General features: G+C 39.4%; 60 protein-coding genes (2 of these 60 cut by a window edge). 9 read left to right on the forward strand and 51 right to left on the reverse strand.

What is annotated here, in order from left to right; translation table 11 throughout:
- Positions 1-841: the 3' portion of a saccharopine dehydrogenase family protein gene (locus MHB42_RS11580; protein WP_340806302.1), read on the forward strand. Its footprint begins 389 nt before the window's first position; 841 of the gene's 1,230 nt are visible here — the last part of the coding sequence; its start codon lies beyond the left edge, outside the window; it ends in the stop codon at positions 839-841.
- Positions 838-1,977 carry a carboxynorspermidine decarboxylase gene (nspC, locus tag MHB42_RS11585; RefSeq protein ID WP_340806304.1) on the forward strand — a complete coding sequence of 380 codons (1,140 nt, stop codon included), beginning with the start codon at positions 838-840 and terminating at the stop codon, positions 1,975-1,977. Before MHB42_RS11580 ends, nspC begins: the two co-directional genes overlap by 4 nt.
- A gap of 108 nt (positions 1,978-2,085) precedes the next feature.
- On the opposite strand, the gene MHB42_RS11590 is transcribed toward nspC, so the two are convergent.
- The 5 genes from MHB42_RS11590 to mce form a co-directional block, all read right to left on the reverse strand.
- Positions 2,086-2,568 carry a chemotaxis protein CheW gene (locus MHB42_RS11590; RefSeq protein ID WP_340806305.1) on the reverse strand — a complete coding sequence of 161 codons (483 nt, stop codon included), beginning with the start codon at positions 2,566-2,568 and terminating at the stop codon, positions 2,086-2,088.
- 25 nt (positions 2,569-2,593) lie between these two features.
- Complete coding sequence (locus MHB42_RS11595; RefSeq protein WP_340806306.1) at positions 2,594-3,709, reverse strand: M20/M25/M40 family metallo-hydrolase; 1,116 nt, start codon at positions 3,707-3,709, stop codon at positions 2,594-2,596.
- A gap of 132 nt (positions 3,710-3,841) precedes the next feature.
- Entirely contained in the window at positions 3,842-4,795 is a 954-nt protein-coding gene (locus MHB42_RS11600; protein WP_340806308.1) for a hypothetical protein, read from the reverse strand.
- A gap of 130 nt (positions 4,796-4,925) precedes the next feature.
- A complete protein-coding gene (locus MHB42_RS11605; RefSeq protein WP_340806309.1) occupies positions 4,926-6,473 on the reverse strand; it encodes an acyl-CoA carboxylase subunit beta in 1,548 nt (515 codons plus the stop codon).
- Between the two features lie 5 nt (positions 6,474-6,478).
- Positions 6,479-6,892: a methylmalonyl-CoA epimerase gene (mce, locus tag MHB42_RS11610; RefSeq protein WP_340806310.1), complete on the reverse strand. Its 414-nt coding sequence runs from the start codon at positions 6,890-6,892 to the stop codon at positions 6,479-6,481.
- Between the two features lie 125 nt (positions 6,893-7,017).
- Between mce and prli42 the strand changes: the two genes are divergently transcribed.
- Positions 7,018-7,113 carry a stressosome-associated protein Prli42 gene (prli42, locus tag MHB42_RS11615; protein WP_340806312.1) on the forward strand — a complete coding sequence of 32 codons (96 nt, stop codon included), beginning with the start codon at positions 7,018-7,020 and terminating at the stop codon, positions 7,111-7,113.
- A 24-nt stretch (positions 7,114-7,137) separates the two neighbouring features.
- Here prli42 and MHB42_RS11620 read toward each other — a convergent pair whose 3' ends face one another.
- From MHB42_RS11620 to MHB42_RS11665, 10 genes are all read right to left on the reverse strand, one after another.
- Positions 7,138-8,136, reverse strand: coding sequence for an aromatic acid exporter family protein (locus MHB42_RS11620; RefSeq protein ID WP_340806313.1), 999 nt, complete (start codon positions 8,134-8,136; stop codon positions 7,138-7,140).
- A 157-nt stretch (positions 8,137-8,293) separates the two neighbouring features.
- A complete protein-coding gene (locus MHB42_RS11625; protein WP_004231203.1) occupies positions 8,294-8,734 on the reverse strand; it encodes a BrxA/BrxB family bacilliredoxin in 441 nt (146 codons plus the stop codon).
- A gap of 134 nt (positions 8,735-8,868) precedes the next feature.
- Positions 8,869-9,966 (reverse strand): methylmalonyl Co-A mutase-associated GTPase MeaB, encoded by a 1,098-nt coding sequence (meaB, locus tag MHB42_RS11630; protein ID WP_340806315.1) that lies wholly within the window; start codon positions 9,964-9,966, stop codon positions 8,869-8,871.
- Positions 9,966-12,119, reverse strand: coding sequence for a methylmalonyl-CoA mutase (scpA, locus tag MHB42_RS11635; RefSeq protein ID WP_340806317.1), 2,154 nt, complete (start codon positions 12,117-12,119; stop codon positions 9,966-9,968). The genes meaB and scpA overlap by 1 nt, the downstream gene beginning before the upstream one ends.
- Entirely contained in the window at positions 12,116-13,819 is a 1,704-nt protein-coding gene (locus MHB42_RS11640) for a methylmalonyl-CoA mutase family protein (protein WP_340806318.1), read from the reverse strand. Before MHB42_RS11640 ends, scpA begins: the two co-directional genes overlap by 4 nt.
- A 121-nt stretch (positions 13,820-13,940) precedes the next feature.
- Complete coding sequence (locus tag MHB42_RS11645; protein WP_340806319.1) at positions 13,941-15,278, reverse strand: dihydrolipoamide acetyltransferase family protein; 1,338 nt, start codon at positions 15,276-15,278, stop codon at positions 13,941-13,943.
- A 115-nt stretch (positions 15,279-15,393) separates the two neighbouring features.
- Positions 15,394-16,377, reverse strand: a complete 984-nt coding sequence (locus MHB42_RS11650; RefSeq protein WP_274793609.1) for an alpha-ketoacid dehydrogenase subunit beta — start codon at positions 16,375-16,377, stop codon at positions 15,394-15,396.
- Positions 16,377-17,393, reverse strand: coding sequence for a thiamine pyrophosphate-dependent dehydrogenase E1 component subunit alpha (locus MHB42_RS11655; protein WP_340806320.1), 1,017 nt, complete (start codon positions 17,391-17,393; stop codon positions 16,377-16,379). The genes MHB42_RS11650 and MHB42_RS11655 overlap by 1 nt, the downstream gene beginning before the upstream one ends.
- A gap of 38 nt (positions 17,394-17,431) precedes the next feature.
- On the reverse strand, positions 17,432-18,859 hold the full coding sequence (lpdA, locus tag MHB42_RS11660; protein ID WP_340806321.1) for a dihydrolipoyl dehydrogenase: 1,428 nt from the start codon (positions 18,857-18,859) through the stop codon (positions 17,432-17,434).
- A gap of 143 nt (positions 18,860-19,002) precedes the next feature.
- Positions 19,003-20,097, reverse strand: a complete 1,095-nt coding sequence (locus tag MHB42_RS11665; protein WP_340806322.1) for a Leu/Phe/Val dehydrogenase — start codon at positions 20,095-20,097, stop codon at positions 19,003-19,005.
- A gap of 504 nt (positions 20,098-20,601) precedes the next feature.
- Here MHB42_RS11665 and MHB42_RS11670 point away from each other — a divergent pair.
- On the forward strand, positions 20,602-20,838 hold the full coding sequence (locus tag MHB42_RS11670; RefSeq protein WP_340806323.1) for a DUF2627 domain-containing protein: 237 nt from the start codon (positions 20,602-20,604) through the stop codon (positions 20,836-20,838).
- A 47-nt stretch (positions 20,839-20,885) separates the two neighbouring features.
- On the opposite strand, the gene MHB42_RS11675 is transcribed toward MHB42_RS11670, so the two are convergent.
- The 3 genes from MHB42_RS11675 to MHB42_RS11685 form a co-directional block, all read right to left on the reverse strand.
- Positions 20,886-21,614 carry a glycerophosphodiester phosphodiesterase gene (locus MHB42_RS11675; protein ID WP_340808582.1) on the reverse strand — a complete coding sequence of 243 codons (729 nt, stop codon included), beginning with the start codon at positions 21,612-21,614 and terminating at the stop codon, positions 20,886-20,888.
- Positions 21,607-23,178, reverse strand: coding sequence for a DUF342 domain-containing protein (locus tag MHB42_RS11680; RefSeq protein ID WP_340806324.1), 1,572 nt, complete (start codon positions 23,176-23,178; stop codon positions 21,607-21,609). Before MHB42_RS11680 ends, MHB42_RS11675 begins: the two co-directional genes overlap by 8 nt.
- 294 nt (positions 23,179-23,472) lie before the next feature.
- Positions 23,473-23,664, reverse strand: a complete 192-nt coding sequence (locus MHB42_RS11685; RefSeq protein WP_340806325.1) for a hypothetical protein — start codon at positions 23,662-23,664, stop codon at positions 23,473-23,475.
- Positions 23,665-23,875: 211 nt separating this feature from the next.
- Here MHB42_RS11685 and MHB42_RS11690 point away from each other — a divergent pair, with 211 nt between their 5' ends.
- Entirely contained in the window at positions 23,876-24,766 is an 891-nt protein-coding gene (locus MHB42_RS11690) for a glycine betaine ABC transporter substrate-binding protein (protein WP_340806326.1), read from the forward strand.
- 136 nt (positions 24,767-24,902) lie between these two features.
- Here the strand turns inward: MHB42_RS11690 and MHB42_RS11695 are convergent, their stop codons facing one another.
- The 12 genes from MHB42_RS11695 to nusB form a co-directional block, all read right to left on the reverse strand.
- Positions 24,903-25,421 (reverse strand): coiled-coil domain-containing protein, encoded by a 519-nt coding sequence (locus tag MHB42_RS11695; protein WP_340806327.1) that lies wholly within the window; start codon positions 25,419-25,421, stop codon positions 24,903-24,905.
- Positions 25,422-25,865: 444 nt separating this feature from the next.
- Entirely contained in the window at positions 25,866-26,657 is a 792-nt protein-coding gene (gene spo0A / locus MHB42_RS11700) for a sporulation transcription factor Spo0A (protein WP_340806328.1), read from the reverse strand.
- 414 nt (positions 26,658-27,071) lie between these two features.
- Positions 27,072-28,019, reverse strand: a complete 948-nt coding sequence (locus MHB42_RS11705) for a SpoIVB peptidase S55 domain-containing protein (RefSeq protein WP_340806329.1) — start codon at positions 28,017-28,019, stop codon at positions 27,072-27,074.
- A gap of 252 nt (positions 28,020-28,271) precedes the next feature.
- The gene (recN, locus tag MHB42_RS11710) at positions 28,272-29,966 is read right to left on the reverse strand and encodes a DNA repair protein RecN (RefSeq protein WP_340806330.1); all 1,695 of its coding nucleotides are present in this window, start codon (positions 29,964-29,966) and stop codon (positions 28,272-28,274) included.
- A 34-nt stretch (positions 29,967-30,000) separates the two neighbouring features.
- A complete protein-coding gene (gene ahrC, locus MHB42_RS11715) occupies positions 30,001-30,450 on the reverse strand; it encodes a transcriptional regulator AhrC/ArgR (RefSeq protein WP_340806331.1) in 450 nt (149 codons plus the stop codon).
- 100 nt (positions 30,451-30,550) lie between these two features.
- On the reverse strand, positions 30,551-31,369 hold the full coding sequence (locus tag MHB42_RS11720) for a TlyA family RNA methyltransferase (protein WP_340806332.1): 819 nt from the start codon (positions 31,367-31,369) through the stop codon (positions 30,551-30,553).
- Positions 31,369-33,270, reverse strand: coding sequence for a 1-deoxy-D-xylulose-5-phosphate synthase (gene dxs / locus MHB42_RS11725; protein WP_340806333.1), 1,902 nt, complete (start codon positions 33,268-33,270; stop codon positions 31,369-31,371). Before dxs ends, MHB42_RS11720 begins: the two co-directional genes overlap by 1 nt.
- A 165-nt stretch (positions 33,271-33,435) precedes the next feature.
- Positions 33,436-34,317, reverse strand: a complete 882-nt coding sequence (locus MHB42_RS11730) for a polyprenyl synthetase family protein (RefSeq protein ID WP_340806334.1) — start codon at positions 34,315-34,317, stop codon at positions 33,436-33,438.
- A 3-nt stretch (positions 34,318-34,320) separates the two neighbouring features.
- Complete coding sequence (locus MHB42_RS11735) at positions 34,321-34,554, reverse strand: exodeoxyribonuclease VII small subunit (protein WP_340806335.1); 234 nt, start codon at positions 34,552-34,554, stop codon at positions 34,321-34,323.
- Positions 34,551-35,909, reverse strand: a complete 1,359-nt coding sequence (xseA, locus tag MHB42_RS11740; protein ID WP_340806336.1) for an exodeoxyribonuclease VII large subunit — start codon at positions 35,907-35,909, stop codon at positions 34,551-34,553. Before xseA ends, MHB42_RS11735 begins: the two co-directional genes overlap by 4 nt.
- Positions 35,910-36,272: 363 nt before the next feature.
- Entirely contained in the window at positions 36,273-37,127 is an 855-nt protein-coding gene (folD, locus tag MHB42_RS11745) for a bifunctional methylenetetrahydrofolate dehydrogenase/methenyltetrahydrofolate cyclohydrolase FolD (RefSeq protein WP_340806337.1), read from the reverse strand.
- A gap of 31 nt (positions 37,128-37,158) precedes the next feature.
- The gene (gene nusB, locus MHB42_RS11750; RefSeq protein ID WP_340806339.1) at positions 37,159-37,542 is read right to left on the reverse strand and encodes a transcription antitermination factor NusB; all 384 of its coding nucleotides are present in this window, start codon (positions 37,540-37,542) and stop codon (positions 37,159-37,161) included.
- A 298-nt stretch (positions 37,543-37,840) separates the two neighbouring features.
- Here nusB and MHB42_RS11755 point away from each other — a divergent pair, with 298 nt between their 5' ends.
- The 3 genes from MHB42_RS11755 to MHB42_RS11765 all read left to right on the forward strand — a co-directional run bounded on the left by MHB42_RS11755 (position 37,841) and on the right by MHB42_RS11765 (position 39,664).
- Positions 37,841-39,010 (forward strand): MFS transporter, encoded by a 1,170-nt coding sequence (locus MHB42_RS11755; RefSeq protein WP_340806340.1) that lies wholly within the window; start codon positions 37,841-37,843, stop codon positions 39,008-39,010.
- A 204-nt stretch (positions 39,011-39,214) separates the two neighbouring features.
- Positions 39,215-39,379 (forward strand): hypothetical protein, encoded by a 165-nt coding sequence (locus tag MHB42_RS11760; RefSeq protein WP_340806342.1) that lies wholly within the window; start codon positions 39,215-39,217, stop codon positions 39,377-39,379.
- A 3-nt stretch (positions 39,380-39,382) separates the two neighbouring features.
- Positions 39,383-39,664, forward strand: coding sequence for a hypothetical protein (locus tag MHB42_RS11765; RefSeq protein WP_340806343.1), 282 nt, complete (start codon positions 39,383-39,385; stop codon positions 39,662-39,664).
- A 126-nt stretch (positions 39,665-39,790) separates the two neighbouring features.
- Here MHB42_RS11765 and MHB42_RS11770 read toward each other — a convergent pair whose 3' ends face one another.
- The 14 genes from MHB42_RS11770 to MHB42_RS11835 form a co-directional block, all read right to left on the reverse strand.
- Positions 39,791-40,204: an Asp23/Gls24 family envelope stress response protein gene (locus tag MHB42_RS11770; protein WP_340806344.1), complete on the reverse strand. Its 414-nt coding sequence runs from the start codon at positions 40,202-40,204 to the stop codon at positions 39,791-39,793.
- 243 nt (positions 40,205-40,447) lie between these two features.
- Complete coding sequence (gene accC, locus MHB42_RS11775; RefSeq protein WP_340806346.1) at positions 40,448-41,815, reverse strand: acetyl-CoA carboxylase biotin carboxylase subunit; 1,368 nt, start codon at positions 41,813-41,815, stop codon at positions 40,448-40,450.
- Between the two features lie 14 nt (positions 41,816-41,829).
- Positions 41,830-42,327, reverse strand: a complete 498-nt coding sequence (accB, locus tag MHB42_RS11780; protein WP_340806347.1) for an acetyl-CoA carboxylase biotin carboxyl carrier protein — start codon at positions 42,325-42,327, stop codon at positions 41,830-41,832.
- A gap of 201 nt (positions 42,328-42,528) precedes the next feature.
- The gene (locus tag MHB42_RS11785) at positions 42,529-43,083 is read right to left on the reverse strand and encodes a SpoIIIAH-like family protein (RefSeq protein ID WP_340806348.1); all 555 of its coding nucleotides are present in this window, start codon (positions 43,081-43,083) and stop codon (positions 42,529-42,531) included.
- Entirely contained in the window at positions 43,084-43,470 is a 387-nt protein-coding gene (locus tag MHB42_RS11790; RefSeq protein ID WP_340808583.1) for a hypothetical protein, read from the reverse strand.
- 95 nt (positions 43,471-43,565) lie between these two features.
- On the reverse strand, positions 43,566-43,709 hold the full coding sequence (locus MHB42_RS11795) for a hypothetical protein (RefSeq protein ID WP_340806349.1): 144 nt from the start codon (positions 43,707-43,709) through the stop codon (positions 43,566-43,568).
- A 1-nt stretch (position 43,710) separates the two neighbouring features.
- Positions 43,711-44,622, reverse strand: a complete 912-nt coding sequence (locus MHB42_RS11800; protein ID WP_340806351.1) for a stage III sporulation protein AE — start codon at positions 44,620-44,622, stop codon at positions 43,711-43,713.
- A 12-nt stretch (positions 44,623-44,634) separates the two neighbouring features.
- Complete coding sequence (locus tag MHB42_RS11805) at positions 44,635-45,012, reverse strand: hypothetical protein (RefSeq protein ID WP_340806352.1); 378 nt, start codon at positions 45,010-45,012, stop codon at positions 44,635-44,637.
- Positions 45,013-45,017: 5 nt separating this feature from the next.
- Positions 45,018-45,227, reverse strand: a complete 210-nt coding sequence (locus MHB42_RS11810) for a hypothetical protein (protein ID WP_012295089.1) — start codon at positions 45,225-45,227, stop codon at positions 45,018-45,020.
- A 91-nt stretch (positions 45,228-45,318) separates the two neighbouring features.
- Positions 45,319-46,329, reverse strand: coding sequence for an NAD(P)H-dependent flavin oxidoreductase (locus MHB42_RS11815; protein ID WP_340806364.1), 1,011 nt, complete (start codon positions 46,327-46,329; stop codon positions 45,319-45,321).
- A 316-nt stretch (positions 46,330-46,645) separates the two neighbouring features.
- On the reverse strand, positions 46,646-47,203 hold the full coding sequence (gene efp, locus MHB42_RS11820) for an elongation factor P (RefSeq protein ID WP_340806366.1): 558 nt from the start codon (positions 47,201-47,203) through the stop codon (positions 46,646-46,648).
- Between the two features lie 17 nt (positions 47,204-47,220).
- Entirely contained in the window at positions 47,221-48,282 is a 1,062-nt protein-coding gene (locus MHB42_RS11825) for a M24 family metallopeptidase (protein ID WP_340806367.1), read from the reverse strand.
- Between the two features lie 2 nt (positions 48,283-48,284).
- On the reverse strand, positions 48,285-48,719 hold the full coding sequence (gene aroQ / locus MHB42_RS11830; protein WP_340806368.1) for a type II 3-dehydroquinate dehydratase: 435 nt from the start codon (positions 48,717-48,719) through the stop codon (positions 48,285-48,287).
- 62 nt (positions 48,720-48,781) lie between these two features.
- Positions 48,782-49,207 (reverse strand): hypothetical protein, encoded by a 426-nt coding sequence (locus tag MHB42_RS11835; protein ID WP_340806370.1) that lies wholly within the window; start codon positions 49,205-49,207, stop codon positions 48,782-48,784.
- Positions 49,208-49,318: 111 nt separating this feature from the next.
- On the opposite strand from MHB42_RS11835, the gene MHB42_RS11840 reads away from it, so the two are divergent.
- Complete coding sequence (locus MHB42_RS11840; RefSeq protein ID WP_340806372.1) at positions 49,319-50,290, forward strand: DUF1385 domain-containing protein; 972 nt, start codon at positions 49,319-49,321, stop codon at positions 50,288-50,290.
- Between the two features lie 57 nt (positions 50,291-50,347).
- Here the strand turns inward: MHB42_RS11840 and MHB42_RS11845 are convergent, their stop codons facing one another.
- The 7 genes in view from MHB42_RS11845 to MHB42_RS11875 are tightly spaced (at most 34 nt apart) and all read right to left on the reverse strand, a layout consistent with a single transcriptional unit that may run on beyond the window.
- Positions 50,348-51,445: an acyl-CoA dehydrogenase family protein gene (locus MHB42_RS11845; protein ID WP_340806374.1), complete on the reverse strand. Its 1,098-nt coding sequence runs from the start codon at positions 51,443-51,445 to the stop codon at positions 50,348-50,350.
- A 27-nt stretch (positions 51,446-51,472) separates the two neighbouring features.
- Complete coding sequence (locus tag MHB42_RS11850) at positions 51,473-52,315, reverse strand: 3-hydroxyacyl-CoA dehydrogenase family protein (RefSeq protein ID WP_340806376.1); 843 nt, start codon at positions 52,313-52,315, stop codon at positions 51,473-51,475.
- 11 nt (positions 52,316-52,326) lie between these two features.
- Positions 52,327-53,520: a thiolase family protein gene (locus tag MHB42_RS11855; RefSeq protein ID WP_340806378.1), complete on the reverse strand. Its 1,194-nt coding sequence runs from the start codon at positions 53,518-53,520 to the stop codon at positions 52,327-52,329.
- A complete protein-coding gene (locus tag MHB42_RS11860) occupies positions 53,517-53,927 on the reverse strand; it encodes an acyl-CoA thioesterase (RefSeq protein ID WP_340806379.1) in 411 nt (136 codons plus the stop codon). The genes MHB42_RS11855 and MHB42_RS11860 overlap by 4 nt, the downstream gene beginning before the upstream one ends.
- 34 nt (positions 53,928-53,961) lie before the next feature.
- Complete coding sequence (locus tag MHB42_RS11865) at positions 53,962-55,260, reverse strand: GntP family permease (RefSeq protein ID WP_340806380.1); 1,299 nt, start codon at positions 55,258-55,260, stop codon at positions 53,962-53,964.
- A 33-nt stretch (positions 55,261-55,293) separates the two neighbouring features.
- Positions 55,294-56,097: an enoyl-CoA hydratase/isomerase family protein gene (locus tag MHB42_RS11870; RefSeq protein ID WP_340806382.1), complete on the reverse strand. Its 804-nt coding sequence runs from the start codon at positions 56,095-56,097 to the stop codon at positions 55,294-55,296.
- Positions 56,090-57,671 carry the 3' portion of an AMP-binding protein gene (locus MHB42_RS11875; RefSeq protein WP_340806383.1) on the reverse strand. It continues 56 nt past the right edge of the window, so only the last 1,582 of its 1,638 coding nucleotides appear in the window; the start codon falls outside the window, past its right edge; it ends in the stop codon at positions 56,090-56,092. The genes MHB42_RS11870 and MHB42_RS11875 overlap by 8 nt, the downstream gene beginning before the upstream one ends.

Consider the following 57,671-nt stretch of genomic DNA (forward strand, 5'->3'; position numbering starts at 1 on the left):
AGCTGGCTTAACTGCACTGCTTGGTAGCGGTTTTGACCCAGGTGTAACAGGCGTCTTTACAGCTTATGCACAAAAACATGAGTTTGATGAAATCCACTATATCGATATTGTGGATGCAAATGCTGGTGATCATGGTTATCCTTTCGCAACAAACTTCAACCCAGAAATCAATATTCGTGAAATCACAGCGAATGGTCGTTACTGGAAAGAAGGCGAGTGGATTGAAACAGCACCACTTGAGAAAAAAGAAGTGTATAACCTACCAGAAATCGGACCAAAAGATATTTACCTTCTATATCATGAAGAGCTTGAATCGCTTGCGAAAAACATTAAAGGCTTAAAGCAAATCCGCTTCTGGATGACGTTCTCTGAAAAATACTTAACACACTTAAAAGTATTAGAAAACGTTGGAATGACATCTATCGAACCAATCGAATTTGAAGGTCAAATGATTCAGCCTATTCACTTCTTGAAGGCAGTATTACCAGACCCAGCTTCACTTGGACCACGTACAAAAGGTAAAACAAATATCGGCTGTATCATTCGCGGTCTAAAAGATGGTAAAGAAAAAACATACTATGTATACAATGTATGTGATCATGAGGAATGCTATAACGAGGTTGGCTCACAAGCGATCTCTTACACAACTGGCGTACCAGCTATGATTGGTGCAATGCTTGTAATGAATGGCGAATGGCGTAAACCAGGCGTTTGGAATGTAGAAGAATTCGATCCAGATCCATTTATGGATGCACTAAATAAATGGGGTCTACCATGGCAAGAAAGCCATAATCCAGAATTGCTTGACCTTGATTTAGATGCAAAGGAAGTAAACCGATGAAACCAATTGATTTTTCAAAAGTTCCATCCCCTTCCTATGTAGTGGATGAGCGATTATTAACAAAAAATCTTGAGCTTTTAAAATCAATCCAAGAGCGTACAGGCTGTCGCATTTTACTAGCCCTTAAAGGCTTTTCCATGCATTCAACCTTCCCTTTAGTTGGGAAATATTTAGCAGGTATTACAGCTAGCTCATTGCATGAAGCGCGACTTGGCTATGAAAAAATGGGCAAGGAAGTGCATGTTTATGCGCCTGCTTATATTGAGCATGAAATGGACGAGCTACTAGGCTATGTAGATCACATTGTTTTTAACTCATTTAATCAATGGGCACAATACAAAGATAAAGTAAAATCGGCTGGTAAAACAATCGAATGTGGTATTCGCGTAAACCCTGAATACTCTGAGATTGAAACAGCTCTTTACGATCCTTGCTATACAAATTCTCGTCTTGGCACAACGTTAGCTAATTTTGATAAATCACAGCTTGATGGTATTGATGGCTTACACTTCCATGCAATGTGTGAGCAAAATTCAGATACTTTAGAGCGTATTATTGAAGTTGTTGAAGAAAAATTTGGGGATGTTTTGCACCAAATGAAATGGTTAAATTTCGGCGGTGGTCACCATATTACGCGTGAAGATTACGATGTAGAAAAGCTTGTAAATATCATTAACTACATCCAAGAAAAGTATAACTTACTTGTTTATCTTGAGCCAGGTGAAGCCGTAGCGCTCAATACAGGCTATCTAGTCGCAACAGTGCTGGATATTCAGCAAAATGGTATGGACCTTGCTATTTTAGATACATCTGCAACATGTCATATGCCTGATGTACTTGAGATGCCATACCGTCCAATGATTATCGGCTCTGGACAAGCCAATGAATTCGCACACACATATCGCTTAGGCGGGCTAACATGTCTTGCTGGCGATGTCATTGGTGACTATTCCTTTGAAGAACCATTAAAACCCGGTGATCGTCTTGTCTTTACAGATATGGCTCACTATTCAATGGTGAAAAATCATATGTTTAATGGTGTCAACTTACCTGCTATCGTTTCTTATAATGATGAAGAAGGTATCAAGGTCATTCGCGAATTTACATTTGAAGACTATAGCGGCAGGCTATCCTAAGCCACTTCTAAAAGCCCCTCCAGCACTGGAGGGGCTTTTAGCTTTTGCTGCGCATCGCTATCCTACATTTCGTGCGCTCTATCCGTCATTTCGAGCATTCTATCCGCTTTATGCTTCTTCCCTTTCATTTTCCAGCATTTTATGTAAATAAGCGATAATCTCGCGAATGCCATCTAATGAATTGACGAGTATTTTTGGGTCAACATACGTAATCATGCGGTTTTCAAGATTGGCTACGGCTGTAAAATAACGCGTTTTTGCATAATTAACAAGACCTAATTGCTGCAATACCGTATCATCGAAATCAAGAATCTCGCGCGCTTCTGTTACAAGTAAGCCATAATTAACAACATCGGTATTTAACACGATCACGCGAGCTGTTTCTGTATTGGATGAACGATTGTACAAAATTCGTTCAAAATCAAGCACAGGCACAAGCTCACCTCGAATTCTTGTAAAGCCTAGAAGATAGTTTGGTAAATGAGGAATAGGTGTTACCTGCTCTAATTTTTCAATAGAAATCGTTTGCTCCACAGGTACTGCATATTCCTCTGTACCACAAGCAAAAACAACTGCTTTTACACTCTCCATGCGTTCACATCCTTCTATTCAACGATTATTTCTTCGCAGACTCTTTCACAATTTCAACAAGTAAATCTGCTAATTTTTCTAATTCTTCTACAGGTATTTTTTCATTTGTTGTATGAATATCCTCATAGCCAACAGATAAATTTACCGTTGGAATACCAAAGCCTGCAATGACATTCGCATCAGACCCTCCACCTGAAACACCTAAGACAGGTGTACGGTCAATATTGCGTGCCGCTGCCATCGCCACTTGGACAACTTTATCTGATTCTGTTACACGGAAACCTGGATACATTAGCTTTACTTCTACTTCAGCACGTGCCCCTAAAGAAGCAGATACTTGTTCAAAGGTTTCTTGCATATGCTTTGTTTGTGCATTTAGCTTTGCTTGGTCGATTGAGCGTGCTTCCGCTAAAATTGTCACTTCATCGCAAACAATATTTGTCGCTTGCCCACCCTCAAAGCGCCCAATATTCGCTGTTGTTTCTTCATCTAAGCGGCCTAGCTTCATTTGAGCAATACACTTAGAAGCCACTGTAATGGCTGAAATGCCTTTTTCAGGTGCAACTCCTGCATGTGCAGTTTTTCCAATAATTTTGGCAAAAATTTTCGCTTGGAATGGAGCTGCTGTGACAATACCGCCTACTTTGCCATCGCTATCCACAGCAAAGCCATATTTTGCTGTAATGCTAGAAGGGTCTAACTCCTTCGCTCCAGCAAGACCACTTTCCTCACCTGCTGTAATAATAAGCTCGATATCCCCGTGTTCAACTTGCTGTTCTTTTAAGCGCTTCACCAGCTCCAGCAATGCCGCAATTCCTGCTTTATCATCCGCGCCTAAAATCGTTGTACCGTCTGATACAATATAACCGTCTTCACGTAAAGATGGTTGAATACCTTTACCTGGCACAACTGTATCCATATGAGCAGTAAAGTAGATTGGCTCTACATCCAATGTACCTTTTAATGTTGCAATAATATTGCCAGCTCCATGCCCATTGCGCGTATGTGCATCATCTTGAATAACTGTCAATCCCAGTGCCGTTAATTTTTCTACTAAAATTGGTGCAATTACTTGTTCATGCTTTGCTTCTGAATCAATTTGAACAAGCTCAAAAAACTCTTCTACTAAACGACTTGTCATGTTGAAAAACTCCTTAGTTTACGTGTTTTTCCACGTAATAGTATACTCATTATTTTAGCACAACGTTCATGGAGTTGACATCATTCAACATAGCCTTAAAAAAAGCCTAGGAAAAGATTTCCTAGACTTGCTTTAACCATTTAAAATAGCTTCCTTTTCCTGCTGTAATGTTTGTAAGTAGTGAACAGCCTTTGTACGTTTATCTTGTAAGCGTAAAATTGTATTATGTACATCATCCTGTATACGAGAAACCTGCTCTCTTGCCGTTGAAATTTTCGAGTGCACAGACCAAGCAGAAAAAATATCATCGAAAAAGTAGTCAGCAAATTTTACAAAACCATCTGTTTCTACATGCAGTGATTTGGTAGACATTTCATGAATATCTAATAATTCATTGTGAAAGCGTTGCAAGGCAATTTGTGCATTATGTAAATAGCTTTCTGATTGATCAAGTGCATCATGCTTCAAATGTGTAGCGATAAGCCCGCCGCCAAAGAATGTATCCCATGTAGAGTAGCCACTTGCCGAATGTAATGAAGCTGCTGCTTGCCCTAGCTTTGTCAGTGCTACTTCACCCGCCTCCTCAGCCTCTTGAATTTCAAGCATTAATTGCTTTGTTAGCATCTCTTCCTCTGCTAACTGTTCAAGCCTTTGTGCCTGTGCTGGATCATGAATTTGTAAGTAGCCTTGCTTTTTCGCATGAATATGTCGCAGTGTTTGCTGTAATGCTTGCTCATCTATTTGTGCTAATTTTTGTGTTACTTGGGCTTGATCTGCTGTTAAGTCTGCTTGCATTTTTTTAGCTTCGTTGATTTTTAATTCTAGCACTGCTGCTTTATCAATTTTTTCTGCTCGCAGCTCATCTTGCTGTCCTGTCCATGTACGAATCATATTCATAAATGAGAAACCATCTAATTTATCAAGTTTTGTGCGAAGTTGCTGAAGTGCTGTAGAATATTTTGTTATTTCCTCTTGTGCATGTTCAATCTGCTTATCAATTAATAGACTTTGCTCATTTAACCTTGTCTTAGTTCTTAACTGTGTATAAATCCGTTCCTGCTCTTCTTGTAATTGCTTCCATTCCATTCGACTCAACTCCTCTTACTATAAAGTACGAATGAAAATGAAAAATGTTTCAAATATTTGTTAATAATTTTCATTGATTTTTAGTAAAAATAAGGCCTAGCAACTATATAGCTGCTAGGCTTATCTTATGTTAAAGTGGAATATTTCCGTGTTTTTTCTCTGGACGTGTTTCGTGTTTGTTTGCTAGCATATCAAGCCCTTGAATTAGCTTAATACGAGTATCGCGTGGGTCAATAACATCGTCTACCATACCGCGTGAAGCTGCCACATATGGATTTGCAAATTTTTCTTTATATTCTTCAATTTTTGCTGCACGTGTTGCTTCTGGATCACTGGATTGAGCAATTTCACGCGCAAAAATAATATTGGCAGCACCCGCAGCTCCCATTACGGCAATTTCAGCATTTGGCCATGCAAAGACAAGGTCAGCACCGATTGATTTAGAGTTTAAGGCAACGTAAGCGCCTCCATAAGCTTTACGAAGAATCACTGTAATTTTTGGTACAGTCGCTTCTGAGTAAGCATAAAGAATTTTTGCACCATGACGAATAATACCACCATGCTCTTGCTTAACGCCTGGGAAGAAGCCAGAAACGTCTTCAAATGTGATGATTGGGATATTGTAAGCATCACAAGTACGGATAAAGCGAGCTGCTTTATCGGAAGAATCAATATCTAATCCACCTGCTAATACTTTTGGTTGGTTACAAACAAGCCCAACGGACTCACCAGCAATACGCGCAAAACCAACGACTACATTTTTGGCAAACTCTGCATGCACTTCCATAAAGGAACCTTCATCCACAACCTGCTCCACAACTTTACGCACATCATATGGACGTGTTGTTTCAATTGGCACTGTATCCACGATTTCTGGGCGATAGTCATCTCCCTCAGGTCGTGCTTGTCGAGGTGCCTTTTCCTTATTATTTTGTGGTAAATAGCTTAATAGTTTTTTAATTTGATTGATTGCCTCTTCTTCAGATGGTGCACGGAAATGGGCATTACCACTTACAGCATTGTTTACTTTAGAGCCACCTAGATTTTCAGCAGAGATTTTTTCACCTGTTACTGTTTCAATTACTTTTGGACCTGTAATAAACATTTGAGATGTTTTATCAACCATTAAAATAAAGTCTGTAATAGCAGGCGAATATACTGCACCACCAGCACATGGCCCCATAATAACAGAGATTTGTGGAATAACACCTGAATAAATAGCATTACGGTAGAAAATATGACCATACCCATCTAGCGATAGTACACCCTCTTGGATACGCGCACCACCTGAATCATTAATGCCGATAAATGGTGTACCATTTTTCGCAGCTAAATCCATCACTGTCGCCATTTTTTTAGCATGCATTTCACCAAGAGCTCCACCAAATACTGTGAAATCTTGTGAGAATAAGTAGACTGGACGACCATTGATTTTACCAAAACCAGTTACAACCCCATCTCCTGGTCCCTCTAGCTTGTCCATACCAAAGTCTACTGTACGGTGCGTAATAAATGGATTAATTTCAAAAAATGTACCTTCATCTAGCAACAATTCAATACGTTCACGAGCTGTTAATTTCCCCTTTTCGTGCTGCTTGTCGATACGCTCATAGCCACCCCCAAGCTCAATTACTGTCTTACGGTCATACAAGTCATTGATTTTGTCGAACATATCCATAATAATCACTTATCCCCTTTTCCACTTTTATCACATAATTCATATAACACCCCGAAGGAAGATTTAGGATGCATAAAGGCAACCTCTGCACCTCCAGCACCTGGTCCTGGCTCTTCAGATAGCAAACGTACACCTTTTTCACGAAGCTCTGCCATACGTTCACGAATACCTGTTACACCGAAAGCAACATGGTGAATCCCCTCGCCACGCTTTTCAATAAACCCATAAATTGCACTTTTCTCACTCATTGGCTCCAATAATTCAATTTTCACATTACCTGCGTCAATGAATGCAACACGAACTTGCTGTGATTCTACTTCTTCCACTTTCATCAACTTTAAGCCTAAAGTTTCAGTATAATATGTAATGCGTTCATCTAGATCGCGCACCGCAATCCCGATATGGTCTACTTTCTCCATGGGCACATCTCCTTCTGTTATGGTACATAACCTATTTTACAGAGTTTTTCGTCAAAACTCTACCACTTGAGAAATTTTTCAGATTTGCTAAACTATTTATAAGAAAAGAAGGAGCGAACGAGCATATGAGTAATAAAAAATTTCAAAAAATCGTTGTCTATACAATGGTAGTAATTATGCTAATTTCATCTTTGGCATTTGGCTTGTCTATGTTTCTTTAAGACAAAGCAGAGGCGTCCATCTAGTTATGGGCGCTCTTTTTTGACCTTTAAGCCTTTAAATGACTGCTTTATTTCTAAATACCTGTCCATTTCCTCAATAAGCTGATAGAGAGCTGCCTGCGCAATAAATTGCTGATGATTTTGTGGCAGCGGTAGCTGAGAAAAATCCTGCTTCACCCGCTCCAACTTCTCTCGGTAATGCCCTGCTGTATTTCCTGAATGCACATGTTCGCCAAGGTCTTGTAAAAAATCTGCCACAAGTTCTGCCTCTTGTACTATAACAGGTAATGTGGTCACTTTTGGCAGCACTCGTTCAATAATTTCTAACTGCTGCTCACGCATATCAAAATAAATATAGTAATCATTTTTACGCCGCATAAAATGGTTTTCAACATCTTTAAATGCCAATGATTTAGCATTTTCTAATGTGCTAACCGCTTCAATAATTTCTCGTCCATCCCACAGTGTATCTCCTTGACGTAAATAGTTTGCAACTTCAAAAAAAATCTTGCTATATAGCTCCTCAATTTTAACTCGATAGTAATTTAATTCCTTTTGAATATCTGGCATATACATATTAACGGCTAATCCTGTTCCATAGCCAATAGCCATTAATGCTAGTTCATTATAAACAAGTGGTAATGAAAAACTACCTGCTGCATAAATATGCATCATAATAACGGCACTAGAAATAAATCCATCCGTAATCTTTAATGATACAATTGTTGGAATAAACACAAGCAGCATACCTGCTAATGTTAATGGATGATAAGAAAAAAGCTCAAAGCTACCAAATGCGAAAACCATCCCAATCATACTGGCTGCCAAGCGTGTATAGGCTGCATGGATAGACCTCTTTTTCGTTGGCTGTATACATAATATGGTTAAAATACCAGCAGACGCGTATGAGGCTAAATCAAAATACTGGGCAATGGCGATCGCAATTGCCGCTCCAATTGCTGTTTTTAATGTACGATAGCCGATTGAAAACTTTTTCAAGCCGACTGCCTCCTGTCCTTTCATGCTCTCTTCTTATTATTTAGCCAATATTACGAAAATTCTACATGTGTATCATGAAAATTGGCAAGCTATCTATTACATGATGATAAGTAGCAAGCCTCTATAGATAGCATCTATCTATGAGGCTGTTACTTATGCAATTTTTTATGCAAGCATTATCTTACAGTTCATCACAATATTCTTCAAAGTTTGCTTGTAGATTTGTGACAACAGACATTGGGTCATGTCCTTCAATTTCATAGCGACCAACCTCTGCTACTACTTGTCCATCTTTTAAAAGGACAAAGGATGGCGAGGAAGGTAAATGATCTTCACCAAAATGGTAACGTGCAGCCGCAGTAGCTTCTTTATCTTGTCCTGCAAACACTGTGACAAGATGGTCTGGGCGTTTATCATAATGTACGCATTGTGCTGCTGCTGGACGCGCGATACCACCTGCACAACCACAGACAGAGTTCACCATGACCAATGTTGTTCCGGGACGTGCAAACGCCTCTTCAACAGCTTCTGGCGTTGTTAGCTGTTCATAACCAGCTGCCTCAATCTCAGCACGTGCCGTTTTTAAAATTTCCTGCATAAATAAATCGTAATCCATATTCATCTAACGATAGCTCCTTTCAAGTTCGCGCCAGTTTCGCATATTTTATAGTAGAGATATGACGCTTATACATCTCTTATCATAGCAGTTTGCGACAAATTTGTGCACCTACTTGCTCATATCATCGCTATCGATGGTTACTTTTTTAGTTGTTCATCGTTAAATAAACGATCAACACCTTGTGTAACAGTTAACTGTCCATTTAAAATTTGGCGTTCTAACAGCTGCACTTGCGCCTTACGCTGTGGATTGCCATAAAACATATCAATTAAATGATCTGTAATCATTGATTGGAACCATTCTTTTGTTTGGTTTTGGCGTCGAGTCGCCCAATAATTATTGCTTTCCACAGTTTGCTTAAATTCCTCAATTGTATGCCAAACCTTATCAAGCCCTTGCTTTTGTAATGAGCTCACAGGCATCGCAGTGGACATCCAGCCAGGTGTAGCAGGCTGTAGGAAATGCAAAATTTGCTTATATTCCGACACCGTTTTTTTCGCCAATCGTACATTATCACCATCTGCTTTATGCACAACGATAGCATCAGCTAATTCCATAATGCCCTTTTTCATACCTTGTAGCTCATCACCAGCACCTGTTAACACAAGCAGTAGGAAGAAATCAACCATGCCACGGACATATGTTTCACTTTGACCAACCCCAACGGTTTCAATTAAAAGCACATCATAGCCCGCTGCTTCACAAACAAGCATTGTTTCACGTGTTTTTTTATGAACCCCTCCTAGAGTACCTGCGGATGGAGAGGGTCGCACAAATGCAGTTGGCTTTTTCACTAACTCCTCCATGCGGGTTTTATCCCCTAAAATACTGCCGCCTGATAATGATGAGCTTGGATCGATCGCCAGCACAGCTACTCGCTTCCCCATCTCACAAAGCATTGTGCCAAAAGCTTCAATAAATGAGCTTTTTCCTGCGCCAGGCACACCTGTAATGCCAATGCGAATGCTATTTCCTGTGTATGGCAGTAGCTCCTGCAAAAGCTCCTGTGCTTGCACCTTGTGTGTGGCATTGGAGCTTTCAATTAAGGTAATCGCCTTTGACAAATGTGTGCGAGAGCCTGCTCGCACCTTTTGTGCCAGCTCTGGAATATTGAGTTGCTCTACCTTTTTCTTACGGAATTTTTTCGGTGTACCATAGTGCATCCCATCATGTGTTGCCTCAATGCCGTCCATGACAAATAGTGCGCTGTCCTCTACCTCTTTACTTTTGTCCATTATTCAGACACTTCCTCATAGCCTAAACGTCTGTAAATTTCTTCAATAATCTTTTGTGCCGATACTGGAATCACTGTACCTGGTCCAAAAATAGCTACTGCACCTGCCTTATAAAGGAAGTCATAATCTTGTGCAGGTATAACACCGCCAACAATAATAATAATATCCTCGCGCCCTAATTTTTCTAGCTCCTTCACTAATTCAGGCACTAATGTTTTATGACCCGCAGCTAGGGAGGACACACCAATAACATGTACATCGTTTTCTACAGCCATTTGCGCTGCCTCAGCAGGCGTCATAAATAATGGTGAAATATCGACATCAAAGCCTAAATCTGCATAGCCTGTTGCCACAACCTTAGCACCGCGATCATGTCCATCTTGACCCATTTTAGCGACTAAAATACGTGGACGACGCCCTTCATTTTCTAGGAATTCCTCCGTCATTTGTTTCACTTCAGCAATTTGCTCCTCATCCGAGAAGTTGGCAGAGTAAACACCAGAGATGGAACGGATGACAGCCTTATGACGACCAGATACCGCCTCAATCGCATCTGAAATTTCACCTAAAGATGCACGAGCACGCGCTGCATCCACTGCTACAGCAAGTAAATTTTCTGTGCCATCTTGTGCTGCTTTTGTTAAACGAGCTAAATGCTTTTGCACCTCTGCCTCATCACGCGCAGCCTTCATTGCCTCTAAGCGCTCAATTTGCTTTTGTCGAACAATGGTATTATCAATATCTAAAATATCAATTGGCTCTTCTTTCTCTAGGCGATATTTATTGACGCCAACAATCGTTTCTGTTTTCGAGTCAATTTTTGCCTGACGCTTGGCTGCCGCTTCCTCAACCTTCATTTTTGGTAATCCTGTTTCAATTGCTTTCGCCATTCCTCCAAGTGACTCAATCTCTTCAATCAACGCCCAAGCGGATTTTGTAATTTCTTCTGTTAATTTCTCCACGTAGTATGAACCGCCCCATGGATCAATGACTTTTGTCATTGCTGTTTCTTCCTGTAAAAATAGCTGGGTATTTCGTGCAATACGTGCAGAGAAATCTGTTGGTAAAGCAATCGCTTCATCCAGCGCATTTGTATGAAGTGATTGTGTATGCCCCATTGCAGATGCATTCGCTTCAATTAATGTACGTGCCACATTGTTAAATGGATCTTGCTCTGTTAAAGACCAGCCAGATGTTTGTGAATGCGTACGTAATGCTAATGTTTTTGGATTTTTCGGATTAAATGTTGACATCATTTGTGCCCAAATACGACGTGCTGCACGCATTTTAGCAACTTCCATATAATAGTTCATACCAATTGCCCAGAAGAATGACAGACGTGGTGCAAATGCATCAATATCGATACCCGCTTTTAGCCCTGTGCGTACATACTCCAAGCCATCCGCTAATGTGTAGGCAAGCTCGATATCATTTGTTGCACCAGCTTCTTGAATATGGTAACCAGAAATCGAAATCGAGTTAAATTTTGGCATATATTTTGCTGTATATTCGAAAATATCCGCAATAATTTTCATGGACATTGCAGGTGGGTAAATATATGTATTACGCACCATATATTCTTTTAAAATATCATTTTGAATCGTGCCTGCTAATTTTTCTGGTGTTACCCCTTGCTCCTCTGCTGCCACAATATAAAAAGCAAGCACTGGCAAAACAGCACCATTCATTGTCATGGAAACAGACATTTGATCCAATGGAATTTGATCAAACAGAATTTTCATATCCTCCACAGAGTCAATAGCAACCCCTGCTTTCCCTACATCCCCTGTTACACGTGGGTGGTCTGAGTCATAGCCACGGTGAGTAGCTAAATCAAATGCCACAGAAAGCCCTTTTTGCCCCATTGCTAGATTGCGTTTATAAAAGGCATTGGATTCTTCTGCTGTGGAGAAACCTGCATATTGACGAACTGTCCAAGGACGAGCTACATACATGGTAGGGTATGGACCACGCGTATTAGGTGCAATACCTGCCACATCGTTTAAATGCTTGACATCTTGAATATCATCTTTTGTATAAATATCTTTAATTTCAATGCCTTCATTCGTTAGAAACTTATCGTCTGACGCTTGAGGTGCTTTGGTTGTTAACACTTTGTCGATTTCGACTGCACTAAAATTTGGCTTGCTCATCGTTGGACCTCCTTCATGCTTGTGAACACGGACTGTAATTTTTCAATAATGTTCTGTCCTGCAAAAATAAAGCCGTTTAAGCCGTTTGCTAACCAAGCTTGCTCTTCATCTTTAAATTTACCTGCCACATCCACAATAATATGCGCTGGTTTTTCGGCTAAAATAGCTGTCACAAATGCCTTTGTATCATCATCATTACCCGCAATGACCACATACTTAGCCTCCGTTGCCTTTAGCCAAGCAACTGCCTCTTCCACAGTTCCGACTGGTTCACTTTTTTCCGGAACAAGACCAACTGTATTTAAGAAACCAGTGACAAAATCTGCGCGTGGCTTAGAGCTTTTCAATGTACCTAATGCTACAATGCCTGTTTTCACATCAGCCGCTGACATTTCTGCACGAAGCTGTTCAAATGGAGCTGCAACACGTTTAATATGTGCAAACAATGGGTTTGTTGCCTCTTCAAGCACGTCCGCTGGGTTTGCATAAATATTCGTACCAATTAATGATTGCTTACGTGTTTGTACTGCTTTAATGCGAGATTGATAGGATGTTTCGATTTCCTCTGCAAGCTTACCAGAAGCTGTATATTCATCAATACCGCCTGCTGCCTCAATAGCTAAAAATAAAGCCCATGCCTCTTTCACAAAATCTGCTGTTAGCGACTCAATAAAGTAAGAGCCACCTGCTGGGTCTATCACCTTTAGTACATTTGTTTCTTCTTTTAAAATTAATGATACATTGCGAGCAATACGAATAGACTGCTCTGTAGGCTTTGTTAATACATCATGTGGGTGCACCGTAAAGACATCTGCACCGCCAATTAATCCTGAAAGCGCTTCATTTGAAGAGCGTAATAAATTCACGTAAACATCTAATTTAGAAAAGCTTCTTAACGATGTTTCAGCAACAGTAGGTACTTTTAAATTTTCTGTGACGCCATATGCCGCTAAAAATGCCTTCCACAGCACCTTAAATGCACGAAGCTTTGCAATCTCTGTAAAAAATTGCGTATCAATCGCAAAGGTTACAAAAAATTGCTTTGAAAATGCTTCAAAGCTTTCCTCTTGCCCTGCCAGCTTTGCAGCTAATGCCAATGCATAAGCTAGCTCTTGTACAGCATTTGCACCTTGATAATGATAAATCGTTGTATCTGCATTGACTGAGCGCACGTTCGGAAATGCAGGTAAAGAAATAGTATCTTGTGAAACAATAAAACCTCGCACTGCTTGTTGTTGATCGGCAGCGATGTAATGAAACACAGCTAACAATGGGTCCTGTGCATTTTCAACAGTGATTTTAAACGAATATTCAGAGAAATATGGTGCCAGCTTTGCTAATACCTCTTCTGTCCACTCAAAATGTACACGGCTATCAATGGTGATCACTTCATTGCCTCGCGCTAAGCTATCATCTAGCTGTGTAAAAAAGGCTTCACTTGTATCAGCATGAACTTGCTGCGCTACTTGAAATACTGGACTACTTTGTAGGGAACGAATAGTCGCAACTTGTCGATCAAGCTCATCGCCAAGCTTTGTTATTAAACTTTCTTGCGTGTAAAGTGGCTGTAATGTGATACCTTCACTTGTTGTTGTGAAAAGAGATTCAAATGGTTTCCCCTTTAAAGCTTTGATTGCTGCATCTTGCCAGTCAGTATAAGCTGGCTTCTCAAATTCAATATTTTTCATGTTATTTGACATGCGGACGCTTAATCAGCTTCCCCCCTTAGTGTTTTCTAATTGTTATTCTACATGACAAATTGTCGCTCGAAAAGTATAAAAAAATTCGGAAGCCCTTATATAACGGGCTTCCGACAAGTCATCAGTAGACTGACGTTGAAGATTTACTTGTATTTTCGAGTATTTCTTTTACTCTATTTAGGAATTTACCACATACAAGTCCATCCAGCACACGATGATCTAAAGATAAACATAAATTCACAATATCGCGTGCAGCAAATACACCGCCAGGTAAAACAACAGGCTTTTTGACAATGCTTTCCACTTGAAGGATCGCTGCTTGTGGGTAATTAATAATGCCCATTGATTGCACAGAGCCGAACGCTCCTGTGTTATTGACAGTGAATGTACCACCTTTAATATCATCCATTGTTAATTTTCCTGCTCGAACCTTAACGGCAAGCTCATGAATTTCTTTTGCAATGCCTTTAATAGACTTTTCATCCGCATGCTTGATAACAGGCACAAAGAGAGCATCATCTGTTGCTACAGCAATCGAGATATTAATATCATGCTTTTGAATAATTTTATCTTCAGCCCATGTAGCATTCATCATTGGGAACTCTTTTAAGGCCTGTGCTACCGCTTTGACAAAGAATGCGAAATAAGTAAGATTAAAGCCCTCTTTTTGTTTAAATTCATGTTTCAAGCTATCACGATAAGCAACTAAATCCGTTACATCCACTTCCATCATCATCCAAGCATGTGGCACTTCATGTACACTTCTTACCATATTATTGGCAATTGCGCGACGTACCTTCGTCACAGGAATTTCAATATCACCTGCTTGTACAGGCTGTGCTGGTGCAGCTGGTTGTTGCTCCTTTGCTTCAGGTGATGATACTGGCTCAGCGGCTGGCGACGGGGCTACCGGTGCTGATGCAACCTCTTTAGTAGTAGGCACATTACCACTGTCAATTAGCTTTAATAAGTCTTTTCTTGTAATACGTCCACCTTCACCCGTTCCTGTAACATGCTCTAATGCAATATCATGCTCCTGTGCAAGTCGTAAAACGGCTGGTGAATAGCGCACTTTATTCTTACGTGCTTCTTTTGCTCCAGCAGGTGGTGTTGACGCAGATGGCTGCACCTCCTGTTTTCGTTGGATGCCTGCATTTAAAATAGCTGAGCTAACGGCAGATTTTTTTTCTGGAGGTGGCGATGGTAAATCATTATTTCCTGCGATTTCAATGGAGCAGACAACAGCACCTACCGGTAATGTTTGTCCTTCCTGTGCAATAAGCTCCGTAATCACCCCTTCAAATGACGATGGAATTTCTGCATTTACTTTATCTGTCACAACCTCTGCAAGCGGATCATATTTTTTGACTGTATCGCCAGGTTTGACAAGCCATTTTTCAATTGTACCTTCTGTGACACTTTCACCAAGCTGTGGCATTGTAATATTTTGAACTGCCATCCTTTATTCCTCCCATCAATTAAACCTAAGCGTCATCGCATCTGATGCAATAGGCACTTCAGCAGATATTGGCTTTCTTGCACGTAAGCCAATATCTGCTTGCTATTTGATTATGTTAAAATGCTGCTAGTTCTCGCATTGCACGTTCAACTTTTTCAGGATTGATCATAAAATATTTTTCCATTGTTGGCGCATATGGCATCGCTGGCACATCAGGCCCTGCTAGGCGTTGAATTGGCGCATCAAGCTCAAATAAACAATGTTCTGCAATAATCGCTGCAACTTCACTCATAATACTGCCTTCTTTATTATCCTCTGTGACAAGCAAGACTTTTCCTGTTTTGCTTGCTGCCTCAATAATGGCTTCTTTATCGAGCGGGTAGACTGTACGCAAATCAAGGATATGAGCGGAAATACCATCTGCTGCAAGACGCTCTGCCGCTTGGAGGGCAAAATGCACAGCTAAACCATACGTAATAACCGTGACATCATCCCCTTCACGCTTCACATCTGCTTTACCAATTGGCAATGTATAGTCATCTAGTGGCACTTCACCTTTAATTAAGCGATAGGCACGTTTATGTTCAAAGAATAGAACAGGGTCCTCATCACGAATAGCTGCTTTTAATAAGCCTTTTGCATCATATGGTGTTGAAGGGATAACAATTTTCAAACCCGGTGTCCCTGCGAAAAGTGCTTCAACGGATTGCGAATGATAGAGTGCTCCATGAATACCTCCACCGAATGGCGCACGAATGACCATTGGGCAAGACCAGTCATTATTAGAACGATAACGGATTTTAGCTGCCTCGGAAACAATTTGATTCACTGCAGGCATAATAAAATCAGCGAATTGCATTTCAGCAATTGGACGCATACCATACATCGCAGCACCAATACCTACCCCTGCTATCGCACTTTCTGCCAGCGGTGTATCAAGCACGCGATATTCGCCAAATTGATCGTATAGACCTGTAGTAGCTTTAAATACGCCACCCTTACGACCAACGTCCTCTCCTAAAATAAAAACGCGCTCATCGCGTTCCATCTCTTCTTTCATCGCTAATGTAATCGCATCAATATAAGACATTACTGCCATTACGCGTCACCTCCGTCCACTGGTGCATAGACATATTTCAGTGCATGCTCTGGCTGTGCATATGGAGCAGCCTCCGCATAATCTGTTGCTTCGTTCACTTCTGCCATCACACGCTCTTCAATTTCAGCACGTACTTCTTCTGATAGTACACCTGCATCCATTAAATATTTTTCAAATAATAAAATCGGGTCCTTTGCCTTACCTTCTGCAATATCTTCAGCTGTACGATATTGGCGGTCATCATCATCTGAGGAATGGGCAGTTAAACGGTATGTCACTGTTTCAATCAAGCTTGGACCTTCTCCACGTCTTGCACGGTCCGCTGCCTCTTTGACAACCTTATAAACTTCAAGTGGATTTTTACCATCAACCGTTACGCCCGGCATGCCATAGCCAATACCACGATCAGATACTTTCGCACAGCCTAACTGGCGTTCCACTGGTACTGAAATCGCATATTGATTGTTTTCTACCATAATAATTACTGGTAGCTTATGGACACCTGCAAAGTTTGCGCCCTCGTGGAAGTCACCTTGGTTAGATGAGCCTTCGCCAAGTGTCACAAATGTAATAAAATCCTGCTGTTGGATTTTCCCTGCTAATGCTACACCAACTGCATGGGGAACTTGCGTTGTTACAGGAGAGGAACCTGTTAAAATACGATTTTTCTTTTGACCAAAGTGCCCCGGCATTTGACGTCCACCAGAGTTTGGGTCTTCCGCTTTGGCAAAGGCTGATAGCATCAACTCTCTTGGTGTCATACCAAAATGTAAAACAACGCCCATATCACGATAATAAGGTGCGATATAGTCCTTATTTTTATCAAGCGCAAAGGCTGCTCCAACCTGTGCTGCCTCTTGCCCCTGACAAGAGATGACAAATGGAATTTTACCAGAACGGTTTAATAACCACATACGCTCATCTAATCTTCTTGCCATTAACATTGTTTCAAACATTGCCAGTACATCCTCATTTGATAACCCTAAATCTTCATGTTTAATTTGAACATCTTGCATATGAGCACCCCTTTCATTCTATAGACCTCTACAATCGACTAAAAATGGATAGCACGATCATCCACGGCTAAGGCTGATTCTGCCAAAACTTCATTTAATGATGGGTGTGGATGAATGGCCTGACTCACTTCCCATGGTGTTGCATCTAGCACTTTTGCCAATGATGCCTCGCCAATTAAATCTGTTACATGTGGTCCTACCATATGAACACCTAAAATATCGTCTGTTTCTTGATCAGCAATAATTTTCACAAAGCCCTCTGTTTCACCATTTACTAATGCTTTACCAATTGCCTTAAATGGGAACTTACCAACCTTCAATGACAAGCCTTGCTCTTTGGCAGCACTTTCTGTTAAGCCTATACTAGCAACCTCCGGATAAGAATAAACACATTTTGGCACTTTTAAAGCATCTAATGCTACTGTTTTCCCCGTAGCAATATGCTCAATAGCTGCCAGCCCTTCATGAGAAGCAACATGTGCTAATTGCAAGCCACCAATCACATCCCCTATGGCATACATATGTGCTTCTTTCGTTTGATAACAATCATTCACTTGAATAAAGCCATTTTCCACATGAATTTCTGTATTTTCCAAGCCAATCCCTTGTGTATTTGCTTCACGCCCTACACATAATAATAGTTTTTCTGCTTTAAAAACTTCTTCCTGCTCATTCACCTTCGCAGAAATGAAAACGTTATCATTTTCAATTTTGAACGTAGTTGTATCGAGTCGCGCATTTGTTACAATACGAACACCTCGTTTTTCCAATTGCTTTGTTACTTCTTTGACAATATCCGCATCCTCTGCTGGCAAAATAGTTGGTCCATATTCTACAACTGTGACATCCACCCCAAAATCACATAACATCGATGCCCATTCAATGCCGATCACGCCACCACCAACAATTAATAATGATGTTGGTAACTGCTCTAGCTCCAAGGCATGATCTGAGTTCAATACATATTGACCATCAACTGTTAAGCCTGCCATTCCTCTTGGCTTCGAGCCTGTTGCAATAACAACATTTGTGGGCACAAGCATTTCATTTTCTGTACCATTTGCCATTTCAACAGAAATTGTTCCTGGCATCGGTGAAAAAATAGATGGTCCTAAAATTCGGCCTGTGCCATGGTAAACATCTATTTTGCCTTTTTTCATTAGTGCATTTACACCTTGACTTAGTTGCTCAACAATGGCCTGCTTACGAGCCTGTACTTTGTCAAATTGCAATGTCACACCTTCAATCGTAACACCATATTCACTAGCTGTTTTATTTGCCATTCGATATACTTCTGCACTTCGAAGTAGGGCTTTACTTGGAATACAGCCTTTATGCAAGCACGTACCACCTAGACGCTCACGTTCCACAATCGCTGTTTTCAAGCCTAGCTGTGCAGCACGAATCGCTGCCACATAACCGCCTGTACCTCCACCTAAAATGACAACATCATAATTTTGAGCCATATGGATTCCCCCTTTTGAGAAAAGTGCTAAAGTATCAATCTATTTATCTATGCTTTAGCTTCACTGTGCGGTGCTGTTAAAAATGAAGAGCTTCTATCAAAAGCTCTTCATAAAAATTTCATTATACATATTAAAAATTCGCTTTAGCGACCGTGTAAAATATTTTTTTCATTTTTTAAAAATTGGCTACGAGATTTGGCTACACGAGCAATACGCTCCTCTGCTAAACGATTCGCTGCCACATATGTTGGAATACCATCGCGCTTTGAAATTGCAAAGATTTTTTCAATGCTATCATAAATTCCATCAACGCGTTTCATTGCACGCTCACGATTATAGCCATATAATTCATCCGCAACATTAATCACCCCACCAGCGTTAATAACATAGTCTGGCGCATAGACAATCCCTAACTCATGCAGTACATCTCCATGACGTGAATCTTTTAGCTGGTTATTTGCGGAGCCAGCAATTACCTTTGCCTTTAGTTGCGGAATTGTTTCATCATTTAAAATTGCTCCTAATGCACAAGGGGAAAAAATATCAACTTCTTGCGCATAGATTTCATCAGGCGCCACAGCAATTGCGCCAAAGTCAGTAACAACTCGATCAATTGCAGCCTGATTAATATCCGTAACGACAAGTTTTGCCCCTTCATTATGTAAATACTCGCAAAGTTTGTAGGCTACATTGCCTAAACCTTGCACAGAAACTTTTAACCCTTCTAATGAATCCGAGCCAAACGCTTCTTTTGCAGCCGCTTTCATACCACGATAAACGCCATAAGCTGTTACTGGAGATGGGTTACCTGATGAACCAAATGCAGGAGAAATACCTGTTACATAGTTTGTTTCCTCATGAATTAAATCCATATCCGTTACTGTTGTCCCTACATCCTCTGCCGTAATATAGCGGCCATTTAATCCCTGAATAAAGCGGCCTAATGCTCGAAACATCTCTTCATTTTTATCTTTAAATGGATCACCAATAATGACCGTTTTTCCGCCGCCAAGGTTTAAACCAGCTGCAGCATTTTTGTAAGTCATTCCTCGTGCTAAACGTAATGCATCTTCAATAGCATTTTCCTCTGATGCATATGTCCACATACGTGCTCCACCAAGTGCTGGTCCAAGTGTTGTATCATGGATAGCGATAACCGCCTTTAACCCTGATGCTTCATCTTGGCAAAATACCAATTGTTCATAATCATACTTTTCCATATACTTGAAGATTTCCATGAAACTCGCCCCTTTGCTTTGGAAGGTACATCCCCAAAATGCCCATCCTAATCAAGTTTAATTGTACAATTTACTTCTTCTTGTCATTATGCTCACAGCCTCTAAAATCAGCAGGCTGATCTCCCCTTTTTTAGCAGGTATTTAGACCCCAATAGTGGAAGAAAAAATTGTTTAGTAATGGATAATATTGCTCCACTTATTTTTACAATACTGACAAATTCACAATTTCGCAACTATTATTACATATTCTTGTTTAAGTAATAATTTTCTAAATATTCACTCAATATAAAATGATTTTAAAATAATGATATTTCAACATGGATTGTGCACTCTCATCCATTCTTTTTGAGGACAGTAAATCATGTCGATTTTTGCTACACTTCAATCAACCTCTCTACTAACTTTAGTTTGAAAATTTCAGCTATATTTATAAGTGTGCTTCAACCTTCCTTGACATTCCATCACCCACAAGTACAATTAAGGTAGAAATAAGGAGGAGTATCTATGGCCCGTTTAGCTGCATTTATTGTCATGCTGATTCCAGGTCTTATGGCTGCAGGTGGCATTAAATTTATGCGTGATACATTGTTTGGTAAGCTTATCTCACCTTTCCCATTTTTATGGCTGCAATTTGTAGTAGGAGTTATTCTCTTTGTTATAGGCTTTGGCTTTTTCGCAGGATTTTTACTTCATCGTGATAGAAAAAAGGGAAAAGTAGCGCCTCGCTTCCAAAAAAAATAAAAATAGCTATCCAGTAAGTCTTCGATGACTTATTTGGATAGCTATTTTTATAGACGTTGCTGCGCTGCTAAAACTTTATCAGGATAATCTGTAATCCAACCAATTACAGCAGGATGTGGATTCGTTAAAAATGATTCTGTACCATCAATCGCATAAAATCGACAGGCTTTGTTACTACTTACGCAAGCCTCTAAATATCGAGGCTTATAGTACCTTTTATGCATATGCACAGTATCTGCGGCTCGATAATCCGACAATAAATCCCATTTTATTTTTTTCGTGGCAATCAATGCTGTTTCATATTCAGGACGCTGTTTTTTGACAATTTCCAGCAATTCATAGTGAAATGATGAAAAATGGCTGCCTGCTGGCACTTTTAAGCCATCCAACATATGAATAAGCGCATTTTTTTGGTCAAGAATCGTGGACTTTAGCTCAATATTCAAAGGTATCTGATGCAGCATTGCCCATGCTAAAACGGCATCAAAAGACGGCATTTTATAAGATGAAAAAAACCGTTTCCATGGCTTGCCTAATTTAAAGCCTAGCAACTCCTCAAGCGTACAATCGCTCACTAGCTTATTGCTACCGACCAGCCTCGATAACTGTGGATCATGGTATACAACGGGCAATCCTTCTTTTGAAAATTGAATATCTAATTCAATCCCATCAGCTCCTAGCTCCATCGCCTTATCAAAAGCTTGCAACGTATTTTCCAGCGCATAAGCAGAGGCTCCGCGATGCGCAAACACAGGAATGGTTGATGGATTAGACATTGAGCTCACCAAATTCTAATAGGAATTTACCATTGGTCATTTTATTTAATAAGGACGATTTTCTGCCAATTTGAATATACGTACCTGGATAGGCTTCTTTCGTCACAATAATCTCCTCTTTTCCCACACGACGCATTTCTTCCATCAATAATTTAATTTCACGATCTAATGTTGCTGCCTCAGCCTTTAATGCGTTTAAAGCCTGCTTTGTTACTTCAAAGCTTGCCGTCTGCTCTTTAGATAGCTGATTCAAAAATGGTAATAAGCTTTTTATTTTTTCCTCATGTGCTAAAATTTCTGCTTGTACCTGCTTAAGCTGTATCGCCTTTTCCTGCATCATTAACTGACTTTCCTGCTTATTGACGCTTTCAATAATCAAATCTGTTCGACGCTCTAATCGATTACCTGATACCGCTGTAACAATCGTATTTTTTGCTATCGTACGTCCACCTATAATTTTTCCTTTGCGTTCGTCAACAAAAATAGAATTTGCAGAAAGCTGTGATCCTAACGCATAAAAGCCAATATGAATACTATCAGCCGCAAGTAAATTTGCCTCATTGACATGTTTAACAAAAATATTGCCGCCCGCCTCTACAACTGTTGTGCCAAGCCCAAAGATGCCCCCACGAATATAAACATCACCTTCAATGGATTTAATTAATTTGGCACCGCTTACACCTTCAGCTCCATCAATTGAAATATCGCCAGTGGCAATTACAGTATAACCATTTGTAACGGTTCCTTTAATACTCAGGGAACCATTAAACTCTAGATTTCCTGTTTCCACGCCAACATCACCATGGATAGGAAGGTGTCTATTTACACCAATCAATCCCTTAACATCATCTAAAGCGCCTGCAATTTTAGAACGAATGACGATTTTTCCGTCCTCTTCCACTTCATAGGCTGATTTTGTATCATAACGGATAGGAAAATCCCTTCCCGGAGCAGCAGCTACTACTTCACCGAGCACATTTTTTCCGGGTATACCCAATGTTGCAGGAATCTTTTCACCTAGCCACGAACCTTCTGAAATTTCTGAGATAAAATTCATATCATAATAATCGGCTTTTCCATCCTCACGTATTACTGGTTTTCTCTCGGGTTTAGGTAAGTATGTAATTTGCGCATCTGTTCCTGCTATAGGTGGTGTCCCTTGAGCAATTAAAAATGCCTTGCCTGGTTCAGCTTTCAAAATATCAAAATCTAAAACCCCGTAAACAATCCCTTTTTCTTCGAGTGTTTCTAGAATTTGCTGTGTCAATTTCTCTTGATGCTGCTGAATATATTCATGCGTTTCATATATAAAAATAGAGGCTGACATTTTATCACGTGCAATCTCAGCTTCAATATTTGGAAGCCAGCGTCCGATTTCAACAGGATTTGTGCTTACTGTTGTCAGTACATTTTTTAATATTGCAAAATTAGATAATTTCAGTCGTGGATAGCTACGTAAAATACTATCAAATTCTTTCAATGGGAAACCAGCACTAAACGTAAGCATAAATACCTTGCCATTTTCTTCAGAAATTTCGAAGTTTTCATTTCGAACTAGAATCAAGCTACCTCCTCCTTCCCTCTATATGTAAGTATATACAATCTACTTACATTTGTTTAGCGACCATTGTCACTATCAAAAAAGAAAATAGAACTACTTAATTATTAAAAGTTCTAGCAATATCTTATTTTTTCTAATTTATTTAGATATATTTCACTACCCAGGCAATTATTTTTAATAAAAAAATCCTTTTAATCTAATATTAGCTCGTTAGGCTAATTTGAATAAGTAATAACCAATCCATACGGAATAAAGTTTCACTTATGCTATGCAATTTTATAAGTTAGTCCCTTCTTACTATTCATCCAATAATATTAGGAAAGTGCTTTCTGCACAATATGTAGCACCAAGTCGCCTCACTTGCACTCGTGTCATATAATACAGAGCAATTTGACCATCTATTGCTAAACGCACTTCAAATAAATCATTGTCCAAATGTGTTATTTCTAATGAATTCATACCATCTAATTGAAAATTGACTGTTTTCATTATTATCACCTATTTATCATTTCGCTTCCTTTATTCTTCTCTATTATATGATAATTGCATACCATTTGTTTTCATTGCTTTATGCACATAAAGTAACAACTTGTTTTATTTTATAAGTTGTTACTTTTTTTATTCTGTGTTACGCTTTATTTACAGTTGATTGTAAAGCTTTATTAAAGAGCTTTTATGATAAAACTTATTTTAGGAGGATATGATGAATTTAAAAAAGATTAGTATTTTATCAGCCTTATCACTTTCCTTATTTCTAACAGGATGTGGCAAGCAAGAAGAAAAAGATGTTAATGCTAGTGTGGGGGAAGCTGTTAATTATACGATAACTGGGATTGAACCTGGTGCAGGAATATCTGATGCTACACATAGAGTATTGGATGGGTACGAAAATTTAGCAGACTGGGATATTGAGGAAAGCTCGACAGCTGGGATGTTGATTCTTTTAGATGAGGCAATTCAAAACGAGGAGCCTATTGTCGTAACAGGCTGGACACCTCACTGGATGTTTGAAGAATTTGATTTAAAATTTTTAGAGGATCCTAAAAATATTTATGGCGGGACGGAAAGCATTCATACCCTTGCAAGACTTGGCTTTGACGAGGATATGCCGAATGCCTATAAAATTTTAGATGCCTTTCATTGGGAAGTAGAAGATATGCAAGCTGTTATGGCAGAGGCGGAAAAGTCCTCGTTTGAAGAAGCCGCAGAAAATTGGGTCACAAATAATGAGGAAAAGGTGAATGAATGGCTAGCAGGCACAGAGAAAGTCGATGGCGAAACCATTCGAGTCGTTTCTGTACCTTGGGAATCCGAGCAAGCCTCATCCAATGTCATCAAATATGTCTTAACAGAACAAGGCTATAATGTCGAGCTAACAGAAGTCGATCCAGCCGTCATGTTCCAAGCTGTCGCTATGGATTCTGCTGATGTAACTGTTGCCCCATGGCTACCGATGACACACAAAACCTTCTATGAGCAGCACAAAGACAATGTGATCGACCTAGGTCCAAATATGGAAGGCGCACGCTCTGGCTTAGCCGTACCAACATATGTAGATATTGATTCTATTGAGGACCTTGAAGCAAAATAAATAGACAAAAACCATGCATTTTGAGTGATGTTCAAAATGCATGGTTTTTATTGTTAGAACGATTACATGAAACTTCAAGACTACCCTGAGATATATTTAATAATGTAGCCATTTAAGCTAAAAACTATTTCTCTCATTAATTATTTAAATAGTTTTTTAGTAATTCAACTTCAAACAATGCTTTTTTGGCTAATTTAGTCGTTTCCGTAAGCTGTTGTTGCATTTCTGTGTTTTCTGCTGTTTGCTGCATAATGACATCTACCTTTGCCTCAAGCTTATCTAATTTTGCGCCTTGATCATCTACCTTCGACTCAAGCTTATCTAATTTTGTGCCCTGATCATCTACCTTCGACTCAAGCTTATCTAATTTTGTGCCCTGGTCATCTACCTTTGACTCAAGCTTATCTAATTTTGCGCCCTGATCATCTACCTTCGACTCAAGCTTATCTAATTTTGCACCCTGATCATCTACCTTCGACTCAAGCTTATCTAATTTTGCGCCCTGGTCATCTACCTTCGACTCAAGTTTATCTACCTTTGTTTCAAGCTGATCTACTTTCGTTTCAAGTTTATCTACTGAACTCTTTAATTCCTGCATTCCTTCTTGTATCTCGCCGAACATTTTAACTAAGGTATGAAATTCATTATGTTCCATCTTATATTCCCCCACCACGATAAAATATGTTAGTAAATTATATCATAGAAAGCTGTAGCTAACTATATATGTATCATTCTCTGCCATTCTTAAACTAGACAATAAATAGCTCAGACATACTCTATGACAAGAAAGAATATTTTTATAGCTGTATCCGAGATTACTTTTTAAGGTTGCTTAGGAAATGCTTATGATCGACATGCAGCATGATATTTTCTAACTGTAAATCAAATTCAGTAATCTTATTGTCAATTTTTCTACGCAAAAAAACACACTCCTATTTCATCAGTTTGTATGTAAACCAATAAACTAGAGTGTGCCTGAAATTCGTACATATACAATTAGTTATTTATAGCCCTTAAAGGAAGTTTATTGCCAAATAAATTTCCTCTCTTTAATTCCCATGATACTCATAATCCCCTACATATCAACGTTCCTCAACACCTAGCTCGCCATCATATCAATGCGAATTTTATCGGCAATCATGGCGATAAACTCGGAATTGGTTGGCTTCGATTTGAGATGGTGGACCGTGTAGCCAAACATGGACGAAATAGATTCGTAGTTTCCACGATTCCATGCAACCTCGATGGCATGACGAATGGCACGCTCCACGCGTGATGGTGTTGTGTTGAACTTTTTGGCGATCTCTGGATATAAAATTTTTGTCACAGAGCCTAGTAGATCAATATCCTCAAAGACCATTTGAATAGCTTCACGCAAATAAGAGTACCCTTTAATATGTGCAGGTACACCGATTTCCTTAATAATTGCTGTGATGGTGCTATCTAATTGATGTTGGTTTAATTTTTGAGGCGCTGCTGGCTGTAAGACACTTGCTTTTTTCGGAATTGCTGCCTTTTGTCCTGCGCAGTGTAAAATCTTTTGCACCAATTGATCGAATTCAAATGGCTTGAGCATAAAATAGGAGGCTCCTAATTCGACTGCTTGCTTCATCACATCCTCCTGCCCAAAGGCGGTTAGCATAATGACTTGAATGGATGCCATTTTTTCATTTTGATACATGGACTCTAATACAGCTAATCCATCAAGATGCGGCATTATTATATCAAGAAGTAAAATATCTGGTGTAAATTCCTCAAGCATTTGAAGACAAACTTTTCCGTTTGGAGCAGTGGCAATAATTTCTATTTCAGAATGTCCTTGAAAATACTGCTCCATTGTTTTTAATAACTCACGGTTATCATCCGCGATCGCTACTTTTATTTTTGTCATTTCAATTCCTCCTTCTGGACTTGCTTTGAACAGCTCAAAGCGATAACCTAACCCCTAATGCCTTTTTTGGCACACTTTGAAAATTTCGACATTTTCACTTTAAAAACCTTTTCTATTTCCAAAAATGAGTATGTAGTCTGATACTTTCTTTTTATATCGACAAGTTACGCTAAAGAACGGCAAGTCACCGAACATCTCTATTCCCTATTTTAGATAAAAAAATAAAATAAAACTATAGTTTTTTAAATATCCTGTCATCCCGGAATATATTTGGTAAAAGAAAGGATAAGGGCAAAAATCCGCGTTGATTTCTGCGGAAAAAGCAAGATAGAACAACAAAAGCCACCATGCTTTAGCTGACTTCTTGCTATCTTATCCACAGACCATAAGGCGGATTTTTGCCATTTATTCTTTTTATGAGGACTTACGTAACATTTCTGCTACTGTTAATGCGGCTCCTTTTTTCGGCTCCTCCACAAACATATGTGTCACAGCACCGACAAAACGACCATCTTGAATAATAGGGCTGCCACTCATCCCCTGTAAAATACCACCTGTTTTTTCAATCAGCTTGTCGTCAGATACGACAAATTCAAGACGTTCATTTTCAGCTTTTGTAATTTCAATGGAAAAGGTTTCTACTTTACTGCCCTCAATGGCTGTATAAATTTCTGCTTTTCCCAGTTTTATATCTTTTTCATGCATAATTTCAATGGCTTTGGGTAATCTTTGTTGATAGCTATCTTCCCAGCGACCAAAAATACCATATATCGTATTTTTATCGATAGTACCTAGTCGCTCTTGATGTTTTTCAATGGAGGATATTTTATAACCCGGTTGACCTGGTGTGCTTTTGCGAATTTGTTGAATCGAAGCTAAAAAAATGGAGCCAGCTCTAAAAACGGGAGCTTCTTGTAGGGTTGAATCGATAATTTGATGACCAAGTGCACCATAATTTTTTGTCTCTGGATCAATATATGTCAGTGTTCCTACTCCATCTGTTTCATCTTTTAAAAAGGAAATGACATGCTCTGCTTCTTGGTTTTGTAATTCAAGTGTAATTTGTTTACCCTCACTGTTAATCGTCCATTGCTGCTGTCCCTTTTTGGCAACAGCCTGTTTGGCATCAGCCAATGTTTTTACAGGTGTATCATTAATTTTTTCAATAACAGCGCCCCCTTTCATCCACTGATTGGAAGCCAATAGTATATCATGTGCAACAAATACATGTGACAACTGAAGCTGAATGCCAATTGCTTCACCCATTGGAATAAGCTTTTTTGCAGCAAAAGCTTGAATGGGCATCATAAATAAAAAGATGAGCATAGGCAAAATGACTAATTGACGCCAACGACGATTCATACGACACCTCCTTTTCATTTTTGTCTTTTTACTATGTGTTGTTGTGGCATTCTTATAAGCGGTAAATATTTGTGCAAAATGAAAAAACCCAAAAACAGCTTTCACTGCTTTTGGGATCAATCAGGCATGTTATCAATAGGAACACTGGCTATTTTTCGTTGTAAACGTGTGCAAGTATGGATTTCTCCGATGGATGGAAGCTATAGCTGCGGAAACCTAATTTACTATGGGAAATAATACATTTAGAGATCACTATTCGCGCATTTGCTGTTTGCGTTCCTCTGCCATTTTTAAAAGCTCTGTTGCATGCTGCAATGTTAAATTTGTAATTTCTGCACCAGACATCATACGGCTTACTTCTTCAATTCGTGCATGTTGATCGATTTCTGCTAAAGATGTAAATGTGCGATCATGCTCGACTTCTTTTTTAATAAAGTAATGATGATCTGCCATCGCCGCAACCTGCGGTAAATGCGAAATACATAAAACTTGCGAATTAATGGAAATCGCTGCAATTTTTTCAGCAATTGCCTGTGCTACACGACCACTTACACCTGTATCCACCTCATCAAAAATAATGGATGTAATACCATTAGAGGATGAAAAAATTGTTTTTAATGCAAGCATCATGCGTGATAATTCTCCTCCCGATGCAATTTTTGGTAAGGACTTTGGTGGTTCCCCAACATTTGTAGAGATATAGAAAACAATTTGATCTTTACCATTGGCATCGAAATATGGTAATTCATCGAAATTCACAATAAATTTTGCTTTTTCCATATGTAATTCACGTAGCTCTGCCATAATTGCCTCACTTAACTGTTGAGCAGCAGCTTTACGCACTGTTGAAAGCTGTCCAGCTAGCTCATTTAATGTAGCTTCCATCGCAATCACCTTACGTTCTTTCACCTGCAAAATTTCATCACGATTCAGCAGCTCACTTAACTCAGTTTTAATTTTTTCATAATAGGCTAAAATATCTTCCACTGTTGAACCATACTTGCGCTTTAAATTTTGCAGTAAGGCTAAACGTTGCTCTACCTCATTTAAACGAGCTGGGTCGAATTCCAATTCATCTAAAGCATTTTTCACCTGATAAGCAGCATCCTGTAACGCATAAAAGGCAGTTGTTACCGCTTCAGATGCTTCTTTAAATTGCTCATCCACCGTTGCAGCATCTTCTAATGCATCCATCGCATTCCCAACCCAATCAAGTCCCTTTGACTCCCCTTGAATGGCTTCATAGGCTGCGCTAGAGCGTTCAAAAATTTTATTAAAATTCATCAGACGACGGCGTTCATCTAATAGCTCATCTTCTTCACCAAGCTTTAAATTGGCTTCCTCTAGCTCTTTGATTTGGAATTGGTACAAATCAATGCGTTGTGCCATTAATTGCTCATCAATGGAAATAGAGGCTAGCTCCTTTTTGAGTAAACGGTATTCCTCATACTGTGTACTATAGGACGCCTGAATAGGCATAAGCTGCTCCTCTGCAAAATGGTCAAGTAAATGAATATGTTGCTTCTCATCCATTAGCTCTTGATTTTCATGCTGACCATGAATATCAATTAAGCTAGCTCCAATATCTCTTAGTACCGACAATGGCACAAGTTTACCATTCACACGGCAAACACTTTTGCCAGAATCATGAAGGTCACGACGTAAAATAATGGTATCTTCTTCTATTTCAATGCCAGCTTCCTCTAATTTTTTCAGCACAGGATGATCGGTACTTGAAATTTGAAATAAGCCACCTAATTCTGCTTTTCTTGCGCCATGACGAATAAATTCAGAATTGCCACGTCCACCTGCAAGTAAATGGACAGCATCAATAATAATGGATTTCCCTGCGCCTGTTTCCCCTGTTAATACAGTTAAGCCTTCGGAAAAACTAACAGTTAAATCCTCAATGATGGCAAAGTTTCGAATACTAAGCTCTCTTAACACAAAATGTCACCTCTGAAGTAAATTCCCCGCTATTTTATAGCATATCTAATAAACGTTTTTTTGTATTTTCACGTTCATTTTCATCTCGACAAATAATTAAAATCGTATCGTCCCCTGAAATTGTCCCTAAAATTTCTGGCCAATCTAAATGGTCGAGCAATGAGGCAATCGCATTCGCATTCCCCGGAAGAGCTTTCATCACTAAAAAATGCGATGCACCGTCAATACTAACAAAGGCATCTGCCAATGCACGATGTAATTTTTGAACAGGATTGAAACGTTGGTCAGCGGGCAAGCTATATTTATAACGTCCATCCTGTAATGGTACCTTTACTAAATGTAGCTCTTTAATATCTCTTGATACTGTAGCCTGTGTCACATTATAGCCTGCTTCTTTTAAAAAATCGACTAAATCATCCTGTGTTTCAATCTCATGATTAGCAATAATGTCCCGAATTCGTATATGTCTTTGACTTTTATTCATGATCGTCACCTCTTATAAATAATTAAATATATGTATATTCACACTACCATTTTCAACAAAAAAGCACAAGAAAAAACACGGCTCTTTATATGAGCACGTGTTATTTCAAGGCATTATGCGCTTCTTCTACGAGTGCATTAAATGCTGTATATGCAGGAATTTCTTCCTCCCCGATAGGATTCACTAAATGGAATAAAAATTCAATATTCCCTTCCCCACCTGTAATGGGTGAGAAGGAGGCATCCTTTACCACAAAGCCAAGCTCTGTTGCCATAGTAGCTGTTTTTTCAAGCACTTCAAGATGCACCTTTTTATCGCGAACAATACCTTTTTTACCAACCTTCTCTTTGCCCGCTTCAAACTGAGGCTTCACCAATGCCATGACATCGCCACCTGGCAGTAGCAATGTTTTTAACACTGGTAAAATTAACGATAATGAAATAAAGCTAACATCAATTGTCGCAAAATCAGGCAAACCCTCTGTTAAGTCTGCCGCAGTTGTATAGCGGAAATTCGTTTTCTCCATCACGGTAACACGTTCATCGGAGCGAATTTTCCATGCTAATTGGTTAGAGCCTACATCGAGTGCATAGCAATGTCTTGCACCATGCTGTAAGGCACAATCCGTAAAACCGCCCGTAGAGGAGCCAATATCAAGCATTAGCTTCCCCTCTACAGACATATCAAAAATTTGCAGTGCCTTTTCTAGCTTTAAGCCACCGCGGCTTACATATTTTAAATCAGAGCCCTTTACTTGCAGTGGAGCGTCAATCGCAATTTTTTCGCCTGCCTTATCAATGCGAATTTCATTTGAAAAAACAAGCCCTGCCATAATGGAGCGTTTGGCTTTCTCTCTTGTTTCACACAATCCACGCTCAACAAGTAAAAGGTCTACTCGTTCTTTTGGTTGTTTTGTCATTATTTATTCAAACCTACTTGCTGTTTTTGTTGAAGTAATACATGCATACGTGCCACTGTATCCTCTGCTGTCATATGAATTTCCGCAAGTAGCTGGTCAACATTGCCATGCTCAATATATTGATCTGGAATACCGATACGATCAATTAACGCATGTAAGTAACCATGGTCGTGTGCAAATTCCAATACCCCACTACCAAATCCACCTTGTAAAACAGCTTCCTCAATCGTTAAAATTGGTTTATGGCTAGATAAAATACGATGTAGTATCTCCTCATCCATCGGCTTGATAAAACGCGCATTCACCACTTCAATTTCAATACCTTGCTGTGCCAGCATATCCGCTGCTGCCATTGCCATTGGTATCGTTGTACCAAATGTTAAAATAGCTGCATCTTTCCCCTCACGCAACACTTCCCAGCTACCAATTGGTAAAGCGACAAGCTCCTCATCCAATGGTACACCGATGCCATTACCGCGCGGGTATCTTAAAGCGATTGGACCACCATCATAATCAATCGCTGTTTTCACCATATGCTGACCTTCGTTTTCATCCTTTGGCATCATAATGGTCATATTTGGAATATGGCGTAGGAACGCAATATCAAAGACACCCTGATGTGTTTCCCCATCTGCCCCAACTAAGCCTGCACGATCAATACCGATAAAAACATTTAAGTTTGGACGAGCAATATCATGTAACACTTGGTCATATGCACGCTGCAGAAATGTCGAATAAATCGCTAAAAATGGCTTCATTTTTTGTGTTGCTAAACCTGCTGCCATTGTCGATGCATGCTGCTCAGCAATCCCAACATCAAAGAAACGATTTGGAAAATCCTTTTGAATACCTTGCAGCTTTGAGCCAACAGGCATCGCAGGCGTAATTGTCACAACGCGTTCATCCTCACGGGCAATCTTACGAACCGTTTCCGCAATTAAGCTACTCCATGCAGGGCCTTTTGTTTCCGATTTAACAAAGGCACCATTTTCAATTTTATAGGGTCCTGTGCCATGCCAGTTACCAATTGTATCATCCTCAGCTGGCTTATAGCCTTTGCCTTTTTTCGTAATGACATGAACAAGCACAGGCCCTTTTACTTTTTTGGCATGGGATAATGTTGTTTCAAGCGCCTCAAAATCATGCCCATCAATAGGCCCTAAATATTTAAAGCCTAGCTCCTCAAAAAATACACCCGATACGACTAAATATTTCAGGCTGTCCTTTACACGTTCTGCTGTTGATGCAAGCTTGCCACCAAGCACAGGAATTTTATTCATTAAAGATTCTAGCTCTTCCTTCGCCTTTGAATATTCCTTTGCAGTCCGTAAACGTCCTAATACATTGTGTAAAGCCCCAACATTGGGCGCAATGGACATTTCATTATCATTTAAGATAACAATCATATTTGTTTTGGCATGACCAATATGATTTAAAGCTTCTAGTGCCATGCCACCTGTTAATGCACCATCCCCAATAATCGGAATAACAAAGTTTTTGTCTTTCTTAATATCACGTGCTGCTGCCATACCCATGGCTGCTGATAAGGACGTCGAGCTATGACCTGTTTCCCACTCATCATGTTCACTCTCCACGCGCTTTGGAAATCCACAAAGCCCTTTGAACTGACGTAGTGTGTCAAATTGACTCGCACGACCTGTTAAAATTTTATGCACGTAAGCTTGGTGGCCCACATCCCATAAAAACTTATCCTTTGGACTGTCAAACATTTTATGCAGCATAATCGTTAGCTCTACAACCCCTAAATTGGGTCCAATATGCCCACCTGTGACAGAACATTTTTCAATTAAGAAGGTACGAATATCTTGTGCAAGCTGCTCAAGCTCCCTCTTATTTAAGTTTTTTAAAAAGGATGGACTAGTTATTTTATTTAAATCCACCTTTCTCACACACCTTTTCAATAAAATATTCACCGTAATTGTGTTTCCACCATTATAACAGTGTTATCAATATGCTAAAAGCATGAACCCTTCATTGTTTGGCATTTTGCAAATGTTCTCACCTATTCTAGCATATTCTTTTCCTTTAACGCCTTGATTTTTCTCTTAGTTTTTACGATGAACAATATAAGATGCAAAATCACGCAATAAGCTGGCATCTATTGATAATTGATCCAGCGCATGAATGGCATGTTGATAATGCTCCTCCAGCTTTGCTTTGGCTCCCTCTAATGTTAAAAGAGCTGGATATGTGCTTTTATCACTAGCCACATCCTTTCCAGCTGTTTTGCCAAGCTCTTCTGTTGTGCCTTCAATATCTAAAATATCATCTTGAATCTGGAAGGCTAGACCAATATGATGTGCATACTCTTTTAAGATTGTACGATCTTGCGCCGAAACATCCGCTAATACTGCTCCCGCTTCAATACTAAATCGCAACAGCGCACCTGTTTTATTAACATGCACCTGCTCAAGCTCTTCCAAATTAAGCTGACGTTGCTCACCTTCCATATCAAGCACCTGTCCGCCAACCATGCCCTCTGCTCCTGCTGCAACACTTAATAGTTCGACAAGCTCCATGCGTTTTTCAGCAGCAATATCCATACGTGCTAAAATACCGAATGCAAGTGTATTTAAGGCATCACCTGCAAGCGTGGCAAGTGCCTCTCCATATACTTTATGGTTCGTTGGCTTGCCCCTTCTAAAATCATCATTATCCATGCTTGGTAAATCATCATGGATTAAAGAATACGTATGAATAATTTCAATCACAGCGCCTACCGTGAAGCCATCCTGTAAATGTTGACGATAGAGCTCAAGTACCGCTACTACAAAAAGTGGTCGAATACGCTTACCACCAGCCTTTAAAGAATAGAGCATCGAGTCCTTTAAATTAGCGGGCGCCTCAATTTTTTCAACAAGCGCAAACATTGTTTCTTCAATTTGTGGTGTATTGCTTTCGATAAAATATTTTAATGATTCATTCATTGGCTAGCTCTCTCCCTTTAATGGATCAAATGCTGTTGTTTCACCATTTTCTTGTACAATGGATACTAACTGTTCCTCTGCATGTTGCAGCTTATAATGGCAAAACTTTGATAGCTCCATTCCTTGCTTATATAAATCAATGGCATTTTCCAACGGCACATCGCCTTGTTCTAGCTGTCGAACAATTTCTTCTAGTGCTGCCATCGCCTCTGCAAACGTTTGTTGTTTTTCTGTCACAACGATTCCCCCTCATTCTTTGGCAAGATATTCGTCACTTCAGCCATTACCTGCCCATCATGGAAGGTCAGTGTTAGCTGATCCTGCTTTTGCACCTCATTAGCTGATTGAATCACCTGCTGATCTTTAGAGGCTACTGTAAAGCCTCGTGTTAAAATCGCCAGTGGATTTAAAGCTTCCAGTGTTCTAACCGTTGCCTCAAATTGCTGCTGCTGCCTTGTCACATAATACGTTACAGCGCGTGTTAATTGTTGCACTTGCGCTTCAAGCTCCCGTTGATGGAAGGCCAGTGCTTTTTTAGGTGAATGCTGCTCCACCGCACTATGTAACTGCTGAAGTTGCGCCGTTTTTCTCATTAAATCTACCTGCATCGCTTTTTGCAAGTCCGTATCAAGTTGTGCCAACTTTTCCGTAAATGGTCGGTAGAGTCTTTCGGGCATTGCCAAAGGGTACGACTGTTGGAGCTTATTTAGACGCTGTCGCTCAGCCAGAAGTTGCGACCGAACCATTTGATAAAGCTGTGATTGCTGTGTAAGCACCCGCTGATAAAGCTCCGTTTGGTCTGGCACAGCTATTTCAGCTGCTGCTGTTGGTGTAGGTGCACGTAAATCAGCGACATAATCTGCAATAGTTGTATCTGTTTCATGACCAACTGCACTAATAATAGGAATGTGACTGTCAAAAATGGCGCGTGCTACAATCTCCTCATTAAAAGCCCATAAATCTTCAATGGAGCCTCCACCTCGTCCAACAATTAGCACATCACATTGTGCATCCATATTGGCACGTTCAATATTTTCCACAATATTAGGTGCTGCCTGTGCTCCTTGAACAAGCGTTGGGTAGATCAGCACTTTCGCAAGCGGGTAACGTCTGTTTAACGTTGTACAAATATCCCGAATCGCCGCTCCTGTTGTGGATGTTAAGACACCAATTGTTTCAGGAAATGTTGGAATTGACTGTTTCCACTCAGGCTTGAATAGCCCTTCTTTTTGTAGCTGTTCTTTTAATTGATGAAAGGCAACAAATAAGCTACCAATGCCATCAGGCTGCATTTCCTGCACATAGAGCTGGTAGGCTCCATAGTTTTCGTAAACGTTTACATCACCGCGAATAAATACTTGCATGCCTTCCTTTGGTTCAAATGCTAATTTTGTAGCTGCGGTTTTAAACATTGTAGCCGCAATTCGTGCTCCATCATCCTTTAATGTAAAGTAAATATGACCTGATTGATGAAGCTTCACATTTGATAGCTCACCCTTTACATACACCTCACGTAAATGTGGATCAGCATCAAATTTTCGTTTAATATATTTTGTTAATGCTTTTACTGTTAAATAAGAAGCAGAGGACATATTTTCGGCTCCTTTACTAAAATCAAGTTTTTCGCAAAACTACACCTATCATACCATTTTTTATGGTGATTGACGTGTCAAAATGCAGTTTCGCTAGAAAAAATAGTTGTCTTGTACGCTACTGACAACCAACTATAGCATATTCACATGCTTTCTCACTATTAGAAACCGTTGAGGATAATACATCACAGAAAAAGTTCCACATTTACGCTCTAAAAGTCATCTTAAAATGAAACATAAGCTCTTCTATTTCGTTACTATGGAACAATGCTAAAAGGCATCGAGAAATTTAAGCTCGATGCCTTTAGCAACAGTCTAAAGGCCTCTCAAAACAACCGTTGAAATGACCTTTTCCTATCATATTTATTTTGCAAGCGTATTTTCAGCTGCTTGCACTGTGTTGAATAGTAACATTGTGATGGTCATTGGACCAACACCGCCTGGTACAGGAGTAATAGCAGATGCAACACCTTCTACCTCTGTAAAGTTTACATCGCCACAAAGCTTGTTATTGTCGTCACGGTTAATACCAACATCAATCACAACCGCCCCCTCTTTTACATGCTCTTTTGTAATAAAGTTTGCACGTCCCACAGCAGCTATCAAAATATCTGCTTGCTTTGTAAATGAAGGTAAATCTGGCGTTTTAGAATGTGTATACGTCACCGTTGCATCCTTTTGCAATAATAGTTGTCCCATTGGCTTACCAACGATATGACTGCGCCCTACGATAACAGCATGCTTGCCTGCGATGTCAATTCCTGAATACTCAAGAAGCTTCATCACGCCAAATGGTGTACAAGGTAAAAATGTTTCTTGGCCAAGCATCATTTTCCCAACGCTAACAGGTGAGAAGCCATCCACATCTTTCTCAACAGCGATTGTCGCAATCACTGTATCCTCATCAATATGCTTTGGCAGTGGCAATTGTACTAAAATACCATGAATATCCTCACGTTGATTGAGTAATTGAATTTGTGTTAATAATTCCTCTTGTGTCGTTTCCTCTGGCAGTTTTACAAGCTCTGAAAACATCCCAATCGCTTCACAAGATTTTTGTTTATTTCTCACATATGTAGCTGAGGCTTGGTTATCTCCAACTAAAACAACCGCTAAGCCAGGTGTTACCCCGCGCTCCTTTAGACGGTTAACGCGCTCCGCTACCGCATTACGAATTTCTTGACCAATTTCTTTACCATTAATAATTGTACTCGACATAAACCTTCGTTACTCCTTCCAATTCAACACATTATTCTTGTTCTGTAAATTTAGAAAGTACACCATTGACGAATTTAGATGACCCATCATCGCCAAATGTTTTACATAACTCAATTGCTTCATTCAGCACTACTCTTTTTGGTGTTTCAGGCATGTACAATAGCTCGTATACAGCTAGGCGTAAAACCGTTCTTTCAATTTTCGGCAGACGAGCAAGTGACCACTTTTCAAGATGCTGCTCTAAAGTAGCATCAATTTCCTCCAAATGTTCAGCTGTTCCAGTAACAATCTTTTCGTAGAAGACATTTGTCGGTTGACCTTTAATATGGGCCATTGCTTCTTCAACTGTTAAATCTGTATTGTCTAGCTGAAACAATACTTGCAACGCTTTTTCGCGTGCCTCATGTCGTTTCATGTAAAGCTCTCCTTCTTAAGTGGCATTAACGTTTATAATAGCATAAAATCGCCAGAGAAACACGATTTCAAGCAAGTTTTCAATAATCTGAAACCTTTTTTTACCTAAATTAACTATTTATTTTTCACCAATCAAGTAGCAGCATTGCACACAGACAATTGGCGATTCCTCATGAAGAAGCTTTTCCTAAAACCTCAAGCAATGAAAAAATATAAACAAATCCTTTGACCCTATAGTTACTATAGGGGTTATTGTATTACATGGACATATTCTAGATATCGTTTTAAAGGAGAAAGTTATGAGCAAGAAACAACATGTAACACTAGCAATTTTATTATCCAATCTCTTTATTGCCTTTTTAGGTATTGGCTTAGTAATTCCTGTACTGCCAACTCTTATGAATGAGCTTCATATTTCAGGCTCTGTCGTTGGCTTTATGGTAGCAGCCTTTGCCATTACACAGCTAATTGTATCGCCAATTGCAGGGAAATTGGTCGATCGTATCGGTCGTAAAGTCATGATTGTCGCAGGTCTTTTTATTTTTGGTCTTTCAGAGCTACTATTTGGGCTTGGCCGCTCAGTTGAAGTTTTATTTATCTCTCGTATGCTAGGTGGCATTAGCGCAGCCTTTATTATGCCAGCGGTAACTGCCTATATTGCGGATATTACAACAATGGCACAGCGTCCAAAGGCTCTTGGCTATATGAGTGCAGCAATTAGTACAGGGTTTATTATTGGGCCTGGGCTTGGTGGATTTTTAGCTGAATATGGGACACGTATTCCCTTTTATGCTGCTGGGGTACTAGGCTTTATCGCCGCCCTTCTATCACTATCATTCTTAAAGGAACCAACGCGTGTTGAAGACAAGGAGGAGGCTACACCTTCTATGCTTGGCAGCGTCAAGCGAGTGTTTACCCCGCTTTATTTTATTCCATTTATTCTTATTTTTGTGCTATCGTTTGGTCTTGCAGCCTTCGAATCGCTTTTTAGCTTATTTGTTGACCATAAATTTACCTTCACACCAACAGATATCGCCATTATTATTACAGGAAGCGGTATTATTGGTGCATTGGCACAATTAATGCTATTTGATTGGCTAACAAAGAAAATGGGAGAAATCAATGTTATTCGCTACTCGCTTATTTTATCAGCTGTTTTAACATTTGCGATGACGATTGTTAGTCATTATTTCGCTATATTATTTGTGACATTCTTTATTTTTGTAGGCTTCGACTTAATACGCCCTGCCATTACATCCTATTTATCTAAAATCGCAGGCAATGAGCAAGGCTTTGTTGGGGGCATGAACTCCATGTTTACAAGCCTTGGCAATATATTCGGACCTATTTTAGGTGGTAAATTATTCGATATCGATTTAAACTATCCATATTATTTTGCAACCATCGTTTTAGCGCTTGGCGTAATATTAGCGATGTTTTGGCGAAAGCCCAAACATATTGAATTATAAGACAAAGGATTGCCCCTTATCATAGGAAGTGGGTTCATCTATATCACATAAAATACCTCTAAGGTGAGTGTGTACACACAACGTCATTTTAGAGGTTTTTCTATGCTCACAGACAGAAGAGAAATAGATTTATTTCACTTCTTTCTGAAATTTAGGTAAAATAAACCAGAAGATGTATTTTCACAACTTGGGAGGTGCTACGTTATGCGAAGAAGTAAGCGATTTAACCTGGTAGTTGTAGCCACTATTCTTGCCCTTTGTATAGCTGGTATTCTATTTTATGCAGAATATGGAACAAAGAGTCTTGTAGATGAACTCGTTACAAACCCTGATAAATTTGAAGAAGTTGTTGACAGTATTGCTGTTTGAGAAATGAATGGTGGTGTCGATAACAAAAGTATATTAATCGCAACTAAAGAGGATGCGTTATATAAGGAAGTACGCAGCATGTTAAATAATTGGGAGGTAAAGCGGACATTATTTAAAAGCTCGGATGCTTCGAACTCCTATTATAAAATAGTTTTCACTGATAACGATCATCCTACTAATCCCATTAATCTATTAATTTCTAAAGATGAAATGCTGAACATTCACGCAAAAGAATATGAACTTGTTAAAGGCGATTTAGATGACTTACTTAAAATTACTAACTAACTTCCTAAAAGCAAAGGATGATTCAAAAGACATCATTCATCAGCAATTTAGGCTACTTAACTCCGTAGAATACGGTTACTAAGTAGCCTAATTAAATGTGTTATGTTATTTTATCAAATTGCTTATTTATGATTCCTGTGCTGTTGCTTCTTCTTTTTCAAAATGAATGCCTGTAATATGTACATTCACTTCCGCTGTTTCGAGTGCCGTCATATGAAAAATTGCTTGACGTATTTGCGTTTGTACTTCCTTTGCGACCTTAGGAATGGTATATCCATATTTCACAGAGCAAAATACATCGATTGCAATATCACCAGTTTCTGTTACACCTGATTTAATACCTTTATTGTGTACTTTTTTGCCAAAACGTTCAGCAACACCTGTAGCAATATTGCCACGCGTTGCAGCAATACCTTCAACCTCATTTACTGCGATTCCCGCTACAATCTCGATTACTTCAGCCGCAACCTCTATTTTCCCCAGCTCTTCTTTTCCAGAAGGTGTTGGTTGTACGAAAGATTGTCCTACTTTCTCTGCCATACAAATATCATCCTTTCCCTTGCACATCACAAACAAATGCTGTACTTACATTTATTATACTATAAAAAAGAACGTTTGGCTGTCGAAAGCCATTTTATCCGATAAATTTAAAAAATTGGGCGATAAAGCCTATTTTTTATTCGATAACTTTCACAATCTAATCAATACATTTAACACCAGTAATTCAAATAAACAAAAACCTCCTAACTACTAAAAGTTAGAAGGTTTTAAAATCGCAAACGCTTACTTAACTGATTCAGCTACACCTAACACATCATTCTCTTCCAAGAACTTTGTATTGAATTGTGCGGATTTGAAGACATCATTGTTCATCAGTGCTTGGTGGAATGGAATCGTTGTATGAATACCAGGGCCCGCTACTTCGAATTCGCTAAGGGCACGGTTCATTTTCGCAATCGCCTCTTCACGTGTATCTGCATGCACAATCAGCTTTGCGACCATTGAATCGTAGTATGGTGGAATCGTATAGCCTGCATACACAGCCGAATCAATACGAACGCCATAGCCACCTGGTGTCACATAGGTTTCCACCGTGCCTGCTGATGGCATAAAGTTTTTATAGGCATTCTCTGCATTAATACGGCATTCAATCGCCCAACCCTTTATTTGAATATCCTCTTGTTGAAATGGTAATGCCTCACCAGAGGCAATCTTTAATTGTTGCTGGACAAGGTCAACGCCTGTAATCATTTCTGTGACAGGATGCTCTACTTGGATACGTGTATTCATTTCCATAAAGTAGAACTTGTCCTCCTGATAATCGTAAATAAACTCAATTGTCCCTGCACCTTCATAGTTACATGCTTTTGCTGCTTTGACCGCTGCCTCGCCCATTTCTGCGCGACGCTCCTCCGATAATGCTGGGGATGGCGCTTCCTCCACTAGCTTTTGCATACGACGCTGTACCGTGCAGTCACGCTCGCCTAAATGCACCACATTGCCATGGCTATCTGCAAGCACTTGGATTTCACAGTGACGGAAATACTCGATAAATTTCTCTAAATACACGCCCGGGTTGCCGAATGCTGCAGCCGCCTCTTTTTGCGTAATATCAATGCCTTTGACAAGGTCTTCCTCTGTACGCGCGACACGAATCCCTTTTCCGCCGCCGCCAGCCGTTGCTTTAATAATGACAGGGTAGCCGATGTTCGCTGCCCACTCTTTTCCTGTTTCAATATCGGGTACAATGCCTGTCCCCGGCACAAGCGGCACGCCTGCTGCTTCCATTGTTGTGCGAGCAACATCCTTAATCCCCATAATTTTAATGGAGTCAGAGGATGGTCCGATAAATTTAATGCCTGCGTTTTCACATGCCTCTGCAAAATCAGCATTTTCAGCGACAAATCCGTAACCTGGATGGATCCCATTTGCCCCTGTTTTTTCAGCCACACTTAGCAGGGCTGGAAAACTAAGGTATGAATCTTTTGATAATTTTGGTCCGATACAATATGCTTCATCGGCTAATTTCACATGTAATGCGTCTGCATCTGCCTCCGAGTAGACAGCCACCGATTGAATGCCTAGCTCTTTACAAGCACGAATAATACGCACAGCGATTTCGCCGCGGTTGGCAATTAACACTTTTTTCATGGGTTTTGCACTCCTTACTCAGCTTTTACAAGGAATAATGGTTGACCGTATTCTACTAATTCTCCGTCTTTTACAAGCACTTCAACGATTTCCCCTTGTACCTCTGCTTCGATTTCGTTGAATAATTTCATCGCCTCTACGATACATACAATTGTTTCGTTGCCTACTTTGTCCCCTACTTTTACATAAGCTGGTGAATCTGGGTTTGGTGCTTGATAGAACGTCCCAACCATTGGAGATACAATTTTATGTAACGATGGGTCATTGGTTGCAGGTGCTGCAGCTGGCGCTTCCTCTACCTTAGCTGGCGCTGGTGCTGCTGGTGCTTCTACTGGTGCAGTTTGTTGTACAACAGGAGCCGCTACTTCCTTTTTAGGTGCTACAGTTTCTGTCACTACAGCATTATTTTTCTTTAATTTTACTTTTGCGCCATCTACTTCATAAACAAACTCATCAATGGAAGACGCATCGACTAATTTAATAATTTCACGAATTTCTTGAATTTTGAACATTTCTAACTCTCCTTCTGAAATAAAATCTACTACCACTAACTATTCTATATTTTTTCGAATCAATTTGAAATAGTTAAATGAAAATTAAGTAAATATGAACAAAATAAAAGGCTTTCTTTTACTAAACGAAAGCCTTTTCATAGCGCTGCTATATAACAATGTTTTAAAAGTAAACTAAATATTTGTACTTTTCTGCACTTTTTAATAATTATTAGCACTGAACTTTACTTGTACATCACTCGCGCCTTCCATCTCTGTTCTAACAAGATAAATAATTTCATTTGCTTGCGCCTTTGATAGTTCCTCCGCCATCACTGTAACAGAAATTTTTTCGCCGTCAGCACGAACAAATGCATCAGAATAACCTAATGATTTAATGAGCATTTCAAGCATCGCTTCTGCTGATTCGCGCTTAATCAGACCATCCATTTCATTAAATGCCTCGTTTTTCTCCTCAGCAGAATATTCCTCTGATGCAATTTTTTGAGTTAATTGCTCACGAAGCTGACTTCTTTCATCACTAACTTGCATACGCATTTCTTCAAATAGATGACTTGGTGAGGATACTTCTTGTGTGACATCGTTTGTTGCTTCCTGATCTGTTACACCTGTTACGGCTGTTTGCTGTAATGTATCATCCGTAAAAATAGTAAGCCCATTAAACTGCTTTGCTGGATCAACCAAATAATAGACTGAAATAACTGCTACTAAACTTAATAATGTCATAAACCAAACTGTTCTTCTACGTACGCGCATTTACTTTTCCTCCTTATTTTCCATTGGAACAATAATAATTCGATGAATTGGCAGCTGCATCACCTGACTCACAACTGCACGAATTTCATTTTTCACAAAAATATCGGACGCACCTTCTGACACAACTAACATACCTGTTACGTTTTTTGTGCCCTGCTCAGTCCCTCGAAAATATTGGCTAAATAGTTTATTGTCACCCTGCTCATCTGTCATCTCTCCATAATAAAAATAGACTTTGACCTCCCCAACACCTTCCATAGCCTTTAATGTTTGTTCCAATTTTTCTTCATTTGTGAGCGGCGATTGCTTGTCGTTTGTTGAATTCGTTTGATACATTGGTAAAATGATGAAAATTCCCACGGAGGCAGTTATAAGTATGAAAACCATCAATGACGTTGTTTTTTTGCGTGTCTTTTCCACATCACTTGTACATGGCCTCCTTTCATCTTCTCTTTTTCAAGTGTATGTACGCTTGTTTCTTCCTATGAATTGATAAATGGAATCTTTAATAGCAATTGTAAAAATACTAATGTAATGACCAATTTGGTGAGTGAAATGATATCTTTATCATCCGTTAAAAAGATAAATAGCTGGCATATAAAAAGCAATGCTACTAACAGAATCACTCTATCTCCCCCCTGCCATTACTTGTACAAACACAATCAGGAAAAAACAAGAAAACATAAATGAAAAAGCAATCAAAAATGATACAGCACATAGCGTAAAGAGTGATTTACTTACTTGATCAAGCAATCGACAAATATCATCAAAAGCAATCGGCTCTAAAATAGCAGCCAGCATTTTTAATGAATAGGCACTAACAATTAGTTGAATGGTTGGAATAAAGGACACTGTAATAACAGCGATAAAGGCACTAATACTTGTAATGGAGGATGTAAATTGTGTCATATGCTGAAACATGGAAAAGCTATCAACAATAAAAGACCCGACAACAGGAATATTTTCTTCAATTAATTTTTTAACAGGCTCTGCTACAGCGGCATTGACACTAAATGCTGCTACACCGCTTGCCGTCACTAATAGCACATAGCATATAACAGAGGCAGAAACGATGCTCATAATCGTAAAGCGAATCAATTCTGCGATACGTGTAAAAGATATTTCTTTCACAATGACACTGCATACATCAAAAACAATGGCAAAAAGCACGCCAGGAATAAGCCATTTACTGCTAACAATTGTAAGAACTTGTACAAAAAACAGTAAAAAGGGCTGCCAAGAGGCAATGGCTGTAATACTGCTGGATAGCAGAAAGCTTGACGTTAGAATCGGGTAGAATGCTGTAAATAAATGGGCTAGTCCTTGTGCAATTTCATCAATTAATGTAAAGGAATTAACAATAACAGGACCAATCGTTGCTAAAACAATTAGAAAAAAGAGTATCCTTGTCCCTTTTTCAAATGCTGGTATGACCATATTGACAATTAATATAATGACGACATAGCTGCATAACATGAGTGTCATCTTGAGCAAGAGAAAGAATGGGTCGATTAAAAACGATAGTATTTGCTCCTGCAATGGCCTCGCTCCTTAGTTTAGCCTTTGTAAAATAGACGACACCTCCTGTAGAACAGCCAAAAATTCTTTGAACCAATACATCAAAATCACAATCTTCGCTGCGGCAAAAACGATGTTCCCGAGCACTTTATAGTGATGCTCTACAAGCAGCAATGACACCCATTGTCCTACATAGAACAAACTAGCACTTATTAAAATCGCTTTTGCATAAGGCAGAAACGCCAAGGTTTCTAAAAGCTGCTTCATAAATGGCAATAAAAGTGTCGAGAACAACATGCTAAAAAGCAAAAATGAAAACATAACACTAATTAGCGCATGGAGTGGCTGTATAACTTCTTTTATCAGCAGTAATAAAAGCAGCATGACAACAGCAACAAGTACAATTTCCATCTACACTACCCAGATGATGTTAGCCATTGGAAAAATGTGAGAATTTCATTGAAAAATAGACGTAAAAAACGGAGCAGTTCTGCTGTCATATATAAGTAGGCAATAAAAAATAAGAAAAATGAGAACTCCTTCTTCCCTGTTTGATCAAAGAAAACATGAAGAAGCGCAACAACTAGTCCCACTCCAGCAACTCTTAATACGTCTTGTAATTCCATTCCTACGCCCCCTCGTGTACAGCAATATATGTTGCTCTACAAAAAAAAAGACCTCTATACATATGTATAGAAGTCTTCTTGACAAAAATTTTTAGAGTAGCTTGTCCACAATGCTTTTAACAGTGCCTGTTTGCTGAATGAGATAGCTTTTTTCTCCCATCCACATCGATAAATATTCAGCATTGCCTTGCTCCGCACTTTCCTTCCGAATCGTTGTTGTTAAATAGTGCTGTAATGGATAGGGCGCTACTGTTGCATCCTGCATCTGCTGTGTAAACGTGTTTGCTAAGCCTCTCGCTGGTTTGCCTGTAAATGCACGCGTAACCGTTGTTTGCTGTTCTTTCGACGCCAATACTGCATTTTTATACAATGGCGAAATTTCACATTCCTCTGCTACGAGTAAGGCTGTGCCAATTTGAACCGCTTGTGCTCCGTTTGCCAATGCTCTCTGAATGGCTTCTTTTGTCACAAGTCCACCTGCTGCAATAATTGGAATGGTAATTTGCCCAGCTACCTGCTGTAGTAAATCATCTAAAGGAATTAGTTCCACTGGTGCTGTCGTAAAGGAGCCTCGATGACCGCCAGCCTCTCCGCCCTGTAAAACAACCGCATCTACCCCTGCCTGCTCGACAAGCTTTGCCTCTTCTAATGTAGTAGCTGTACCAATTGTATAAATACCATTGTCCTTAAACTGTTGCAGAACCTCGGCTGATGGAATGCCAAATGTAAAGGAGCAAATGGCTACCTTTTCCTCAATAATCGCTTGCACCTGCCCTGCAAAAACTTCTTTGGACACAACACTTTGTACAGGTGATAGTCCTAGTTCATCATAAAAGGGTTGTAGTGCCATACGCGCTTGTTGTAAAACCTCAATATCAATTTGTGGCTCCTCTTGCACAAATAAATTGACTGCAAAAGGCTTTGTCGTTAACTTCTTTACTTCCTGAATAAATTGCTTTGTTTGCTCGCCATCTAAGTAACCCGCACCAACTGAGCCTAATAGCCCCGCCTCAGCACAAGCCGCCACAAATGTTGGTGTTGTTACGCCTGCCATTGGTGCTTGAATAATTGGATATTGAATATCAAATATTTTTTGTAACATGTCCCTCACTCCTTACTACTATTGTAAACACTTTTTCCAACGTTGACCATCTATCTAATGATAGAAAGCTAAAGGTTGTCGAGAAAAAAGTGACCGTTCCTCTATCCAATGGCACAATCCCCAATAGTTTTTACGTGATATGTATAAGAAAAAATCAATTATGCTCCATCTAAGCTTCTATTTGCCGCTATAGAGTAAATCTTTAATCCGTGTGGGTTTTACAGCTTGTCGCCTTCGCACAAAAATATTTGCTAATACGAGATAAAATAAAAGCCCACCCTTTTAGCAAAAAGAGCAGGCTACATATTTATATTGATTATGCACGAGAAACGTAAGAACCTTCTTCTGTGTTAATGATTAATACATCGCCTTGGTTCACGAAGAATGGTACTTGTACGATAAGACCTGTTTCAAGTGTTGCAGGTTTTGTACCGCCTGAAGCTGTATCACCTTTAATACCTGGTTCTGTTTCTGTTACTTCTAGCTCAACAGTGTTCGGTAATTCAACACCCAGCATTTCACCTTGGTAAGATTGGATATGCACTTCCATGTTTTCTTTTAGGAATTTTAATTCATATTCAATCGCATTTGAAGATAGCTCAGTTTGCTCATATGATTCTAAGTCCATAAATACATGCTCGTCACCTTGTGCATATAAATATTGCATTTTACGGTTATCAATTTGTGCTTTCTCTACTTTTTCACCAGCACGGAATGTTTTTTCATTCACAGAGCCATTACGTAGATTACGTAATTTAGAGCGCACGAATGCAGCACCCTTCCCTGGTTTTACGTGTTGGAAATCTAATACGCGATATAATTGGCCATCCACAATAATTGTTAGACCTGTACGGAAATCGTTTACTGAAATCATTTGTGTTCCTCCAAAGTTTATAAAATAATAAGTTCTTTTGACGAATGTGTCAGTCGTTCATTACCTGTTTCTGTAATTAAAATATCATCCTCGATACGGACGCCACCGATTCCTGGTAAATAAACGCCTGGTTCAATCGTCACGGCCATACCTGGCTCTAATACTGTATCAGAACGCATTGACAAGCCAGGGCCTTCATGTACTTCAAGACCAATACCGTGTCCTAAAGAATGACCAAATGCTTCGCCATATCCTTGTTCCTTTAAGTAGTCACGTGCAATCGCATCCGCTTGAATACCTGTTAAGCCAGGGCCAACTTTTTCAAGTGCCAATAGCTGTGAAGCAAGGACTGCATTGTACATATCTACTAACTTTTCAGATGGTTCTCCAACTGCCACCGTACGTGTAATATCCGAAATATAGCCATTGTAGAGTGCGCCAAAGTCTAATGTTACAAAGTCGCCCTTTTCAATTACTTTATCCGTTGCAACGCCATGCGGTAATGCTGAACGAAGACCAGACGCAACAATTGTATCAAACGAAGACTGAGTTGCTCCTTGTTTACGCATGAAAAATTCCAATTCATTCGAAACCTCAAGCTCTGTTTTACCGGGCTTGATGAAGCCTAAAATATGTGTAAATGCGTGATCAGCAATTTCACACGCAGCCTTAATAATATTAATCTCTTGTTCCGTCTTAATCAAGCGAATTTTTTCAATTAGTCCAGAAATCGGCACTAAATCAGCTTGAATAGTTGCTTTATACAGTTCATATGTGCCATAGCTGACAGTATCTTTCTCAAAGCCCAATAATTTGATACCCATTTCATTGACCTGTTTAGCAATTTCTTCAATAATTGTTGCTTCATGCTGAACAATTCGGAAGTCCTGTACTTGTGCAGTAGCCTGCTCTGTATAACGAAAATCTGTAATAAACACCGCATCATTTTGGGATACAATTGCTACGCCTGCTGTCCCTGTAAAACCAGTCATATAACGACGGTTATAGCCATTTGTAATTAAAATGCCATCGATGTTTTGTTCTTGAAGTGCCTTACGTAGCTTTTGTAATTTCAACATAATCAATTCTCCCTCTCAATAAATGTACGTAGTGCCAGCTCATAGCCTTTCGTACCTAGCCCGCAAATTTGCCCAAGGCAGGCTGGAGCAAGATAGGAATGATGACGGAAAGCTTCACGTTTATGGATATTCGAAATATGTACTTCAATTACTGGCACAGCAATCCCTGCAATCGCATCATGTAGTGCGATACTTGTATGGGTATATGCACCAGGATTAAAAATAATACCATCGTATTTTTCGTCCTCCGCTTCATGCACCCAATCAACGAGTACCCCTTCATGATTGGATTGACGGAATTCCACTGTAGCTCCTAAAGAAGCCGCAAGATTTTGAAGATTCTCCCGAACATCATCTAATGTTTCATAGCCATAAATATGTGGTTCTCTTTTGCCCAGTCGATTTAAGTTAGGTCCATTCAAACATAATAACTTCACGCTTCGATTCCCTCTTTCTATGTACTTGTCATTTATTTTATCATACACGGCGCATACAGCAACTAATTTCCTTTTTGTGCTGTATGCTCCTGCTGATGAAAATTGGCGGTTTCTAATAAAAAACGCAATAGACAAATTACAATCACGATAAATGGAATCGACAGCTTTTTAAAGGAAGAAAGCTGTAATGGTAAATCTAATGCTATCCACTCGATGGAAATCGTCACCAAAACTCCTAGTAAAAACGAGGAAAACACGGCTGGAATCACATACACATAGCGCATTGTTAAATATAAGCATAAGCCAATAATAAAGAGCAGAAAAATAAAAAGAGTCCACTGAAATAATTTTGAGCTTTCTTCAAACCAGTTCCACTTTTTATAAAAGCCAATTGGATGCCATTTAATAAGATGAAAATAATGTAGCCCCTTTAAGCACAACGCCAAAACAAAAGCGCTAACTAGGGCTGTAATCACGGCTACTCTCACAGTATATCCTCCTTTTCACATACAAATCATTGCCTAAAATGTATGATTAGTGTAGCCATATAGAAAATTTACTATGCGTAACTCTAGAGGTTTTTCACTAAATTTAGTACAATGATACAGTTGAAATATATAAAGAGAGTGGTGTTGGTCTTGAGCAATTCACCTGTATACGGGGGACAGGCACAATTAGAGGGTGTGATGTTCGGAGGAAAGGAACATACGGTTACGGCTATTCGTCGTAACGATGATTCTATTGATTATTATCATTTTAAAAAAGTACAAAAACCGATGTTACAAAAGCTTAAAAAAATACCATTTGTACGAGGCGTTGTTGCCCTTATTGAATCAGCGGGCCTAGGCTCACGTCATATGCAATTTGCAGGAGATCGTTATGATGTAACACCTGGTGAGGAAGAAGACCATAAAGAAGAAGGCTCAAAGCTTCAAATGATCTTAGGAGTTGCTGTAGTTGGTGTGCTATCCTTTTTATTTGGAAAATTTGCCTTTACACTGATTCCTGTGTTTCTCGCTGATTTTTTCTCCAAATGGATTGACAGCAAAACAGGACAAATTTTACTAGAAAGTGGTTTTAAACTACTATTACTATTAATCTATTTATACTTTATCTCTTTAACGCCATTAATCAAACGCGTATTCCAATACCATGGCGCTGAACACAAAGTAATTAACTGCTATGAGGCAGGCTTAGATATTACAGTAGAAAATGTCCAAGCACAATCACGTCTACACTATCGTTGTGGTAGTAGCTTTATCCTTTTCACAGTCTTTGTCGGCATGTTTTTATACTTCTTCGTGCCAACTGACCCACTATGGCTACGCATTGTAGACCGTATTTTATTAATCCCTGTTGTCCTAGGCGTTTCATTTGAAGTATTACAAGCAACAAATGCTTGCCGTAACCTTCCTGTGCTACGCTTCCTTGGCTACCCTGGTTTATGGCTGCAATTACTAACAACACGCGAGCCAAAGGACGATCAAGTAGAAGTAGCCATTGCATCCTTTAATATGCTACGTCAAGTAGAACAAAAACCTGAAATCGCAGCAACATTGCATCATGATTAAAAAACCCCGAATAGTGAACACGTTCATAAAACGTGTCCTATTCGAGGTTTTTCTTTCTTATTTTAATAATTGTCTAGCAATAATAACACGCTGGATTTGATTCGTTCCATCATAGATTTGCGTTACTTTTGCATCACGCATCATTCTTTCAAGCGGATACATTGTTGTAAATCCGTTTCCTCCCAGAAGCTGTACAGCATCTGTCGTCACTTGCATCGCCACATCTGTAGCATAGTATTTTGCCATTGATGCATATTTTTCCATCTCATCTGTCTGCCCGTCAATATGCTCAGTAGCCGCCTTTACTAACAGCTCTGCCGTCACAATTTTCGTGCCTAGCTCTGCTAGCATACCTTGAATCATCGGCTGTTCACTCAATGGTTTGCCAAATTGGTTGCGTGCTTTTAAATAATCGAGTGCAATTTGAAAAGCCCCCTTCGCAATACCAACTCCTTGTGCACCTACTAATGTTCTACTTCTATTGAATGTCTTCATTAATAGCTTAAAGCCAGACCCTTCACTCCCTAGCAGATTATCTTTTGGCACACGTACCTGATCGAAAATAACAGTACCTACACTTGATCCTCTTACCCCAAGTGTCCTTACACATTCACCAAACTCCAAGCCTGAAGCAGCAGCATCTACAATAAAGAAGCTCAACCCCCTAGTAGGATGCTCTCCTGTTCGTGCTAATACTAAATAAGCGCCCGCTTCTCCAGCATTTGTAATAAAACACTTTTCTCCAGTGAGAATATAGCTACCCTCGTCATACACTGCTTGCGTTTGAATATTCGCAACATCTGAGCCAGCTTGTTCCTCCGTTACACAAAACGCTCCCGGATACTTGCCCTCCGCTAATGCACGTAAATAATTAGCTTTTTGCTCCTCATTGCCTCCTAAATCTAGTAAACAAGTTGTTAACGCCTGTGTGCATAATAAAACAGAAGTTGAGGCACATACTTTCGCTACTTCTTCCACCGCCTGAGCACTTGCATAAAAGGATTGCTCGGAACCACCATATTTTTTGGCAATATGTAAACCAAACAGCCCTTCATCTGCTAATAAATGAAAGTTTTCATGAGGAAAGCTTTGCATTTCATCAACTTGTTGTGCATTAGCTTGTATTTTTTCAATAACATGTCCTATTGCTAGCATACAGAATAACCCTCTCCTTCTTATCCATTAATAATCATAAAAGCCTTTACCTGATTTACGCCCTAAATGCCCTGCCTCTACCATTCTCTTTAACAATGGGCATGGTCGATATTTAGAATCGCTAAATCCATCGTACAAGCTTTCTAATGCATATAAAGTCGTATCCAAACCACACTGATCCGCTAAACGTAGCGGTCCAATTGGATGATTCGCACCAAGCATCAAGCCTCGATCTACCTCCTCTGGGGCTGTCCCTTCCATCACAAGATATGCAGCTTCATTCATCATTGGTAATAAAATACGATTCACAATAAAGCCTGGATAATCCTGTGCAATAACGGTTTCTTTATGAATTTCCTTGCCATACTGCTGCGCACGCTTTAATGTTTCTTCAGACGTTTCAATAGATGTGACAATTTCCAACAATCTCATAATTGGCACTGGGCTAAAAAAATGTAGACCAATTACTTTCTCAGGTCTTTTTGTCACAGAGCCAATAGCTGCAATAGACAGGGAGGAAGTATTACTTGCTAAGATAGCGTTCGGCTGAACTATCTCATCTAGCATTTTAAATACCTCTTGTTTAATAGCTAATTTTTCTGGAACGGCTTCAATGACTAAATCAACATTTTTCCCAAGCTTTATATCTGATGTATAATGAATATTTGCATAAATTTTCTGCTCATCTTCTAGTGTATATTTTTCTTTTTTTAGCATTGATTGAATACTCTTTGTAATATAATTTCTTCCTCTAGCCAAATCAGCCTCTGTTCGATCTGTTAAAATCACCTGAAAACCAGCTAAAGCAAATACTTGCGCAATTCCACTTCCCATTAAACCTGCACCAACGACCATTACTTGTTGCTCCATATGTTCATCTCCTATTCTGCTAAGTTATCCTGTACATTTTTTATAATAACAGCGGCTCCCTGTCCGCCTCCAATACATAACGTTGCCAATCCATATGATAAGTTTCGTTTTTGTAACTCATGAACTAAGGACACGATAATACGAGAGCCTGAACTACCAACAGGATGCCCTAATGCCACAGCGCCACCATTGACATTCACAATATTAGGATTCATATCTAATTCTTTCATCACAGCTAGAGCCTGTGCGGCAAAAGCTTCATTTAGTTCAATTAAATCTATGCTCTCTAGTGTTAAATTTGCCTTTTCTAAAGCTTTCCGTGTAGCAGGTACAGGACCAATGCCCATCACACTTGGCTCGACACCTGCCGAAGCTACTGAAATAATTTCTGCAAGCGGCTGCAAATTATATTTCCTTAGTGCATGTTCCGAAACGATTAACATAATAGAAGCTCCATCGTTCAAGCCAGAAGAATTTCCAGCCGTGACAGTGCCACCCTCTTTTAAAAAGACAGGTTTTAAATTTTTCAAAGCCTCGACTGTCGTTTCACGAGGATGTTCATCCTTTGTAAACCATTTAGAGGGACTCACTTCAATTGGGACAATTTCCTTTTCAAATAACCCTTGCTGAATAGCATTTAATGCTTTATTTTGGCTATTGACTGAAAACTGGTCTTGTTCTTCCCTTGAAATATTGTATTGTTGTGCTAAATTTTCTGCCGTAATGCCCATATGATAGTTTTCCATTGCACAAATCAAGCCATCATATAATAAGCTATCTTCTAGATGCATAGACCCCATTTTTTTACCATCGCGACCGTCTAATAAAATATGCGGAACATTGCTCATGCTTTCTGTGCCACCCGCGAGTATAATTTCCGCTTCACCAGCTTTGATTTGTTGATAGGCTAACGACACCGAACGCATACCTGATGCGCATTGTTTATTAACCGTCATAGCAGGGATGGATTTTGGAAGACCTGCCTTTATCGCAGCTTGCCGAGCAGGATTTCCCTTCCCCCCTGCTTGATAGACATTGCCAATAATAACCTCGTCAATTTGTTCCAAGGGTATTTCTACATTTTCTATGAGCGCTTTTATCGTAGCAGCTGATAAATCAGAGGAATTGAAATATTTTAAGCTTCCACCAAATCTACCGACTGCTGTTCTTAAAGCTGATACAATATATACCTTATTCAATTTCATCCACCTACTCCCTCATTATTCTTTTTATGCTTTTCTAATTGCTGACGTAGCTCCTCTGGAATAGGCTCTGCTTTTCTAGTTGTCTTGTTAAAATTGACATAGGTAGCTGTTCCTCTACTACATAATTGGTTGTTTTGATACATTTCTTCCTCAATAAGATAGCTAGAGTTCCGAATTTCTTTGATATACGTATGGATCGTGACATCTTGTCCATAGTGAATTTCATTGATGTAATCAACGTTTAAATTAACGACAACACACTTCCAATTATCAAAGGATAGCGTAGGTGTAAAAATTTCAAAAATACCCTTTCGACCAGCTTCAAACCAAATAGGTACAACGGTATTATTAATATGACCCATTCCATCCGTTTCGGATACTCGTGGTGTAATAACTGTTGTAAACATAAGCACCTTCCTTATCTATAAAATTGAAAAAATATTATGTGAATAGTGTAAATAAAATAATTGCTAGGGCTGTGGCACACATCGTTAGAACGACGGCCATCATCGCAACAGGCAAATAGGCTCGTTTAAAGGTGTCATGACAAATATTTTTAATCGTTGTCACAATATAACCATTGTGAGGAAGTGATGCCAAGCCATCTGATGCCATAACAGAAACACGATGTAATGCGCCTGGATCAACGCCCATATTTAAGTAAATTGGCGATAAAATCGGAAGAGCAATTCCTAAACCACCTGATGCTGAACCTGTTAAACCTGCTATTAAATTTATACAGATTGCTAGGCTTAATAATGGCGGTCCTGGAATTTGTAACACTGCGTCTACAATTTGTGTAAAGCCAGATGTAACAGCCGCTACTTTCCCAAAGGCAATGACCGCACTCGTATTACATGCTGCCAAAATAGCATCATTTGCTCCACGCTCTAAAACTCGCCAAAAGTCTGTAATATATCTAAACATCGTTACACAGGCAACAACGATTGCCCCTAGTAAAGCAAAAATAGCTGCTGAGGTTGCGGAAAACATTTGTGAATACGTAACCATTCCAGCCACTACGACGACAATTGGAAGTATTGCTAAGAAGATACTTGGTAATTTCTCTTTTTCTCTTTCATTTAATTCTGCATCACTAGCATGTGCTTCGAACTTTTCGCCTCTTTTAACGGAGCGACTGATCGCAAAGTGTAACCATAAAGACCCTACTGCAAAATTAAAGATAGAAACAATCATTCCAATCCAAAAGCCTGAATACGGGGTTGTTCCAAAAAATTCTGTTGGCATAATGTTTTGAATTTCAGGTGAACCTGGTAAAAACATCGTAAACGTTACCGAACCAAACACCAAAGCTGCTGGTATAAACCGTCTTGGCAAATCGGCTGTTCTAAACAATGAAACTGCTAGAGGATACACAGCAAAACCAACAACAAACAATGATACGCCACCATAGGTCATAATAGCACAGGCTAATACAACAGCCATAACAGCGCCTTTCGGTCCAATCACTTTCATAACCCATGTTGCAATGGATTCTGCGGCCCCTGTTTCTCCCATCACTTTACCAAAAACAGCCCCTAGTAAGAAGAGCAAGAAATAGGATGCAAAATAGCCTGTAAAACCATTCATATATGTTCCCGTCATGGCTTCCACAACATCCTGACCAGACGTTATGGCTACAAATACACTCGCTATAATAGCACTAATAATGATGTTGATTCCTCGAACGGTCATATAAATCAAAATGGCTAAGCCAATCATTAACATAATTACGCTCATAGGTTACCTCCTTTTGTTTTTCCTATAGTATTTTTATTCTTCTACCTTCGTATGTTGATTAAACATTGGCTTTCTTTTTTCGATAAATGCGCCAACTCCTTCAAAGGCATCTGGATGTTGAAAGACATCATAGAATAGTTCTGCCTCATGCTGAATTCCTTCCGCTATAGAATGATCAGCGCCATACATCATAGCCTCCTTTATCTTGCTAAGCGTATAGCTTGACTTCATCGCCAACTGCTTCGCCCACTCCTTAGCACCAGTAAGCCCTTCATTGGAAGCGGTTACCTTATTGACTAAGCCAAGTGTAAAGGCGTCCTGCGCGTCAATACTTCCTCCGAAAAATATAAGCTCCTTTGCTTTCGACATGCCAATCAATCTTGGTAATCGCTGTGTACCTCCCCCACCTGGGAAAATACCTAAATTAATTTCAGGCAGTCCTATTTTTGCATGCTGTTCAGCAATTCGAAAATCACAGCATAATGCTAATTCACACCCTCCACCAAGCGTCAGACCATTTAATACAGCAATTGTAGGCTTAGGGAAACGATCAATATAATTATAGAGCTGATGATTTGCATAAACATGTCTATCCATCTGCTTATCCCCTAGCCATGTTGGAAATTCTTTTATATCAGCACCAGCCATAAACGCCTTTTGTCCAGCGCTTGTTAAAATCACAACTCTGATCGTATCATTTTTTTCAATTTGTTGGAAAGCATGCAATAAACCTTCTACAACCTTTTTTCCTAAAACATTTAATGGTGGATGATTGATTTGAACAGTTGCTATATGATTCTCTATCGTGACAGCTACTACGTTTGGATAATTAGCCATTTGCTTCATTCTCTCCTCTTTGTTGTAATTCCTCATCTACTAGCACTCGACGAAGTAGCTTTCCAGTAGCCGTTTGAGGAAGGCTCTCTCTAAATTCGATACTCCGTGGATATTTATAACTCGCCATCTTCTCTTTACTCCACGCAATAATGTCCTGTTCTGTGACAGTGCCAGCATATTCATCTTTCAATACAATAAAGGCCTTTACACTTTCACCTCGTTTTGCATCTGGAATACCGATGACAGCGGCAGCACTTACAGCTGGATGTCTTACGAGCATTACCTCTACATCTTCTGGAAATACACTATAGCCTGAGCATTTAATCAGCTCTTTTCTACGCCCTTGGAAAAATAGATGGCCTCGTTCATCGATAAAGCCAATATCACCTGTATGCAGCCAACCATTTTGAATTGCTGTTCGTGTCGCCTCTGGCTTATTCAAATAGCCTTTGAATACAGCAGGACTTTTAATCAGAATTTCTCCCAGCTGCCCGACTGCCATATCTTCATCCGTATTTTCAGGATTGACAATACGAATCTCTGAACCCGGTAATGGTTTACCATGTCCACCAGCTACAATATCATCAAGCGGCATAACTGTATCAGCCGTATGTGTTTCACTTGAACCATAGGAGATTTCAAAAATCGTAGCATCTGTTAATGCTGTCCAAGCACGCATAATATCTTCTGTTAACGGAATACCAAAGCTTGTACATTGGCAAATTTTTAATGTTGAAAAATCAATAGCTTGAGCATTTGGTAGGTTCATGATATCGACATTCATTGGCGTTACAGTATATGTAACAGAAATTTTATACGTTTCAATTGCCTCTATTAAAGCCTCCGCAGAGTACCTTGTTAAAATAACAATCGTTCCCCCTGTAAAAATAGGTACATTCACGCTAAAGAGCTTACCAGCAATATGACACATCGGCATTACACTTAAATGAATATCATCATGTTGAAAGCCATAACATGCTGCCACACCCTTTGTTTTATAGAAAGCGTTACCATAAGAGAGCATGGCACCTTTTGGCAAACCCGTTGAACCCGAAGTGTAAACAATTAAACAAATATCATTTTCCATATCAATAGCTATAGCAGGCACTTCGTCAATTTCTTGCTGTAAAATGCTCATTAAATCACATGTGCCCTCTATTTTTTCCTTTGAAATAATTGGTTCTGGAAATAAAGGAACTGGCTTTTCTGGTAAAAAATCTGTGTAATTGGTAACAATAATATGCTCTAAATCTGTTTGATCCTTTATATTTCTAACAACGCCATATAAATGGTCGAGTGTAACAATAGCCCTTGCCCCTAAATCCTTTATCTCATATTCCAACTCCCACTCTTTAAACATAGGGCTGCACGGACCTTCAATGGCTCCAATTTTTTGTATACCAAGACTGCAAATAATATATTGTGGACAGTTCTGCATATAGAGAGCTACTTTATCACCCTTTTTAATCCCTTGTTTTTGTAGAAATACAGCGAATCGATCCGATAGTTCGTCTAATTCTTGATATGAAATACGCTTCCCATAATAAATAATGGCATCTTGATGCGGGCGAATT

The organism is Lysinibacillus sp. FSL K6-0232 (genome assembly GCF_038008325.1).
In the GTDB taxonomy this organism is placed as follows: Bacteria; Bacillota; Bacilli; order Bacillales_A; family Planococcaceae; genus Lysinibacillus.

Coding starts and splice junctions, on each gene's coding strand:
- nspC (WP_340806304.1), top strand. CDS start 838: ATGAAACCAATTGATTTTTCAAAAGTTCCATCCCCTTCCTATGTAGTG.
- MHB42_RS11590 (WP_340806305.1), bottom strand. CDS start 2,568: ATGGAGAGTGTAAAAGCAGTTGTTTTTGCTTGTGGTACAGAGGAATAT.
- MHB42_RS11595 (WP_340806306.1), bottom strand. CDS start 3,709: ATGACAAGTCGTTTAGTAGAAGAGTTTTTTGAGCTTGTTCAAATTGAT.
- MHB42_RS11600 (WP_340806308.1), bottom strand. CDS start 4,795: ATGGAATGGAAGCAATTACAAGAAGAGCAGGAACGGATTTATACACAG.
- MHB42_RS11605 (WP_340806309.1), bottom strand. CDS start 6,473: ATGGATATGTTCGACAAAATCAATGACTTGTATGACCGTAAGACAGTA.
- mce (WP_340806310.1), bottom strand. CDS start 6,892: ATGGAGAAAGTAGACCATATCGGGATTGCGGTGCGCGATCTAGATGAA.
- prli42 (WP_340806312.1), top strand. CDS start 7,018: ATGAGTAATAAAAAATTTCAAAAAATCGTTGTCTATACAATGGTAGTA.
- MHB42_RS11620 (WP_340806313.1), bottom strand. CDS start 8,136: ATGAAAGGACAGGAGGCAGTCGGCTTGAAAAAGTTTTCAATCGGCTAT.
- MHB42_RS11625 (WP_004231203.1), bottom strand. CDS start 8,734: ATGAATATGGATTACGATTTATTTATGCAGGAAATTTTAAAAACGGCA.
- meaB (WP_340806315.1), bottom strand. CDS start 9,966: ATGGACAAAAGTAAAGAGGTAGAGGACAGCGCACTATTTGTCATGGAC.
- scpA (WP_340806317.1), bottom strand. CDS start 12,119: ATGAGCAAGCCAAATTTTAGTGCAGTCGAAATCGACAAAGTGTTAACA.
- MHB42_RS11640 (WP_340806318.1), bottom strand. CDS start 13,819: ATGTCAAATAACATGAAAAATATTGAATTTGAGAAGCCAGCTTATACT.
- MHB42_RS11645 (WP_340806319.1), bottom strand. CDS start 15,278: ATGGCAGTTCAAAATATTACAATGCCACAGCTTGGTGAAAGTGTCACA.
- MHB42_RS11650 (WP_274793609.1), bottom strand. CDS start 16,377: ATGGCAGTAATGTCTTATATTGATGCGATTACATTAGCGATGAAAGAA.
- MHB42_RS11655 (WP_340806320.1), bottom strand. CDS start 17,393: ATGCAAGATGTTCAAATTAAACATGAAGATTTAGGGTTATCAAATGAG.
- lpdA (WP_340806321.1), bottom strand. CDS start 18,859: ATGGCTCAAAATTATGATGTTGTCATTTTAGGTGGAGGTACAGGCGGT.
- MHB42_RS11665 (WP_340806322.1), bottom strand. CDS start 20,097: ATGGAAATCTTCAAGTATATGGAAAAGTATGATTATGAACAATTGGTA.
- MHB42_RS11670 (WP_340806323.1), top strand. CDS start 20,602: ATGGCCCGTTTAGCTGCATTTATTGTCATGCTGATTCCAGGTCTTATG.
- MHB42_RS11675 (WP_340808582.1), bottom strand. CDS start 21,614: ATGTCTAATCCATCAACCATTCCTGTGTTTGCGCATCGCGGAGCCTCT.
- MHB42_RS11685 (WP_340806325.1), bottom strand. CDS start 23,664: ATGAAAACAGTCAATTTTCAATTAGATGGTATGAATTCATTAGAAATA.
- MHB42_RS11690 (WP_340806326.1), top strand. CDS start 23,876: ATGATGAATTTAAAAAAGATTAGTATTTTATCAGCCTTATCACTTTCC.
- MHB42_RS11695 (WP_340806327.1), bottom strand. CDS start 25,421: ATGGAACATAATGAATTTCATACCTTAGTTAAAATGTTCGGCGAGATA.
- spo0A (WP_340806328.1), bottom strand. CDS start 26,657: ATGACAAAAATAAAAGTAGCGATCGCGGATGATAACCGTGAGTTATTA.
- MHB42_RS11705 (WP_340806329.1), bottom strand. CDS start 28,019: ATGAATCGTCGTTGGCGTCAATTAGTCATTTTGCCTATGCTCATCTTT.
- ahrC (WP_340806331.1), bottom strand. CDS start 30,450: ATGAATAAAAGTCAAAGACATATACGAATTCGGGACATTATTGCTAAT.
- MHB42_RS11720 (WP_340806332.1), bottom strand. CDS start 31,369: ATGACAAAACAACCAAAAGAACGAGTAGACCTTTTACTTGTTGAGCGT.
- MHB42_RS11730 (WP_340806334.1), bottom strand. CDS start 34,317: ATGAATGAATCATTAAAATATTTTATCGAAAGCAATACACCACAAATT.
- xseA (WP_340806336.1), bottom strand. CDS start 35,909: ATGTCCTCTGCTTCTTATTTAACAGTAAAAGCATTAACAAAATATATT.
- folD (WP_340806337.1), bottom strand. CDS start 37,127: ATGTCGAGTACAATTATTAATGGTAAAGAAATTGGTCAAGAAATTCGT.
- nusB (WP_340806339.1), bottom strand. CDS start 37,542: ATGAAACGACATGAGGCACGCGAAAAAGCGTTGCAAGTATTGTTTCAG.
- MHB42_RS11755 (WP_340806340.1), top strand. CDS start 37,841: ATGAGCAAGAAACAACATGTAACACTAGCAATTTTATTATCCAATCTC.
- MHB42_RS11760 (WP_340806342.1), top strand. CDS start 39,215: ATGCGAAGAAGTAAGCGATTTAACCTGGTAGTTGTAGCCACTATTCTT.
- MHB42_RS11765 (WP_340806343.1), top strand. CDS start 39,383: ATGAATGGTGGTGTCGATAACAAAAGTATATTAATCGCAACTAAAGAG.
- MHB42_RS11770 (WP_340806344.1), bottom strand. CDS start 40,204: ATGGCAGAGAAAGTAGGACAATCTTTCGTACAACCAACACCTTCTGGA.
- accC (WP_340806346.1), bottom strand. CDS start 41,815: ATGAAAAAAGTGTTAATTGCCAACCGCGGCGAAATCGCTGTGCGTATT.
- accB (WP_340806347.1), bottom strand. CDS start 42,327: ATGTTCAAAATTCAAGAAATTCGTGAAATTATTAAATTAGTCGATGCG.
- MHB42_RS11785 (WP_340806348.1), bottom strand. CDS start 43,083: ATGCGCGTACGTAGAAGAACAGTTTGGTTTATGACATTATTAAGTTTA.
- MHB42_RS11790 (WP_340808583.1), bottom strand. CDS start 43,470: ATGGTTTTCATACTTATAACTGCCTCCGTGGGAATTTTCATCATTTTA.
- MHB42_RS11805 (WP_340806352.1), bottom strand. CDS start 45,012: ATGGAAATTGTACTTGTTGCTGTTGTCATGCTGCTTTTATTACTGCTG.
- MHB42_RS11810 (WP_012295089.1), bottom strand. CDS start 45,227: ATGGAATTACAAGACGTATTAAGAGTTGCTGGAGTGGGACTAGTTGTT.
- MHB42_RS11815 (WP_340806364.1), bottom strand. CDS start 46,329: ATGTTACAAAAAATATTTGATATTCAATATCCAATTATTCAAGCACCA.
- efp (WP_340806366.1), bottom strand. CDS start 47,203: ATGATTTCAGTAAACGATTTCCGTACAGGTCTAACAATTATTGTGGAT.
- MHB42_RS11825 (WP_340806367.1), bottom strand. CDS start 48,282: ATGTTGAAATTACAAAAGCTACGTAAGGCACTTCAAGAACAAAACATC.
- MHB42_RS11840 (WP_340806372.1), top strand. CDS start 49,319: ATGATACAGTTGAAATATATAAAGAGAGTGGTGTTGGTCTTGAGCAAT.
- MHB42_RS11845 (WP_340806374.1), bottom strand. CDS start 51,445: ATGCTAGCAATAGGACATGTTATTGAAAAAATACAAGCTAATGCACAA.
- MHB42_RS11850 (WP_340806376.1), bottom strand. CDS start 52,315: ATGGAGCAACAAGTAATGGTCGTTGGTGCAGGTTTAATGGGAAGTGGA.
- MHB42_RS11855 (WP_340806378.1), bottom strand. CDS start 53,520: ATGAAATTGAATAAGGTATATATTGTATCAGCTTTAAGAACAGCAGTC.
- MHB42_RS11860 (WP_340806379.1), bottom strand. CDS start 53,927: ATGTTTACAACAGTTATTACACCACGAGTATCCGAAACGGATGGAATG.
- MHB42_RS11865 (WP_340806380.1), bottom strand. CDS start 55,260: ATGAGCGTAATTATGTTAATGATTGGCTTAGCCATTTTGATTTATATG.
- MHB42_RS11870 (WP_340806382.1), bottom strand. CDS start 56,097: ATGGCTAATTATCCAAACGTAGTAGCTGTCACGATAGAGAATCATATA.